The sequence below is a fragment of the Thermogemmatispora tikiterensis genome, assembly GCF_003268475.1.
In the GTDB taxonomy this organism is placed as follows: Bacteria; Chloroflexota; Ktedonobacteria; order Ktedonobacterales; family Ktedonobacteraceae; genus Thermogemmatispora; species Thermogemmatispora tikiterensis.
In genome coordinates this window covers 2,302,184-2,359,438 of sequence record NZ_MCIF01000002.1, presented here as the reverse complement: position 1 = coordinate 2,359,438, position 57,255 = coordinate 2,302,184, and the positions used below count along the sequence as shown (strand labels likewise).

Genomic DNA, 57,255 nt, shown 5'->3' with positions numbered 1-57,255 from the left:
AGGGATCGTCGAACTCTCGGCTGGCGTAAAGAACTGACCGATACTCGAAATCAGGAAGGTCAGCAAGTAGGCAGGGACGAGCTGTCTGGCATCGATCAGCAGTGAGATCACGAAACCGAAACTTGCAATAGCGCGCAGGCAGTTACTGCCCCACAGAATGAGCCGTTTGTCCAAGCGATCGACGAAAACGCCAGCGGGGGCGCTGAAGAGCAAAGCGGGCAAGCTGAAGCTGATAATCGCCACGCCCACCAGCGTCGTCGACCCCGTGACCTCCTCAACAAGGACCATGATGGCGTAATTGGAGGCGTTGAGGATGGTCATCGAGATCAACTGAGCGAGCCAGAGGTAGACGAAGTTCTTCTTCCTGAGAAGTGTCTTGAAGCCTCCCCCTTGCTTGGACCTGGCAACATCCATAGCATCTCTCCCAAATGTGCTAGCTTCGAAGTGAACACAGAGCAGCGATCACGACCAGGCACAGAGAGCCATGACCACCTGGGGACCCGCCTGGCGGTGGCTCCAGCTTGGACAGCGGCCTGAGCTGGAGCCTTTCCCGCTCGCCTGCCTCTTCCTGTTCGTGTGTGTACTGGCCCTCGCTCTGTCGGTCAGGGCTGGAACGTCGAAGGCGCGTGCGGGTCGTCATCCGGCGGAGTCACGGGTGGCAACCGTTCCTTGGTGCGCCGCTCCACCTCTGAGCGAGGCAGCAGCACGCGCCGTCCACACGTCTCGCAGCGCAGGCCGATATCGGCGCCCAAGCGCACTACCTGCCAGGTCGACCCACCGCACGGATGCGGCTTACGCAGGCGCAAGCGGTCCCCAAGCTCAAGATGCATGGGCATCCTGGACATAGCTGGACCTCCCCTCTGCTGGTTCACGTGGCATCGGCTCACGATAGAGCTGGTGCTGTGCAATATACGCCTCGACACTCTCCGGTGTTTGATACTTGATTGGGCGCCCCTCCGCCACGCGCCGACGCAGATCGCTTGCCGAGATAGAGAGATAGGGCGCGTTGACCACGCGGAGCCGCTCGCCTATGCCTGGCAGGCGCTCTTCCAGAGCGGTGACCAGCTCCTGGGGTGGGCGATAACCTGGGCGGCCTACCGCCACCAAGCAATCAAGCTGCGCCAGAACGCCGGCAGCGTTGTACCAACTGGTGAACTCCGCCAGGCTATCGGCGCCCAGGATGAAGGCCAGATAGGCTTGTGATCCCCAACGCTGACGCAGCAAGCGCAGCGTATCCACTGTATAGGAGGGACCTGGTCGCTCGATCTCGATCTCGCAGAGAGAGAAAGCGGGATTCGACGCAATGGCCAATTGCAGCATAGCGAGGCGATGCTGCGCCGGCGTTACCGGGCGGCCCGGCTTATGGGGTGGCTGGCCAGCGGGGATAAACACCACCTCGCTGAGTGCCAGCGTCGCCCGCACCTCCTCAGCAATCACCAGATGCCCGTAGTGAATCGGGTCAAAGGTCCCTCCCAGCAGGCCGATGCGCCTCACAGCTTGCGTCTCTCCCATACCCATAGGCGAAAACAACTCCTCTCAGCAACAATTGTAGGCGGCGCGTCCACCCGGCTGAGCTGCTAAATGGCTCCGGCGGACTCCTTGACTGTCAGCTCGGCCTCGGCGAAGGCATTGCGCAGGGCGTGCAGGGCGTCAGCGATCACGCCGCTCTGGCCGTGGACGATCCAGAAGCGCACCGTCAGAGTCACTGCCTCGCGCGTATAGCCACTAATGGTGACCACTGGCTCCGGTTTGGGGATAATTTCCTCAATTTCGCGCAGAATGCCCAGAATCCGCGCGGGCGTCTGCTCGCGATCATACTGCTCCTGGGGCAGCGTTATCGTCAGCGTCACGCGGCGCTCGCCATAGAAAGTATTGTTGATAACCGTGGTACTGAAAATCCGTGTATTTGGAATCGTCACTTCCTCGCCACTGACCAGGCGCACCTTTGTCGCGCGCAGCTGCACGTCTTCGACGCGCCCGGTCAGAATACCGGCGGTTCCTCCCTCGATGCTGATCTCATCTCCAATGTGGAAAGGGCGCTCGATCAGAATGTAGAAGCCCGCCACGAGATCCTTGAGAATATCCTGGATTGCAAAAGTAAAGGCCACCGTGATGGTGCCTAAAATCGCCAGGGGCGTCTCGATCGAGAGGTGCCAGAGGGCGAGAATCCAGAAGATGGCGATGCCCAGCACCACAAAACTCAGCATGCGCCCGATCAGCGTCCGCATGTTAATATCGATGCGGTTCTCCGCCAGGTTGCGGATGATGATCTTGCTCACCGTGCGTCCGACGCCGATGCCGAGCACCAGAATGAAGGCGCTCAGAATAACGGTCCAGACATCGCCCATATAGTTGGCCAGCTTCTCGATGGCCAGATTGCCGGCGAAGTTATGCCACAGCTGCTGCAAATTGCTAATGCTCCAGATGCTGATAACCACCACTATCCCAAGGGCAAGCAGCAGCAAAATGACCATCACGCCCAGGGTCTCGACCAGCCAGTCATCCAGCACAGTCTGGCGCAGGCGCCCAACCAGCAAGCGACGTAAAAAAAAGCCCGCTGCTCCCGTAATGAGGAGAGTCAGGATCGAGTAAATAAGCTGTTGCACCTGGATTCCCATTGCAAACCCGCGTCCGGCTCTTTACCTTCCTTGAAAAGAGCGTGTGTTGTGTATTACTTCGTCGCAAATTATATCATACTCTTCCTTGCTGGCGGCAGGCAGTGCTTCGACCAGGGGCAGAAGCTGCCTGGCGAAGGCTGCACTGGCGCTGGCAGAGTGAAGCCGCCTGCCTCCAGGAGTGCGCTCAGAGTGCAGAGTGGGAAGCCCACCACGTTGAGGTAGCAGCCGGCGATGCGTTCGGGCAGCTGAAAGTTGGGGTTCTGAATGCCATAGGCGCCAGCCTTATCGAGCGGGTCGCCGCTGGCAATATAGGCCTCGATCTCCTCGTCGCTGTAGGAGCGCATCAAGACCGGCGTCACACACCGGCTGCTCCTGATCAGGGCCGGCTTCTGGCCCTTGTAAGCAGCTGGCGCGCTGGCCTCGTCTCCTCTCATGGGAAAGGCAACGGCCACCCCTGTAATGACCTGGTGCCAGCGTCCGCGCAGCCGGCGCAAGATAGCTCGGGCGTGTGCAGCGTCGCGAGGCTTCCCCTGGGAGATTCCATCGAGGATGACTGTGGTATCGGCGGTCACTACGAGGCAGTCGGCAGCCTCGGGCAAGGCCAGCGCGGCTTCTGCCTTACGCTCAGCCAGCCAGCGCCCTAACTCCTCAGCGGGGCCATCGTAGCGAGCCTCAAGCCACTCTTCGTCGAGAGGAGACACTGTTACCTTGAAAGGCAGGCCCAGCTGCGCTATCAACTGGCGCCGGCGTGGCGAAGCCGATGCCAGCAACAAGACTGGTAGCCGCTGGCTGCCCCCGTTCCCTTCACTGGTTCTCTGGTTGTTCATGCCTGTCTCTCCAGGATTGCAATGCATTCGATATGGCTGGTCTGAGGGAACATATCCAGCGGCTGGACCGAGAGCAGCCGGTAGGTGGTCTGACGCCGACAGAGGACCTGCAAATCGCGGGCTAGCGTCGATGGGTCACAGGAGACATAGACGATCCTCGTCACTGGATGCTGTAGCAGCGCCTCCAGAACCACCTCCTGACAACCGGCGCGCGGCGGATCAAGCACCAGGCCATCGAGCTGACCGGCCAGCGTGGGCAGGAGGTGCTCTACCTTACCTTTCAGGATCTCAACATTGCTGACCTGACGCAGGTTCCACTGAGCATCTTCAATAGCGCTTGGCGACTCCTCGATGGCGTAGACTCTGGCGGCGTAGCGTGCCAAAAGCAGCGCGAACGTGCCCACGCCACAATAGGCGTCGGCCAGGACTGGTCGGCGCTCGGACAGGGCGGGCTTAGGCAACGCCTGGCTCTGCCCGAGGGAAGAGGCGCCGACGCTGACAACGGCCCTGTCCTGGAGCAGACCCTCGATGACCAGGCGCGCCATCTTCTCTGCCTGGGCCGTGTTGGTCTGGAAAAACGAGCTGGGACGAATGCGGAAGATCTCGCCCGCCAGGCGCTCCTCAATGGCCTGAGTGTGAACTTCGATACCGGCCTGGCTCAGCTCCTCAGCAACCTCCGGTGCTGGGGCTGGCTGCATGAGCACCTGGCCTGTGGCAGCACCACAGCGTACCAAAACCTGGGGGCGCGGATTAACGTGGCGCGCCAATACTCCCAGAACAGTATTGATCCGCTCATGGGCGATGGGGCAGGAGCTAAGCGGCAGCACGCCATGGCTGCCGCGCGCAGTCAACCCGAGCTGACCCTCGCGATTGACCGAAAAGCGCATGTGATTGCGATAGTGCCAGGGTACATCGCATGGCTCTGTCGCGCGCACAATCTCGCGCAGCTCCAGGGCGTCGAAGCCGCCAACCTCGCACAGCAAAGACACGACCACCTCGCGCTTCCAGGCCAGCTGTGCATCGTAGCGCATGTGCTGTAACTGGCAGCCGCCACAGGTGCCGAAGACCGGACACGGAGCGGGCACCCGCAGAGGAGAGGCTTCGTGAATAGCGCTGATCCAGACGCGCGGGGGGGCCTGCCGGCGAGCACGCCGCCGACGGGCAGACGGTACTGGTTCCTCAATAGCGATCGTCACACGCTCGCCCGGAAGACCGGCGGGCACCTCCACGACCCGGGGCCGACTGATGGGTGCCTCGCCTGTCCCGCTCGCGTGCTCGTCAGCAATCTCCGCCTGAGCCAGACCGGAGCGCGTCAGTGGCCCCAGGGTCACCGTATGGTAGGTCAGCGAACGCTCTCCCTCCATCATCGCTGTTTCCTGCGTTCGTTCAAAATCTCGCGTGCAGCCTGCACACTGGGCAGGCGCTGATCGATCTGCTCAGCCTCTTCTAAAAAGCGCTGGGCCTGGCGCAGATCGCCTTGCTCGGCCAGAACCATCGCCAATAGCGCGCGCAGATGAGCCGATTGTGGGAGCTGCTTCAAGCCCTCCTCCAACACGGCGTGCGCCTCTCCAAACTGCCGTTCCTCGACAGCCAGGTCCACCAGCTCGCTATAGGCTTGCAGATCGGCAGGATTATAGCGAAGAGCACGCCGCAGGCTCTCGCGAGCCTCTGCCCTTCGACCGAGGGCGCGCTGTGTATGGCTCAAAGCCAGCCAGATACCGGGATAGTCGGGGCTGAGCGCGGCGGCCCGTTCATAATGCTGCAAGGCTTGAGGCTGGTTGCCTCGGGCACTGGCGATCGTCCCCAGGGCGGCCTCGATAATGGTCTCCTCTGCGCGATTAGGATTGAGCGCCCGAGCCTGCGCCAGCAGCTGCTCCGCCTCCTGCAGGGCCTCTGGCGGAGGCAGCGGGGCTGCTGTGTGCTGCAGCTTCATCTGCGCCAGGAGCGCATAGCCAAGGGCCGTCGGACGCAGCGCCAGCGACTCCTGCATATGCTGCTCGGCCAGTTCATCGAAGCGGCGGCTCCGCTCCTTTAAGCCCTGCTGCTCGAAAAGGGTCGCCAGACTATCCTCGGTCATGGCCAGCTCGCGCAAGGCATCGGCGCGGCGACCTGGGAAGCGCTGGGCTAAACGCTCCAGATAGACCATGCCGCGCTCGCCGTTGCGGAGAGCGGCGGCGTGGTTATAGGCATTCTCAACAATCTGCTGGTCGAGCGGAAGACGTACCATCAGCGCATCCTCATAGTGTAGGGCCTGCGTCAGGCGGCGTGTGATCTCTTCGAGCAGTACCTGCGGGTCAGGACGGTCCAACAGCGAAATGCTCTTCAGCAAAGCTTCGCGCTGTTGCATTGAAATCTCACGGACGCGATCATCGTGCTCCTTAATGCGCTGTTGCAGCTCAGGAATCGGGAGGCCCTGTGCGCGAGCGCCCTCATCGCTCATCGAGTGAATGCGCCAGGATTCATCCTGGCGTAGTAGCGTATAGCTCGTCCAGAGCCAGTGTCGGCCTGTTTCCTTATTTACCGCTGTTCCCATTGCCATCTCTGGCAAGGTACCGCTCAGGGGCGTCTCGCTCAGCTCCAATGACCAGCCGATCTCGACCAGCTTGCGTGGACCGCGGCTGGAGAGTGTGCTGCCGGGCAGCCAGAGGCCGCTTTGTGGCTGCTCGCTTTCGGTCACAAAGCTGACCGTCAGGCGGGCAGGGTGTGCCTCGTTGGCCCAGGCGCGGCGGCGCTCGACCCACTCCTCACGGCTCAGCCCCTCGCGCAAAGGACTCTGCGGTGTCAGCAAATCGTAGGCCAGCCCGAAGTCACCCAGCGACCAGGCGCCGATAAAGGTGAGAGCCAGCTCTTCCGGGTCCAGGCCTGGCTGAATGAAGGTCAGGCCACGATCCTGGCCGGCCTCAGCTTCGGGGGCCTCCAGGACCAGCTGGCGGATCAGCGGCAGGTGATAGCGATAGCTTTCTGGCAGCTCCTGCCCGCGCCAGCGGCTCACCGCCAGCGCCTCTTCCAGCAAGCGGCGGCCCTCGGTCAGCGTACACTCGCTAAAGCGTGCCTCCTCCAGGCGGCTCATCAGCTCGCCAAGGCGGGCCTCGATGCGGCGTTTGCTCGCGCGCTCGACGATACAGTCGCGCACTCCTTGCTGCCAGAAATCCAGCCCGAGCGCGATCAGGCGCGCCTCATCATAGTCGTAGCTCTCTTCCCAGCAAAGGAAGAGCTGGACCTCACCCCGCTCGCGTGTCTCTGACACCAGCCCTTTCCAGAAACGTGGAGGGTGGCTCTGGAAAGCTGCTGGCTGTTCGCGTGGCGGCTGCCATTGAGGATAAATGCGGGCTCCTTCCAAGCGTATCAGCGAGCGCCTGGCCTCCTTGCGACACTCCTTCTCAGGGCTGTAATGATAAAGAGCCTGCAAGAGATCGGCAGCGTCCTGTGCGCTCCAGCGAGGCCCTCCTGCAGAGGAAAGCGTCTGTAGTGCTTGTGACTCCGGGGACTGCTCCCTGATCGCGGGTCCCGGCGATCCCTGCGCCAGCTCTCGCATGAAAGCAAGCTGGACGTTCACGGGAGCGGAAGTAACAGGTGCCAGAGCAGTCTCCGCCTCCTGCTGACTCTGGCTGCTGCGGAGCTGCCTGGCCAGATCAGGGACCTGCGCGAGCAGGCTCTGGAGACGAGACTGGTCCTCTGCAGAGACCGGGCTGGCAATTTCTTTCTTACGTGCCATATGAGTAGTATTCTGCTCCTCCCCTCGCGGCGACATACCTCTGTCTCTGTTGGGAGGATTGTATCACGTCCGGGCGTGAGGCGTCGAGACCTCATCTACTGGCAGCCAGGCAGGCCGGTCCGGTGCTGTCCATAGAGAGCAACATCGCAACTGACCTAGCCTGACAATCGTGACTGTCGCTGCAGCGGCAGAGCAGGGAATGAATCAACCGCTGGCAGGCTTGACAACAGCCCTGCCCCTGCTGGCTGCAAGGCCGCCCGTCCGCTCAGAGCTGGTAGAGGTCGCTGCTCGACCAGCGCGGGGAACGGCTCGCCGGAGCCAGGACGCTGGGAGGGGTGCTGCTCGCGCCTGGGGGCCGCCTTTTGTCGCTGGCGAGCCATCTGCAGCACAAAGAGCGGGAAGGCCGCACAGTAGAAGTAAGATGAGAGGCTGCGCCAGGCGAAGAAGAGTGGCACCACAGCCAAAAAGAAGGCCGCCTCTGGCCGTGTACGACAGATCTGCCAGTACCAGGCCAGCGAGGCCACCATAGCTGCCAGCTCAAGAGCCAGATAGACCTTTTCAGGGAGATAGGGGATCAGGTGGGTGGCGCTCAGATTAATAATCCCAACCCCGAGCGGGAACATTGGATCGTTGAGAGGGGCCAGCACGCCGGAGACGAAGGCTCCGGGGTTCCAGACAATGAACGGGAGATTCACCACCAGGGCCGTCACAGCAGCAATTCCCAGGCGGCGCAGCGCCTCCCGAGGCTGATAAAGGCGCCAGGCCATAATCAGATAGAAAGGCGTCGAGAACCAGGCTGGTTGCTTTGTAGCGATGGCCAGTCCCAGTAAGAAGGCCGAGAGCCAGCCGCGCTCGCGCAGCAGCCAGGCGAGCAGTAGTAACAGACAGCACAAAATATCGAGATTCGCCCCTGTTGTTGAGGCCCACATGGGGACATTTGCCAGGCTGAGAAGTAAAACCCAGGGGCGTAGCTCCGGGCGAGCCACCCGCCAGCCGATTGCCACGATCAGCAGATAGCTCAGCAAATACAGAGGGAGCACATTCACATCGCGTAAAGGAGAATGAAGTAGCACAAAAGGAACAAGAGTCAAGAAAGAGAGGGCGGGATAGCTCACCTTACCCTCAAACTCAGGGGCCTGGCCGGTCTTGAGGGCTGCGGCGAAAGCAGCGGCCAGCTCAGCATCCGAGGGATAGTCCAGGCGGTTGGCAAAGCGGCCCTGACGCAGAGGGGTGGTCCACTCGGGCTGGATCGCAAAGGTGCGCGCGATACTCACAAAGTTCGAATCGCTATAGGGATTGTGTCCCGCGAGCAGGAGTGCAGCGGCGTTGGTGTCCAGGGTTGTGCCATCGTTGGAGAACTCGGGAGGGAGGAAGCACATCACCACGCCACGACCTAGCTCTATCACGCCTGCCACGCTTGTCAACAAGATGAGGATGAGGGCAATGCGCTGCCAGCGGCGTGGGAAAGGTTGACTCAGGGTCCGCGGCTGTGGCCGTCGCGGCAAGGGGCGCAGAGCCATCAGCATGGCGGCGAAGCTGCCCAGAATCAACCCCAAAGGAATGAGCGAGCCGTAGGGGAGCAGGTAGGGCATATAGAGACGGTGATCGATCTCGTTGAGCGCTTGCAGGATCAGGGCGATGCCGATCCAGACAGCGCGCTCCTGCAGGGCGCGGACCATGTAGTTGTCGGGGCTTTGATCCTCACTGAAGAAGAACCGTAACCAGCTGCGTTTGGCTGTGGTGGTGACCTGCGTGGCCTGCTGCTCGCACGCCTCCAGGGACGGGGGCAGTAGGGATGGCTGCACCATAGCGTTCCACTTCCCTCCTGATACTGATGTAAGGCAAGCCTGTTGTATACTCGTGCGTATGACAGGACCACTACCCAACCGGCACCGGGAACCTGTGGGAGACGGCCTGGTCTGCTCTCGGGCCTGCTGCGCTGGCCAGACGACCGAGCCAGTGCAACCAGGACGGCCAGAGAACGGGCGGGGCAGGGCTTTCTCAGATGTTTCCCCAGCCTGAGTCTTACAACGAAGAGGAAGAGCCGGGCGTCACAAATTGGCGTGAGGCTGGGGAGGCCGCTTCGTCTTGCAGAGATCTGGAGATGAGTAAGCAAGCAAGCAAGCAAGTAAGTAAGTAAGTAAACAAACAAACAAAGAAAGGGAAGCGAGTGGCGGAGGGCCACCGCTGCGCTGGGTTAGAGGGAAAGGCGATAATATAGCTCGCGGTGCTGCAGCTGGAAGCCCAGCGACTCATAGAGGCGAATGGCTGGCCTGTTCTCCTCCCAAACGTGCAGGTCGAGCGCCTCCAGTTGCTCCTCTTGGCGGGCAAAGTCAATGATAAACTGAAGCAAACGGCGGGCCAAGCCCCGCTGCCGATATTCCGGCAGCACCACCACCCGGCGGATATAGCCGGTGCGGCTCCCTTCGCTGCCATCGGCGGGCGGCAACATCAGCTCTGCCTTGGCCACGGCTCGCCCCTCCAGCTCCCCAAGAAAAATCAAACCGCGCTCGTGCGTGGAGGGATCGACCGAGCCAAAATACTTCTCCAGCTCACGATGAATATTGCGCGTGGGGGAGGTGCCGAAGCGATCCAGGTATTCGATGCTCTGGATATCCTCCTCACAGGCCAGGCGAATCACAAGGGGGGTGGCGCGCTCCTCTACCATAGGTGACCGATGAACGCTAGAGTTGCTCTCGCAGCTCGACTAGCGCTGGGCATGCCTGGCCTTTCTGCTCTGCCGTTCTCGCTCGTCTTCTGTCTTCTTGCGTGGCAGCAGCAAAATAGAAACCAGGGCATAGCCTGCGCACCCCAAGAGCATCAAGGCGTAAATGACATCTTCGGTGCTGGTGCGATTCGCCAATTGCCAAAGCCCCCACCACAGAAACGCCGCAAATACGAGAAACAGCAACACCGTGCTGAGAATGGTCTTGCTCATAGCTTCACGGTCCTTACGTACTGGTCAGCTGGCTGCTTGCCGCTGCCTGGCATTCCCCCTATGTTGCAGGGGTCGACTGGAGCATGAAAAAACGCATCTCACTCTGATGCGGCCTTGGGCTGGTGCTCCTGATCTGAGCCATCTCAGGGTGGGCGGGTCCGCCGCCAGCCAGCGGCAAATACTCGCTAGTATTGTAGCATATCCGTCCAGCGGACTGCCAGCCGCTCGCGCAGCCGGGTGGGTCTGAGCTGGGAGAGAAAAAGAGCTAACGACGGCTGGCCAGGAGGCGTAGAGCGCTCTCCTGGCCCTGGCGCAGGGCCAGATGCACTCGTCCGCCAGTGAAAGCATCGCCGCTGAAGAATAGCCCATAGGGGGCACTCACCCTGTGCAGGGTCTCGGCATCCAGCAGTCTTTCCGGTTCGGGAAGGGCCAGAGGCCAGCGCTGGACATCGTAGAAATGCGGAGCCGGCAGCTGCTGTCCGAGCAGGGCCGAGACCAGAGTCGTCGTTGCTGTAGCCAGGGCCTGATCATCCCATGACCAGTGCGCCCGGCTGTAGTCAGGCGCGAGCTGGACGATGAGCAGCGTCCAGGCGGGAGGAACCCGTTCGGGACTCTTTTCCTCCTCGCGGGCTAGCCAGGAGATAGGATGAGTTTTATCGCTATTGACCAGGGCATAGTAGGGAGTAGGGGGGAGCGCCTTCCGGGGCCAGGCCAGAGCGAGGGACAGCAGGGGACGGTAGCGAGCACGGCCCAGCTCGGCAAGCAGGGCCTGCTGCAGCCCAGGTGGTAGCTCACTCGCGGCCATCAAGGCTGCTGCTTCTGGAGCGGGCAACGTCACCAGCACGGCAGGGACCTCGGCCACAACCTGACCGGTGGCAGAAAAGAGGCGCCAACCTGGTCTCATATAGGCCAGGCGGGCGATCTCACAGTGAGTATAGACCGTTAGCTCGCGCGCCATCAGCTCTGCCAGCGTCAGCAGTCCGTGCCGATAGGTCCAGCGCGGTAGAGCGTTCTGACGTGGATCACCTTCGCGAATCCGATTCTGGCTATCGAAAGTCCAGACTGGCTTGGCAATGGACACCAGTTCGGAGGTAGCGAAGCGCTGTAACAGCAGGGCGTCGCTGACGGGCGCATTGCCGTGGATATACTGGGCGCCGGGGTCGAAGCAAAAACCTGCGCGGGCGCGCGTCGTGGCCCGGCCTCCCACGCGTTCCTCACGCTCATAGAGCGCCACCTGCAGCTCATGGTCGCGCAGCATATGTGCCGCTGCCAGGCCGGAGACCCCGGCGCCAATCACGGCCACCTCAGCGCTCTGCTCGCGCTCGCTCTCTCCCTTTGTCGCCGGCCAGCTCTCCATTGCTGGTGCTTCACCCCTTTCCTCTAGTGGGCCTGGGCCTGAGAGGCGTCCCGGCTTGCTGTCTGGCTCTCAACCTGGCGCAACCAGTTCTCCTTCCAGAGCTGGGAGCGTGCCAGCAGCTCCTCGGCGCTCTTAAGAGAGAACTCGCTCACGTTCCCGCCCATGATATGAGCGATCTCGCGCACCCGCTGTTCGGGACGCAGCTCATTGACGATCGTGATCGTCCGCTCTCCCAGCACCTGCTTATTCACATTGAAGTGCAAATCAGCAAAAGCTGCAATTTGTGGCAGATGCGTTACACAGATCACCTGGTGGTTGCGTGTCAGCATCCACAGCTTCTCGGCCACCACCTGGCCGCTGCGTCCACTAATGCCTGAATCGATCTCGTCGAAAATCAGCGTTGGCGTGGCATCGGCCCGGGCCAGGATTGTCTTCAAAGCCAGCATCAGGCGTGAGGTCTCGCCGCCCGAAGCAATCTTTGTCAGAGGCTTGAAAGGCTCGCCTGGATTAGGAGCGATCAGAAACTGGATGCGATCGATGCCAGTCGCGTCGCAGGCGTAGAACATCTCGGGCTGGCCGTCGATCGTGGCTGGCACCCCCTCGGGATCAGGCTCCTGAAGAATCTCCACTGCGAAGCGTGCCCGCTTCATATTCAAGTCATCCAGCTGCTCTTCCATGGCGCTGGCCAGGCGAGCGGCAGCGGTGCGGCGGCGCTCCGACAGCTCCTGGGCGATGCGCCCGATCTCGCGGCGCAACTGCTGATCCTGCTGCTCCAGCCTGCGGATATGCTCCTCGCGGTTAACGATGCGATCCAGCTCCTGGCGGTCCTCCTCGGCGCGCCTGAGAATCTCCTCAATCGTAGCCCCGTACTTCCGTTTCAGACGGGCGATCAGATCGAGGCGCTCCTCAATTTCTGCCAGGCGGGCTGGATCATCTTCGATATCGGTCTCATAGCTGCTAATAGCGGCGGCCACATCCTCCAGGCGATAGATGGCCTCGTCCAGGTTGGCCTCCTGTTCCGCAAGGCTCTTATCCAGGCGGGCCAGCTCGTTGAGCGCACGGGCGGCGCTGCGCAGCAGATCGAGGGCCGACTGTGTCAGATCGCTAGCCAGCTCCGACCCCTTGATCGCCCCATAGATCAGGGCGCACAGCTCGCGCATGCGTTCGGCATTGCTCAGTACCTTCCGCTCGCGTTCCAGCTCCTCGATCTCGCCGGGCTGCAGCTCAGCCTTCTCAATCTCCTCGATCTCAAAGCGCAGGAACTCAGCACGGCGGCTCTCATCGCGCTCAGTCTGCAAGAGCTGCTGCAGGCTCTTGCGCACCATGCGCCACTCGCTGACGCGGGCCGCCAGCTGCTCACGCAGCGGCAGCAGCTCAGCATAGCGATCAAGGAAATTAACGTGCTGCTCTGGGCGCAGCAGGCTCAGATGCTCGCTCTGGCCGTGGATATCGATCAGCCAGCTGGCCACCTGCTGCAGCACATGCTGAGAGACAGCACGCCCATTGATCCGCGAGACCGTGCGTCCCGAGCGGAAAATATCGCGCGAGAGGATCAGCGTTCCATCCTCGGGCTGGAGACCGTACTCCTGGAGTAGGCTGGCGAGGGCCACGCGCGCATCGGCGCTGGAAAGGTCGGCCTGCAGGCGTTCCAGGCGCCGGCCCTCCTGACTTTCGGCCTGCTCCAGGGCTTCATAGAGCGTATTGCCGACAGCAGCCGCTTCCTCCTCCCCCTCAGTCGTGCGGGCCAGGGACTGGAAGCCATTGCCGCCGGGCGGCAGCAGCGTCTCCAGCGAAAAGACGCCCTCGACACTGGCGCGCTCGCAGCCAGCGCGCACATACTCTGCACCGATCTTTCCTCCCAGCAGGGCACTGACGGCGTCGATGATGATAGACTTGCCGGCCCCTGTTTCGCCGGTAAAGACGTTGAAGAGTCGATGGAAAGTGAGATGCAGATTGTCGATGATAGCGAAATCTTTAATATTCAGTTCGAGCAACATGGCACTGCACAGGCAACTTTCTCAACGGATGAGCAAAGCGGGAGACAACAGCGGGCCGGAGGATCGGACCGGCAGCCGGGTCGCCACCTGGCACCCGTTGCTGAAGGGAGTGCGGGTGAGCGCGCGCCTGGCATCGGGGGATGAGCGAGCGCGTGAGCGTACGAGCGATCCTACTCGTCATCTCTCAGCTTCGCATTGATAATCTGGTAAAAGTAAGTTGGTGGTCGGCGTCGCAGGAAGCGGGTCTCGTATTGGCTTTTCTGGACAGTGACCATTGCACCGTTGCGTATCTCGCGATTCAGTTGGCCGTCGGCAGAGAAGACGCCGCTTTGCGAGCCGGTCACGATTTGCAGGCGCACGCAGGCATCGGGGTGAAGAATGAGCGAGCGATCAGAAGCCAGATGAGGAGCGATAGGTGTCAGGACCATGCTCTGCACCTGTGGGTGAAGCAGAGGTCCCCCAACAGCTAAATTATAGGCCGTTGAGCCGGTAGCCGTTGAGACGATAACCCCATCGGCATAGGTTGTGCTATAAAAATGATCGTCGATCCAGATACCTACCTGCACTACGCGGGGCCAGGTGCCGCGTGCGATCACAATGTCATTGAGTGCCAGAAAGGTCTCGCTTTGTCCTTCCTGGTCCAGGGTGGCGGTGAGCATCGTGCGCGTATCCACCCAGACCGAATCATCCTTCTCCAGATAGTGTACAAGCTCGTAAGGAAGATCGCGGGGTTCCAGTTCCGTCAGAAAGCCGACGCGCCCGTACTTTACTCCTACAATTGGAATGCCATCGGCAGCACACAGGCGTGCGGCGTGCAAAATCGTTCCATCGCCGCCTAGCACGATGACCAGCTCACAGCCCTGCAAGAGGCCCTCGGGGGTTTCCTCCCCCTCCTCGCGGATATCAACACTACGGACCTCGTAGCCGCGGCGGCGTAGGAATGGTTCAATCTGGGCTGCAGCCTCAGCGGTGTGCTGTTTGCGGCCCTGATAGAATATGGCGATGACCTTCACAGATGGCTCCAGTCAGTCGGGTCAGTCGGTCGGTCGGTCGGTCGAGCAGATCTGAGAAAGCGCGCCTGGCTGCTGTCTCCACGGCCCTGGTAACAGAGAAAACCGCCGCCAGCCTCGGGGTCCAGTCCCAGCGGCGGTGAGGCAGGTTCCCCACCTCATGGGCTTCGGCCTTGACTGCGAGCCAGCCAGCCAGCCAGACACTCTCTATCCTGTTCTTATTCTGGAACATCTCCCCACCGCGGGATAGGTGCGGTCAGAGGGAGCAAACGGGCAGCTGGGCGTATCCCTGCAGTTGGGGGATGGCCCGCTCTTCCCACGGATCTGCGGTTTTGCCGCACGCCTGCCTCGCTCACCAGGGAAGCCCTTGGCGAGAAACCGCCTCCTGGTATGGTGCGTGCACAGCTTCCAGCAGAAGCCGCCCGACTTCTGCCCCAGCGGAATGTCACAAGGTAATGGTACGTCATCTAGATAGGCTTGTCAACCGTAGTGCAGCCAGGCTCGGAAGGGCAGAAGCCGCCTCCCGAGCCGCTTGAGAGCAAACAGACAGATTTTCTAGATGGACCGACTGCCGCTACGCGGGCGGCTGCTACTGCTCGGTGGCAGGCCCTCGCTGAGTGAGGTCAGGTTGATTGCCACGGAGTCAGAGCGGGCCAGGGCTACCCGTGGGAGCTGCTTCTCAATCGTCTGAATAAACGAAGCCTTACAGACGCTGGCCGGTTGATCGTTGGTCGCCACACAGATCCCCGCCGTCAGATAGTTAGCCACGCCCAGGATGCTCTTCGAAATGGACGTGCTTGAATTGGTCATCTGAATCGCGATATCCTTCTGCGAGAGACCACTGAGCAGCCCCGGGTCGACGGTCTGGCCTTGCGACATATAGATATTAGCGATGTCCAGGAAAGGGAAGCCGCCGCTGGGATTGAGGGCGTTCACCAGTTGTTGCTGATCCTGGTTGGGCGTCTGCAGCGGCTGCTGATTGCGGTCCTCCACCTCCAGCGGCACAAAATCAATATAGGAGCTGGTATAGTTGCTGCCGTAGAAGGTGAACGTTGCCGTATCGGGATAGACATCGCTGCTGGAAGAGGTCGTCTCTGGGAGAGCGCTGAAGTGGCCAAAGCGACTCAGAGCGACCACCAGCGACCAGCGTTCCGCGGCGCAATACGGGCAGAACTCTGCACCCCAGTAGAAGACCTCGGGCTTGCCGTGGGGACCTACCAGACGGTCGCGGTTTGTGACGGCCTGCAATGGATTCTTCTGGCCACCAGTCCCGATTTGGGCCAGCAGATTGGTGTCGAGGCGAGTGACCGTATTCAGAACCTCGGGATCGGTGCCGCCACGTGCTCCAGGGCTGCTGTGCTGCTGCGAGAGGAAGATAAAGCCTCCAATGATTGCTAGCACGACAACCAGGGCCCCGGCGACGATGAGCCAGCGTGTCCGCCCACTGATGCGCTGGCGTGTGTAGCGGCGCTGTGGCTGACGAGCGCTGCTACTCGGGCGGCTAGTCGATTCCGTGCGGGTGCTGCTGCGCGCGGTGGAACTGCTGGAAGTGCTGACGCTCCTGGCAGGAGTGCCTGTTGTCCCCGCTGTGCTCGGGGAGGCATTGCCGCCCTGGACTCCCCCGGCGGTGGCTCCACTGGCGCCCTGCTGGCTGCGGCTCTGTAGCTGCGCTTGCGCCTGGATCTGGGCCCGTCGCTGGACTGCTGAGGAGCCGCTGCCGCTATTTTTCTTGCGCTTTTTGGCCATACTTTTCGTTTCCTATTTGGGAATTGTTGAACCAGGTGACTTGAGGAATTGTTTGGCTGCCGGGTATCGCCAGTTATTATAGCACGGGGTCTTTGAATGGAACAGAGCACGAGTGCGGAACTATTATGCAGAGCTGGCTGCCGGGTAAGAATAGTGTCAGGAGCCGAGAACGGGCCTGGCTCAACGGCCTCACCAGGCGAGCAGACGGCCTGGCTTGCCTGGGAAGCTGGTGAAGAGAGCGCCATCCTGGCTGAGCCATTGGCCAACACTCGTCAGCTGTCTGAGTCAGGATCAGGTGCCTCGCTGCTGCCAGTTGCGTGGGCCTGCAGATACTCGCGGGCCAGCCAGAGGGCCTCCTCCTTCGAGTGGATACGCTCCTCGGCGCGCGCCTCAGCGATGACTTCGAGCAACTCGCCGATCAGGGGACCAGGCTCCAGTCCCAAACGGCGCATCAGCTCGTGGCCCGTCAGCAGGCGTGTTGGTAGAAAGCGCTCGCGCTCGTAGAGGTAGCTGCGCAGCAGCAGCGCCACGCAGGTAAGATGTGCCTCCCAGGCTCCGGCGGGGCGCCCGCCATAGCCGGGGCCGTAGGTGGCTAGATGGTCGGCCAGTGAGAAGAGAGCCACATGCAGGCCCTGGGTGCCCAGATCGACAAAGTAACGACGAATAGCGCGCGGTGTCACAATCTCCTGCTGCGCGAGCTGGCCCGGACGCATGTGGTGGAGCGTTACCAGACGCACCAGATGGCGGTCGTGACTGCTCGCACTCAGACGTTTCATCACGTCCTCGGCGAGCGGCACGCCAGCCTGTTGGTGGCCATAGAAATGGCTTATCCCTTGCTCATCGTAGCTCAGAGTGGCCGGTTTGCCGATATCGTGCAGCAGGGCAGCCAGCTTCCAGGCTGGTTTCGTCAGCTCGGCGAGCTGCAGCAGGTTCTGCCGGCTGGCCTCGGCTACCAGAGCGCGCAGCTGGGCCATCGTCTCCGTCTGCTCAGGGGCCATCAGCAGCGGCAGGCACCACGAAGAGCAGGACAGCTCATCCAGCGGCGACGGATCGGGATACAGCGTGCGAGCCACCCCTTCCAGGGCGCTCACGGTTTCTAGCGAGTGCTCAAAAACGTCCCAGTAATGGGGAGGGGGCTGTGGCATGCCTCGGGCGGGTATCAGCTCTGGTACCAGTACAGTCAGCAGGCCGTAGCGATCGAGCAGATGCAGACTGCGGGTGGCATCCTCCTGTTCGAGTAGCCTGTATAGCTCGGCGTGGAGGCGCTCTGCCACCTCGGTCGCTAACAGTTCAGCATCGTGGCGGATAAGGGCTTCTGTGGTCGGCTCGATCTGCAGAGAGTAGCGGCGGGCGAGGCGAATGGCTCGCAGCAGACGCACCGGGCGGGAGCGAAAGACCTCCGCATTGACTGCCCGTAGCAGACGCGCATGAGCATCGGCGAGGCCCCCACAGGGATCGATCCACGGCAGGGAGGCCAGGGAGGAAGAAGAGGAGAGGCTCAAGAGGACGTCCAGGGGCAGCGCCAGGGCATTCACTGTAAAATCGCGCTGGCGCAGATCTTCCTCAATACTGGCTCCCGTCAGTGGGGCCACATCGAGCGTCCACTCTCCCGCTGGTGTGCGCACCACAACCCGGCTGGCCTTCTCATGCATATGGGCATAATAGCCGCCGAGAGTATCGGCCAGTTGACGCGCCAGCAGCGGCGCCTCGCCGACGACAACCAGATCCCAATCGACGCTGGGCTGGCCCAGCAGCAGGTTGCGCAAGGCTCCGCCTACCAGATAAACCTGGGTCTGGTGCCGCTCTGCAAAGAAGCGCGCTACCTGCTGCAGTAACTCGTAGGTTCCTTGCTCTAAAAAAGGCACCGACATCTCTCTCTCTGCTCATTAGATCGATGTGGCAATGCCTGGAAGCGGAAAAAGGAGCTTCTCCCTGTCCCGTCTGCAGCCACCTTTCCTACTCCTGCTGGACAAGAGGTTATACGTATTTTATGCTAACATACAGTTGTGGCAGTTGCAACCATTAACTTGTGGTACAGCTATATATGAGAGTTCTCGGAAGGGGCGAGCATGGAAACCACAGCTCTAACATCACCGGGCAGCTTCAAAGCTGATCTTTATGCCCTGCATCTGCGATTGCGACCATTGCAGCCTGGAACCTTGATGCCGTTTTCGGGAGAGCTGGTCCATGGAGCCTGGCTCGAATGGCTGCGTGGTGCCGCCCCAGACGTCTCTGCACGCCTCCACGAAGGAAACAAGCGTCGCCTCTTCACCTGCTCCAGTCTGCAATTTCCGCTGCCGCCGGCCCAGGTTAGAGAGGCGGAGCGCAACAATCGGCACCTCCCGCTCAGTCCGGAGAAAACCTATACGATCCGCATTACCTTGCTGCTCGGTGAGCTGTTCCCGCACTTCTACAAGGCCCTTATTCAATTCAACCACTTGAGCGGAAATTTGCGACGCTCGCCTTTCATGCAGATTGGGCGTCAGGTCTTTCTGCTCGAAGAGGTCATTGCCAGCCCGGACGACCCTGCGCGCTGGACCGGCTTCACCACCTTTCATGATCTGGCCGAGCAGGCGGCCTTGTTGCAACCGGCGCACTGCGAGCGTATGACTCTAGAATTTGATTCGCTCACAACTTTCAACTGGATCAACACGCGCAACAAGGTTTATGGCAACTATTATGCTCTGTTGCCTTTGCCACGCTACCTCTTCCCCGGGCTGGCCAAACGCTGGCAAGAGCTGGTAGCCCAGGAGCCGGAGACGCGCGAGCTGGCCGCGCTGGTCCAGCCCGAGCTGATCGAAGAGTATATTCTTGACGATGGTGTTGTTATCGACGACTATGACCTGCGGCCGCATCAGGTGCATTTCTCTACGCATGTTCAGCCGGGCTTTATCGGGCGTTGCGTCTATCGCCTGCGCGGGCCTGATCCCCCGTCGGCCCCAGCGCCGTCGCCGGCGGCGGGGCTTTCCCTAACAGTACGGCAACAGCTCTGGCTTCTCGCCTATTTAGCCTTCTACTGTGGCGTAGGGTACAAAACGCCTATGGGTATGGGGCGAGTGCGTCCTCTCTAGGAAGAGGAGCACTTTACTGAATATAGGCCCTTACGCCGCTCACAGTCTGGTGTCTGCGCGCGGCGGGAGTGCCACCCCTGCGGGCGGCGGGAGTGCCACCCCTGCGGCCAGGTGGCTTACTCTCCCTGCGCTTTCTATGCTACCATTATATAGCAGCGACACGGCCTGGGCTGGGTGTGCAGGGCGTCCAAGGCGTAGTGCGTGGGGAACAGGTAGGGTATGTACTGACGATCAACACAGCTATCGCCGCAGGAACATATGAACAATGAGCCAGAGCTATGGTGTGCTACGGGTGGTGCGCATGCCCCACCTGCAACCCCAGACGACGCGGGGTTGGACCATACGTACGCCCTATCCTGCCGCCTGGCTGCCCGATGAGCAGCTAGTGCATGTGCTGACACGACGTGAAACCAGCATTGGGCGGGCCCTCAGCAACGACATCGTCTTGATGGATCTCTCGGTCTCGCGGGAGCATGCGCGTGTGGTGCTTGATAGTGATGGCTGCTGGTACATTATCAATCTGACACCCCACAACGTGATCCGGGTCAATGGGCAGGCCATTCCCTCGCATGTGCGTTTCCCACTGCGCTCGCAGGACCTCATCGTCTTAGGTAGCACGATGCTCCAATTCCTGGCTCCCCATGTGGCCGTCGTTGGAGGAAGCGAAAGTCAGAGAGAGCAGGCTCGGGCTAGCTATGCTGAGCAAGTCACGCAGCTGCTGCCGAGCGCTCAGCCCCAGGCAGTGTTATCTGCACCTGGCAACCCCCTTCCAGCCACCTTACCGCCGGGTGGCGAAGAGGCGGCAGTCTGTGGACCCTGGGACGAGAGGGAGAGTGAGGAGGAGAGCCTGCTTGGAGCAGGTGTGACCATGCAATTCGCCCTCTCGCCGCGGCTGGGGAGGCGGATACGCTGGCTTATGGCCGGTGTCGGACTCAGCATCCTCGCCATCTGTGCCCTCATCACCCTCATTCTCAACAGTTTCATCGGCATCAATGCCCTCACTCAGAATGGGGCTTCCAGTCTGCTGGCTGCCCTCACTATTCCTCTCGTTCCTGCGCTCGGGACCTTGCTGCTCGTCAACTTCATTGATCGCTTCGAGCGCGAACCGTGGTATCTTCGTCTGGCTACCTTTCTCTGGGGCATGGTAATCGCCATCCCCACCGCCTTTTTTATTGAGCGCCTGATCGATAGCGTGCTTCTCAACCTGCTGGCGCCGGGTACGAGTACGGTTTTGCGCTCGGCCTTGCAGGGTCTCAATGCCGGTTTCACTGAAGAGACCGTCAAAGGGCTGGGCCTGCTCCTGCTCTTTCTGGTTCTGCGCGACCAGTTCGACAATATCACGGACGGCATTGTCTACTCGGCCATGATCGGGGCTGGCTTCGCCCTGGTGGAGAACTTCAGCTATTTCGCCACCGGTTATCGCAACTCGCTGGTCTTTCTGATCATCTATCGTGTTGTGCTAGGCTGGCTGGGGCATCCGACCTTTACCGCCTGCTTTGGCTCAATGCTTGGCTACACGCGCCACACGCGCTCGCGCTGGCAGCAGGTGATCACACCCTTACTGGGCTATATCATGGCCGTCATGCTGCACAGCTTTTTCGATTTTGTGGACATTCAGGCGGGCATAGAGGTTCAGGCTAATCCTGGCAATACGCATGTGGCCATGCTGGCTCTGGTGACGATTATCTGTGACTATATTCCCCCTTTCCTGGCTCAGATGCTGCTGCTCTATCTGCTGATCCGCTCCCTGGCCCAGGAGGCGGCAATCATTCGCGAATTTCTGGCCTCCGAGGTGAGCAATGGGGTGGTCACAGTCGATGAGTACGCCTTACTGCAGCATTCCTTTCAGCGCACGCGTCAGGAGCGCAAGGCCCTCTGGCAGTACGGTTTCAGGCATTGGTTACGGGTCAAAGCCCTTTATCAAGCGGAGATCGGCCTGGCCTTTCGCAAGTGGCATGTGAGCATGGGCGATCGCCAAAAAACCGGCTACCTGCGGCAACCGGAAGATGCCTATCGGGAGCGCATTCGTCGTTTGCATCAGGAAATTCGGGCATTTGAGGAGCAAGCGCGAGCAAGGAGACGGGGGACCTGAGTCGTCTATTCTCGCAACGGAGCGCGTTGTGGTACACTTATGGGGGCAGGCACGTCCATCGCCACGGCCAGGCAACCAGATGCCCATCTTCCGCTGTGCAGCACACTGCTCGCTGCCGTTCGGGGCCGGCCAGCCCTGCAAGGGCGATGAGGAGGAGGATGGTGAGACCGCTCTCCGGTAGGGACTGGATGCTGGTCGCTGGAGATGCCTGTTGTCGGCCACACAGACAGACGCTCACTCCCTCGTCAGGCAGGGATCAGGCGATCACAATGCGGAGGAGTATCCCAGAAGATCATGAGCGAAGCGGAGCGGGCTGACCTGCTGTTGCAGATCTATTATTATATGCGCCTCACCCGCGCTATGGAGGATCGTACGCGCACCCTCTTTCTGCAGGGGCGCATTGTCGGCGGGGTCTATACGGCGCAGGGTCATGAGGCGACGACCGTCGGGGCGGCGATGACGCTGCGCGATGGGGACTGCATTGTACCGCAGCACCGGGATCTGGGCATGCATCTGGTACGGGGAGTCTCGCCACGCGCTGTGATGTGCCAGTGGTTGGCACGCGGCAATGCTCCGACGCTGGGACGCGACGGCCAATTGCACATTGGCGATATGCATCATGGGGTTGTCCCTATGATCAGTATGCTGGGCGAGTCGCTGCCGGTGGCCTGCGGCGTAGCCCTGGTTATGAAGATGCGCCGCCGTTCAACGGTGGTGCTGGCTAGCTGTGGCGATGGGGCGACCAGCACCGGGGCCTTTCACGAGGCCCTCAATTTTGCCTCGGTGCAACGATTGCCCGTGGTCTTTCTGATCGAGAATAATGGCTATGCCTATTCGACGCCGACCGCCAAGCAGTTTGCCATCGAGCAGCTCGCCCAGCGAGCGCTGGCCTATGGCATGCCTGGCGAGAGTGTCGACGGTAATGACGTGCTGGCGGTGATGGAGGCAGTGGGAAGGGCAGTGGCTCATGCGCGCAGTGGCCAGGGGCCAGCCCTCGTCGAGTGTCGTACGTTCCGCGTCCGAGGTCACTCCGAGGCTGATAAGGCCGACTATGTGCCGCCAGCTCTGCGCCAGGAGTGGCTCACCAGGGATCCCATCAAACGCTTTGAGGAATATTTGACGGCTCAAGGACTGCTGAGCGCGGAGCGCCGCCGGGAGATCGAGGCCCGGGTGCGGGCCGTGGTCGATGACGCTGTGGCCTTTGCCGAGGCCAGTCCCCCGCCCGATCCGGCGACCGTGGCCGACTATGTCTTTGCTCCCGATGGCCCGATCGCTATCGTCGGCGAGCCGGGTGCGACCGATCCACGCTATGTCAATGCCCTGGATACGCGCACCGGGAGGCCTTTCTGCACGATGAGTCAAGTAGAGGAGGCTGTTACTCAGCTATGACTGCGGTAACCTATCTGGAAGCGATCAGCCAGGCGATTCGCGAAGAGATGCGGCGCGACGAGTCGGTCTTCCTCCTTGGCGAGGATGTAGGCACCTACGGCGGGGCCTTCAAGGTGAGCGCCGGCTTTCTAGAAGAATTCGGCCCGGAGCGGGTGATCGATACGCCAATGTCTGAGACGGCGATCATTGGCTCGGCGGTGGGGGCGGCCCTGATGGGAATGCGCCCGATCGCTGAAATGCAGTATATCGATTTTATCACCTGCGGCTTCGATCAGATTGTGAACATGGCCTGTAAAATGTACTGGCGCTCCGGCATCCCCTTGCCGCTGGTGATTCGTGGTCCGGCAGGCGGCGGCACGCATGGGGGCCCTTTTCATTCGGCCAGTCCAGAAGCCTGGTTCTTCCATACGCCCGGAATTAAGGTGGTAATGCCAGCCACCGCCTACGATGCCAAGGGCCTGCTGAAGGCGGCGATCCGCGATAACAATCCTGTCCTGTATCTGGAGCATAAGCTGCTCTATCGCCTGCCGGAGCTGCGCGAAGAGCTACCCAGTGAGGACTACATTGTACCGCTGGGAAAGGCCATTATCCGTCGCCACGGTCGGCATATGACAATGCTGACCTATGGGGCAATGGTTCATCAGTGTCTCAAGGCTGCCGAGCAACTCGCCACTGAGGACGGTCTGGCGGTCGAGGTCGTCGATCTGCGCAGCCTGACTCCTCTCGATCGGGAGACGATCAAGGAATCGGTCAAGCGGACCAATAAGGTGCTGATTGTGCATGAGGATACGCTGACCGGTGGCGTGGGGGCTGAGCTGGCGGCTCTGCTGGCTGAGGAGTTGTTTGACTATCTTGATGGCCCGATTATGCGAGTGGCCGCTCCCGACGCTCCCTATCCTTATGCCCCTCCTCTAGAGATGGCCTACTTGCCTGGCGTGGAGCGCATTGTGGCCGTCGCGCGCCAGCTCGCTGCTTACTAGTTTGGCGAGACCCGTTCTTTAGTTATTGAGGGCGGGGTGGGCACACGAGTAAGTGAGTGGGTGAGTGAGTTCGTGAAGCCGGAGAAGCGTAAAAGGAGAAAGGGAGAGCAATTCGCTCCCCTCTGAAAGGAAACTGATGGAGTAATTGTTTGCGAGGAGTGGACTATGCCAACGCCGGTGAAATTCCCCCGTCTCGGCGAGTCAGTTGCAGAAGGAACCGTCGCTGCCTGGCTCAAGCGCGAAGGCGATTATGTGGAAAAGGATGAGGCTCTGGCCGAGGTAGTGACTGACAAGGTCAATGCTGAACTTCCTTCGCCCGTCGCTGGTCGGCTGGTCAAAATCCTGGTGCCAGCTGATCAGACAGTACCAGTCGGGACCGCCATCGCTCTCATTGAGGAGGAAGGGGCTGTGGCGGAGGTCGCAGAGGAAGCGAGTGCCAGCCAGAGTAGTCGTGCAGCCGCAGCTCTGGCGACGCCCGCAGTTGAGCAGGTAACTTCTGCAGCTGCAGTGCAGCGTGGCACCTCAGCTCTCTCCGTAGAGGCTGAGGCCGTGACGGCGGAGCCACACGATGGCCAGCAGCCTGGCGAACGTGAGCGTCAGCGTATTTCGCCCCTGGCGCGGCGCCTTGCTCGCGAGCATGGCATCGACCTGAACGAGATCAAGGGCACGGGCATTGGGGGACGGGTACGCAAAGAAGACATCCTGGCTTATCTGGAACAGCGTCAGCTCAGCGCGCAGACGGTTCAGGCACCCGCTGCGGCTGTGACTGCTCAGCCCGGTCCTGTCTCCACCGCTGTCGTCAGCACGGCGGCAGGTGCTGCCAGGGGACCGGAGCCAGTGGCTGTCGGTCCCGATGAGGAGGTCATCGTTCCCGATCGCATGCGCCTGGCCATCGCTGAACACATGGTGCGTAGCAAGCGGACCGCTCCCCATGCTACCACCGTTGTCGAGGTCGATATGACCGCCATTGCGCGCTGGCTGGAGCGTAACAAAGAGGAGTTCAAGAGGCGCGAGGGCTACAGTATCAGCTACGTGCCCTTCGTCATGAAAGCGGTCTGTGAAGGTATTCGGAAGGTGCCGCTGATCAACTCCAGCTGGACTGAGGATAACCGCATCATTGTCAAGAAGCGCATCCATCTTGGGGTGGCGGTTGCTACCGATAGCGGCCTGGTGGTGCCTACCATTCACGATGCCGACCAGTACACCATTGCCGGCCTGGCGCGGCGTCTCAATGAAGTAGCGCAGCGGGCGCGCAGCAACCGTCTGACGGTGCAGGACCTGCAGGGGAGCACCTTCGTGGTTAATAATCCCGGCACCTTTGGTACAATACTATCGGTACCGATTATCAATCAGCCCCATGCGGCCATTCTTAGCATGGATGCCGTGGTCAAGCGCCCGGTAGTGACAGAGGACGACGCCATTGCCATTCGTTACATGATGTATCTCTGTCTCTCCTTTGACCATCGTATCCTCGATGGGGCTGGAGCCGCTACCTTCCTGCAGGCCGTGCGAGCCAAGCTGCAGAGCTACGGATCGGAGATCGATGTCTATTAAAGGTGCCACTGGTGGAGCAAGGGGGTGAGGAGAGAGGGAGAGTGGCGATGTGGTAATCCGGTAATGCGCGATCGAACCTGGTAGGCGAGGCCAAAGCTGGCAAACAAGGGCCAGTTGGCCAGCCGACCAGGAAGCCAGCGAAGCGAAGCCAAGAGAGGAAGTAGAGGAACGATCATGGCGACCATTATCCCTGAGCGCCGCCCCTCGTGGTTACGTGTGCGCCCGCCCGAGGGAGAGGGCTATGAGGAGATCAAGCGGCTCATGCGCAGCAAAGCGCTGCACACCGTCTGCGAGGAGGCGCGCTGTCCCAACATCCGCGAATGCTGGGGACATGGCACGGCCACCTTTATGATCCTGGGGCGCATCTGCACCCGCAGCTGTGGTTTCTGTGCCGTTGAGACGGGGCGTCCCCTGGGAGTAGACTGGGAAGAGCCGAAGCGTGTAGCGGAGGCCGTGCGACAGATGGGGCTACGCTATGCCGTAGTGACCTCAGTGAATCGCGACGAGCTGAAAGACGGAGGGGCCTCCATCTTTGCCGCAACCATTCGCTGGATTCGGCGTCTCAATCCTGGCTGCAAAGTGGAGGTGCTCACGCCCGATTTCAAGGGAGACTACGATGCGCTCAAGGTGGTGATGGACGCCAAACCCGATGTCTTCAACCACAATGTAGAGACGGTCCCGCGCCTCTACCGTCGTGTGCGGCCCCAGGCGGTCTACCAGCGCTCGCTGCAGGTTCTCAAATGGGCGAAGGAGCTAAATCCGGCAGCTCCGACCAAGTCCGGCTTCATGCTTGGCCTTGGCGAAAGCTGGGACGAGGTGCTGGAGGTCATGCGCGATTTACGCGCTCATGACGTGGATATCCTCACCATTGGTCAGTACCTGCGTCCCTCTTTCCAGCATCTGCCGATCCAGCGCTATGTGCCGCTGGAAGAGTTTGCTGCGCTCAAAGAGGAAGGAAAGAAGATGGGCTTCCGTCATGTAGAGTCCGGCCCCTTTGTGCGCAGCTCCTATCATGCTCACGAGCAGGCCGAGGAGGCTCTAGGGTGAGCGTGCCAGGGCGGGGCTGGCTCAGGCCCGGAGACGATGCTCCTAGAGGCAGAGCGCGCTCTGGGGCGCGCGCTAGACTTCGACCGAGGAGGGGAAGCTGCTCATGAATGCACGGCTCAACGGCGTCCAAATCGCCTATGACGATCATGGGGCAGGTCTGCCTGTGCTCTTTCTGCATGCTTTCCCACTGAATCGCCGCATGTGGCAGGGCGAGATGGAGGGACTCCTGCGGGAAGGCCGCTATCGCCTGGTCGCTCTTGACTGGCGCGGCTTCGGCGAGAGCGAGATTGATCGTGAGATCCTGACGATGGAGACGCTGGCTGACGATGTGGCGGCGCTGATGGACTGGCTGGGTATGGATGGGGCTGTCCTCTGTGGCCTGTCGATGGGGGGCTATGTGGCCTTTGCCTTTCTGCGCAAGTATCCGCAGCGTGTCCGCGGTCTGATTCTGGCCGATACGCGACCAGAGCCTGACAGTGAGGAAGGGAAGGCCAATCGCGAGCAGTTGGCGCGTCTGGCCGAAACCCGGGGAGTTGAAGCGGTGGCCGATCTCCAGATCCCACGCCTCCTCTCTGAAGAGACGCGCCGTCAGCGGCCCGAGGTCGAGGCCCAGGTGCGCCGCTTGATTGCGGCGGCGACGCCGCGGGGCATTGCCGCGGCCTCACGTGGTATGGCTCAGCGTGCTGATGCCCGTGAGCTATTGCCTACCATTCGCTGTCCAGTGCTGGTCGTTGTGGGCGAGCTGGATCAGCTTTCTCCGCCCTCCCTGGCCCGGGAATACGCGGCGCGCATTCCGCAGGCCCAGCTGCAAGTGATTCCGCGGGCTGCGCATCTCTCCAATTTGGAGCAGCCGCAGGCTTTCCTTGATACCGTTAGCGCTTTCCTGCGCTCCTCAATTCCGGCTCTGTGAGCAGGCAAGGGGGAAGGGTGATCCCTCCTCTGGGGCAGAGGACCTGAGTGCGGATCAGTGGAGCCAGAGCGCTGGGTTTGAGGAATAGGGGGAGGTAGGCTGTAGGCGGGCGAGGCAGGCGAGGGAGTCTCCGGCGGCAGTCGCTGGCGCACTCCTGCCTTTGATGGACGGCGCGTCTGCCAGCTAGCGCTAGTGGCTGGTAGAGGTGATTTATTGGTTGTGCTCTATGGTAAGGGGAAAACAAGAAGAAGCAATGGATGATGATTGTGATCGGGGTGAAGGCCATCACCCGATTGTGCTGGTTGTGGATGATAATCCGGCCATTCGTGACATGGTAGCCTGGGCGCTGGAGCTGGATGGCTATGAGCCAGCGGAGGCTGCTGAAGGTCAAGAGGCGCTGGCCTGGGTCGATAATGCGGTGCGCGAGGGGCGCTATCCTTCCGTGATCCTGCTCGACCTCGCCATGCCGGGTATGGATGGCGAGACCTTCTTGCAGCGCCTGCGCTCGCAATGGGAGCCGGCTTATCCTTTTCCTCAAATTGTGGTCATCACCGCCGGAACCGGCTTGACCACTGCTGCCGCTTTAGATGTGCAGCAGGTCATTGTCAAGCCCTTTCACGTGCGAGACCTGCTCGATGTCATTCGCCGTCTCACTGTCTGAGGGGGCAACAACAGCCAGCGGGAGCAGGCTGTCCCGTTCAGGGATAGGTTTTTGGGCACAGTCAAGCGGCGGTTCGCGCTCGTGCGCGCGCCCGACGCTTCTGTTCTCGTTTGCGTTCTCGCCGACGGAGTTCAGAAGATCGCGGTAGTTTCCGGGGAACTGTGATGGTCTGAGGCCACGCTTGGGGCAAGAGCCTGCCACAGGGCAAGACCGAAGCCGTGAAGAGTGTGGCCACTAGCCCCAAGCGTCCACGTACGGCACAACTTAACCGGCGTGGCGGCGGCTGACCCGCTGGCCGTTTGCGCCGACGAGCAATATGCGTGGCAGGCAAATCTGCGTAGGCAAGGACCGTAGTGGGGTTTATTTACACGCTGCCAGTTGGTGTTGCAGATCAGTGAGAGATATCTTCACCGCGGGCTGAGGTTGTCCTGGTCCAGGCTCATTGGGGGAGCCAGCTTGCTGGAGGGTGACTATCCCGTGCTCATCGACAGGGAAGGCGTCATAGACCTCAAGCCATGTGCCCACTTTACCTTTGCCAGCTGGCTGAATTCCAGGGCCAAAGACGATGACATAGTGACCGGTGTCCTGAAGTTGGGGAAAAGGATCAAGCCACAACTGATCCTGCTGCACCTGCCCGCCGACTGTGACGAACTCCTGCGTAGGCTGCTGGCGCAGATCCCGCAACACCTTCATGGTTCCGAAGCGAACTGGCGTATAAATGCGGTACCCCTGTGCCACAATCGTCTCTGGGAGAGACATGTGCGGAGCTGCCGCCGCGATATGTGGCCTCAAGCCATCAGGAGTGTTCCAGTGACTCTTTCCATGAGTAATATTTTTGACTTCTGCCGTCAGAATAGCTGCACACATACTCTGTGGCGTAGTGAACTCATAGCGATCAGCGTGCAGGTGCAAATTGAGAGGCGCGTACGCCTGATCGCTGGGTACAGAAGTCTGTGATGGTGTCGTTTGACAAGCTGACAGCGCACCTATCAGCAAGAAGACAAGGACTGCAAACAAACGTGGAAATGGGGAACGCATGACCTGTGCCTCCTTCTACTCCGCTGGAATTCTGCCGTTATACTGTGTTTCCAGCCCATTAATGTCATCTGGTTGCAACGCATAATAGGTGGTTGCTCCTTGACGCATGACTGCCGGGTTATGAGCGGTATGTCCTAATCCTTCCATGTGCCCCGTTTCATGGGTGGATACTTTTCGCCCATCTGCTTGTGTATCGGAAAAGGTTAAGGTATTGTTCCACGTGATCCACTGAGTGGAATTGAAGAGGGTGTAATTCCCTTGCATGATCGCATAGTATTGCGAGCTATGCTGGGCACTACCTATGGTTCCATAGGGCGTCTCTCCATAGATTGCATACCCTAAATTGCCAATGGCATAGCTTGTTTGATACACACAGCTGTCATTACTACACGTATAGAGATAGGGGTTGAGTGCTGGGGCAGCATTAAAGTCGCTGGCTGCGCGGTTAATCGCCGTGATAAAATTATATCCCCCAACATTATTCAGCGAGGTAGGAACGTAGGTATAGACGATGGAACTGTTGCCGTTGGGCTCAGGCCAATACAAACAGGGGGTCGATGAAGTCAATCCGCACTGGTAGTCGTTCGGGTTCGTATCCCAGTTGTTTTCTCTCCAGGTCCAGGCAAAAGCTGGCTGAAATACGAGCACGAAACAGACTATCGACAAGAAAAACGCGAGGAGAACCTTCCGAATTGAGAAGAACCTTCTTACTATGGATCGCCCTCAACTTCCTTCATGATCTGCCTGAAATCAAAGCCGAATATTGACTATTGCCAATATAACGTGCTCTGCGGTAGTTTGTCAAGAGTTGTGTAAAATCTCGGTGTCTGATTGCTTGCTTAATGAGACGGGCATGGTCGGTTTGTTGAAACGCAAACTGCGAATGACCGCATGAAACAGCAGGAAACAGCTTCCTTCAGGGCGAAACGCCGCTCCATGACATTGCTGGTGCGAATGGTTTTCCAGTGCTCCTTTGGAAAGGCATAAAAGGCCAGACAAGCCTCCAGATCCCGCTGCAAGCAGGCGATGGCGCTAGGATAGACCTTCTCATACTTGGCGATAAAAGCCGCTACAGACTGACTACTCGCTTTTCGATCTTTCTAGGAGAACAAAGCTTTCAATTTATCTTTGATCGCTTCCTGTCGCTTGCTGGGCACATAGCTGAGCACATCGTCCATTTTGTGAACCACACAGCGCTGACGAGCGGAGTCTGGAAACTTCTTGGCAATCGCATTGAGCATGCTCTGGTTGAACGTGAAAGCTGTGGATTTCTCCGAGTTCTCAGAGGGGCATATGGTGTTCAAACAGGCATACATGCGAAATCTCGCCAGGGCCTCCTTCACGTATACCTGTCGTATCTTTGAGGATAAAAACAGCTTTTTCAGACTACCTGGCCAGCCTCTCAGGCTCCATTTTTGATCTAGTGGATAGGAAAGGTAGACGTAAACGAGGTCTCGGCGAGGTTTCTATATGCCCTGAAAAACCTATACCTGAAAGGCGGGCTGTCCTCCTTGCGGCGCAAAGACGGCAAAGGTATGAAAGGTCTGATCTCCTATCTCCTCCCTCGCCCAGGTGGCAGGAGCCTGGCTCAGGCTCCTGCCACCGCCGGTTAGGCCTCGTCTGAGCCAGGGAATCAATAGGCACAATGTCCTCCTCTGGTGGTGAGCAGATTCCTATCCCAGCCCGCCAGCACAGTGCCCCTCTCACCGTCCTTTTTCTTTGTCATTCCATTGATGAGGGCGACAGCCTGTCCTCTCGCTGCTCGGTAGCACTGGATTGGAGCAGGAGACGATAGGGCCGCGAGAGACGCTGGATGAGAAGAGCAACAGGAGGAGAATGTGAGCGTCCAGTTGCTGGTAGGCCGAGGCCAAGGTTGCTGCGCCTGGCGAGGCGATCAAGCAGCCAGGTTAGTACGAGGGGGAGAAGCCAGGCGCAGGGGCCGCGCAGATAAGCCAGCTTGAAGCCGGGCAGGAAGGGCATAAAGGCCCCGTGCAAAGCCCAGGCGTAGGAGCCATAGAGCATCAGCATCGTCAGGCTGAGCAGGCGAAAAGGCAGGGGCCGCCGCAGAGTGGCCGCCCCACGCCAGCGCACAAGCGTCAATGGCCAGCGCCTACTCGCGCCGCTCGCTTCGAGCAGGGCATAGAGACCGAAGAAGGTGACCAGGTACCAGGGCCAGAACCAGGGGGTGCCGATGGCGCAGTAGAGCAACCAGACCAACGCCAGCCACTGGATCAGGCCACCAGGGGTTCTGATGCGCCAGGAGTGGCGTAACGCCCGCCAGCAGAGCCAGAAATAGCAGAGAGCAAAGATGCCCATGCTCAGCGTATGCGTAAGGCGCTCGCCCGGCGAGCCGATAATCGGGATTGTCACCTCGAAATGCGAGACAATTGCCGCATTATAGAATTGCCCAAGAAATTCAGCGATTGTATTGATATTTCGTGATGCAGAGGGATTGACGCGTAAGACGTCTAGGACGGCACCGCTATCCCAGAAAGGCGCATAGAGCAGCACGATGCAGCCGATGTAGAGTCCCAGGCAGAAGGCAATCTGGCGCAACGGTACTCCTCGGCCCCAGAGCAGCAAGAGCAGCCCTGGAAAGAGCAGGACCGTGTTGATCTTCAGGCAGGCTGCCAGGGCGAAGAGGATGGTAACCAGAGAGTAGAGGAGCAGGACCGGCTTCCCGCGCACAAGGAGCCAGAGGGCGAGTAAGATTAAGAAAAGCAGAGTGCTATCATTGTGGGCGTTAACAGCCGCCTCGAAGAGCAGGAGCGGATTCCAGGCGAAAGCCAGTGTCGCCAGAGCACGCCGGCGCTGCCCGGGCTGATCCTCAGCGTGTGCCGGCTGCAAGTAGCCGCTGATAGACCAGATCAGGAGGGTCGAACCCAGGTGCGTGGCCAGGCCGAGGAGGCGCAGCAATAACAAAGGAAGAAGCAGATTGTTAGCTCCAGCTAGCGGCAGCGCCAGCCACTGCAAGAAACAGGTGATGGCGGCCCAGGTTGGCCCATAGGCTGAAGGTTGATCGATCCAGTAGAGATAAGGATAAGTTGCGTCATATTGAATTTGAGTTGGAAGTGTGGTAAGAGGGTTGAGATGATAAATAACCCCCATCCGTGCATAGATCAGGTAGGAAAAAAGATCTGGAGAGGTAACAACGGGAAAAAGCGCGTAGAACAGGCCCAGAGCTACCGTTGAGAGCATGACATGACGACGGGAGATAAGGGCAGGTAGCCTGGCCAGGGCGTAGAGGTAAAGGAGGAAGAGGGTTGTCAGGACTGTCAGGAACAGGATGATCTCAAGCCAGGCCAGCGGGGGCGAAGGGATCGCCGGGTCGATGGGCACTGGCTGCAGCGGAGTGATACTCCAGTTAGGGAAGAGTGCCTGGGTTGGCAAGAGCGACCAGGTGCCGGCCCGTGAGAGCAGCGCATCGTTGAACCAGAGGCCGCTCAGAGGGAGCACGGCATCCAGGAGCACGATGGCCAGGATCATCCCCCCAAAAACAGCCAGAAGAAGAAACCGCTGGCTCCTGTGCGGTCTCTCTGGCGATTGTGAAAGGCCTTCTTCCTTGAACTCCTGTTGAGCGATGACATCTGCTTCCGCCGTTTTTTGCTCAAGTGGCAATTCTACATTTCTCATCCCTATGCTTGCTACCCATCTATCACAGCTGATGCTGATATAGCACTGGCAGATGGCCGCGTGCCTGCGCAAAGGAAGGCCCCGCGGGCAGGGCCTTCCTGGAGAGCGAGAGGCACAGCTTCCAACTTTCTTGAACGATTGATAGTTTCGCGCGGTGACGGACCGGGCCAGATTCCTGTCGGGAGCCATCTTCAGCAAACATATAGCTCTTCTTGAGGACATCTTGAGCTTTCTCTGCTAGCATGACTGGTATAACCCGGAAAACATCCTGCCTGTTTTTGCAGAGTACGCACGGGAGCGACCTGGCTTATGGAAGAAGCAGCAAGCTATGAAGAACCGCACTGGCCCCCTTCTGCCGAACAGAGCGAGCCACAGCCGACGACATCTGCCGCAAACGCAGCACCAGCCTCGGCACGGCTGCCCCGGCGCCGTCTCCTTGGACTGGCGGGGATCGGCCTGGGTGCAGCGGGGCTAGTGGTTGGAGGCGTCACCCTGGAACAGTTCTGGCAGCATAGCCACTCAACCGGTGCCCAGGCTGACCAGCAGCTCATCGGTCACTTGCTGAGGCGTGCAGGTTTTGGCGCTGGACCCGAGGAGCTAGCACTCTATCGCAATCTGGGCTTCTCCGCTGCGGTCGATCGTTTGCTGAACTACCAGCAAGTGCCCGACGATGAGATGGAACAGCGTCTGGCGGCTCTCAAACTCAATCTCGATCGCCCGCAGGATCAGCAGCGCTGGTGGCTTCTGCGCATGGCCTGGACGCAGCGTCCGCTGCTGGAAAAAATGACCCTCTTCTGGCATGGGGTGCTTACCAGCAGCTTTCGCAAAGTCGGTGGTCCGCGCTTCTATCGGCGCATGATCATCCAGAACCAGTTTTTACGCGAACACGCCTTTGATACCTTTGATAGCATTCTGCTGGGGATCACCAGAGATCCGGCTATGCTCTTCTATCTCGACCTCACCAAGAGCACGCGCAACATCCCCAATGAGAACTATGCCCGCGAGCTGATGGAGCTATTCACCATCGGGTTAGGTCACTACACTCAACAAGACGTCACCGAAGGCGCGGCGGCCCTCAGCGGCTGGCATGTTCGGGGCTTCTCCTCTTATTACAATCCTGCCACTCACAGCGACCGCATCAAGCATTTTCTGGGGCATAGCGGTAACCTTGATTATCGAGACGTCATCAGGATCCTGGCCAATCATCCCGCTGCCCCCTGGTTTCTGGCGCGCAAGCTCTTTAGCTTCTTTGTCTACGAGAACCCGAGTGAGGAAGACCTCCAGCCGCTCGTCACGGCTTATCAGCAGAGCAACCATAATATTGGGGCGGTCATGCGGGCTCTCCTGCTTTCGCCGCAGTTCGCCTCGGCGAAGGCCTATCGCAGCCGACTCAAGTCGCCAGTTGAATTCGCTGTTGGCGCCTATCGAGCTTTGGGCCTCCAGGACGATGGCAGTCTCCTGCCGCAGTTCACCACGCTCATGGGTCAGACCCTCTTTGATCCCCCCAACGTTGGTGGCTGGCCTGGCGACAAGGTCAGCGCTTTCTGGCTCAATAGTGGCACATGGATGACGCGCCTCAATTACGTCGATCTCCTCCTGCGACGTGGCCTGGGACGTGGCGTTGTCCATCCACTCAATCTGCAATCTCTGATCGAGAAAAACCGTATCGCCTCGCCCGAAGCTTTTGTAGACTACTTTGCGGCTTTCCTGCTTGATGGGCAGCTAGCCGGCGATCGACGGGACCAGCTTGTCAGCTATCTCACTATGCCAGCGACAGGGCGGCAGGAGAGCGTAACCTTTGCCAATGGTAAGTCCTACCCGCTCAGCCGTGTAAGGGGCGCGCTCTATCTGCTCCTGGCCTCGCCAGAGTATCAGCTTAACTAGATTGGAGGAAGCAGATGCCCAACAGGGCTGCGGTTATGGCCTGCTGGGGACCTGCTTGAAACGGGAGGAAGAACAATGGCCCTTTCTCGTCGTGCACTGATCAAAGATGGTATGCTCGTCGTGAGCGCCGGCATGGTCATGCCCTCTGTCTTCAGTCGTGCTCTGCTTTCGGCGCGCGCGCAGGCCCGCGAAGGGGTGCGCCTGGCCCAGGCGGCTAGCGAGCGCACCCTGATCGTCGTTCAGCTGGCCGGCGGCAACGATGGCCTCAACACCGTCATTCCCTATACAGACACTCACTATTACCAGATGCGTCCCACACTGGCCATCAAGGAGGCTCAGGTACTCCCGCTTGATCAGCGACTGGGCTTACATCCTGAAATGGCGGGCTTCAAAAAGCTCTGGGATGCTGGCCACCTGGCCGTCGTCGAGGGAGTTGGCTATCCCAATCAAAGCCTCTCGCACTTCCAGGCGATGGACATCTGGCAGACCCTCGATCTCAGCGGCAACGGACGCGAGGGCTGGCTGGGCAAGCTCGTGGCTGGGCTGGTCGACCAGGAAGGTCACCCCTTTAAAGCGCTGGAGATCGGCAGCCAGACCGCACTCGCTCTCTCCTCACTTACCACCCAGGTTCCAACGCTCTCCAGCCTCAACTCCTATCGCCTCAGCGTTGACCCAGCCGATCACGATGGTGGAGCCTCGCGCCTGCAGGCCCTGCTCAAGCTCTACAATTCCTATCCGCGTACCGCCCCTTATGCCGCGCTTCTGGAGGCTACTGCCCTCGATGCCCAGCAGAGTGCCCAACGCCTGCATCAAGTGGCCAACAGCTACAAGCCTGCCGTGACCTATCCCCAGGGTCCATTTGCCGAGGGACTCAAGATTCTGGCGGAAGTCATCGTGAACGATCTGGGCCTGCGCGTTGGCTACATTACCCTGGGCGGCTTTGATACCCATGCCAACCAGGAGGAGACCCATGCTCAACTTGTCAAAACGCTTGCCGATGGCCTCTATGCCTTCTACACAGATCTCGCTTTGCACGGCAAGGCTGATCAGGTGGTGGTCATGACCTGGTCCGAGTTTGGGCGGCGTGTCGAGGAAAATGGCGGCCTGGGCACTGATCATGGAACAGCGGCACCGATGTTCATTATTGGCAGCGCTGTCAATCGTGGCATTTTTGGAGAACCACCCTCACTGACGAATCTTGACGATAATGGGAATCTAAAATACACAGTTGACTTCCGCTCAGTCTATGCTACCGTCTTAGAGCGCTGGATGGGAGCCTCGGCGCGCGATGTGTTGGGAGGCTCTTTTGGCACTCAGAATTTCCTCGCGGCTTCCTGATCCTGACCCTGACCCATCAGGTGTTATTCTGTTTGCAGCTGGCTGCTTTTCCGACGGATGAGTGGCCAGCCGCTCCACTCATAGAGGTCTCCTGCCACTCCTGGCATCCTGGCGGCTCGTCAGGTGACCAGGAGTGGGGGAATGGCCTCATCTTGCCGCTCGCTAGCTGCATCGTGGCTGTCTGACCTGCCTGCCGGATCTTTGCTATAATATGAACCGGTTGATCTAACTCTCGCAGTCAGGAGTACCATCGTCAAGATGTCTGATGATTTCAAGGAAGAGGGGTATCCACAGCGGCGTGAGCTGTGGATCACACTGGGCATTGTGGTGCTTGTGATGCTGATCGTCCTGGTTGGTCTCATGGCCTACAGCCACTTACCGCGGGCTGGTGGCAATGGCAGCGATGCGCTAACGGCGCTAACCCCCACACCGGCACAGAACAATCCAGTGGCTTCCATCGAGTTGAATCGGTCCTTCTCCTTTAGCGGGGTGAACCTGACCGTGACTCGGGTTGGCGAGGCAGGCAGCTACTCTGATGATCAAAAGCACCAGAGCAACTATGTCATCCGGGTCTATCTGGACGTTCAAAATCCCGGTGAATCGCCAGTAGGGATCGACTACCAGGCCCTGGCCCGCCTGGTGCTGCCCAACGGCACCCAGATAGCCCCCCAGCTGATTTCCATTCCTCCTGTGATCCTGCCGGGTCAGAAGCAAACGGGCTACCTTGACTTCCCTGTCAATCAGCAACTCGATCTCTCCACGCTTTCACTGCATCTCGGCAAGAAAGCGCAGGTGCTCTTCTCCTGATGCATTTCTCAGACGAATACGAAGACCAGGAACAGGAGCAAGAGGAGCGAGGCAGCGACGAGCTACTCGCCTCAGATGAGCTACGTTTGCCAGAGGGAGCCAGCTTCCTTGTGCGACTACACGCCGTCAGAGCCTGGCTGGCGCGTCGGCAGGAAGAAGCAAAACTGGCCGCGGGCGAGGCGGCTCTGCGCCTGCAAGAACTGGCCCTGGCTCAGGAAGGGGAGTCGCGTCTGCGCCGGCGCCAGCTAGAGCAGCAAGCGCATCTACAGTGCCAGGCCCAGCAGGACCTGGAGGATGCCAACGCTCAGCTCTGGGCCTACACTGAAGCAGCGGCCCTCTTAGAAGAAACAGTTGATCATGTTAGCGGCCAGCGTGTGCTGGTCGAGTACTATCTGGCCCTTAGCGAGCTACTAGAGTGCGAAGCGAGCCGCGCCAGGTCCCTCCAGGGGAGGGAGAGCCTGATCGCTCGCTCGCCCCGGCTCCAGGCTTTGCAAGACGTGCTACAGCGTGTCGAGCAGGTCAGCGTGCCAACGGAAGACGACTGAAAAGGAAGGGACCTGGCCCGGCCAGGTGGAGAGTCGGTGAAGAGGGAGGAGCCTGGGCATAGTGGCCCAATCTAAGGGGCTTGAGGGCCAACGGCCCTGTCAAGGCAAAGAGAGACGAGCATCCCTCACCCTCATGAGTGGTGGTGGGTGAAAGGAGGATGCTCGTCTCTCTTCGTTGGTCCCAAAGCTTCAAGCGAGCCTTCGTCTCCTTCCTTCCGTTGGACCTAAGCGGGGCCGGCGTTCTCAGCCTGCGCGTGCCGGGCGGGTAGCGAACGAGAGAGCAAGCCAGACCCCACCAACGGAAACAGAACAGGACTCAGGCCAGTTCCTCCATCAGCGGCTCTTTGGGCAGGGCGGCCAGCCCTTCCTCCTCGTAGTCGCTGGGTTGCGTATTGTCCTTCCCCGAAGGAACGCCCAGAGCGCGGAAGACTGGCGTCAAGATCAGCGTCAAGACCAGATTGACCAGTAGCGAATAGACCGCGATGTAGGCAGCGATCTTCACGTTGCCGAGAGAGATCGTAAAGACCGAGGAGGCGAAGTTATTGGCCACCGCCATCCAGGTGCCGGTCACCATCCCGCCGACCCAGCCGATGATCATTGCCCAGCGGTGCATCCAGTTGGTATAGAGACCCAGGAAGACCGGAGGCAGCGTCTGAATAATCCAGACACCGCCCAGGAGCTGGAAGTTGATAATATTGGTAGCTGGCACCAGCAGGATAAAGAGCAGGGCACCGAACTTCACCACCAGCGAGACCACCTTCGCCACCGCCGACTCCTCGCGGTCCGAGCAATTCGGGCGGAAGTACTCCTTATAGATATTGCGCGTAAAGAGGTTGGCCGCGGCGATCGACATCACTGCAGCGGGGACCAAAGCGCCGATTGAGATAGCGGCGAAAGCGAAGCCCGCAAACCAATCGGGGAAAGCCCAGCTCATGAGTGAAGGCACGGCCCCATTGGCCTTATAGCTGTGGAAAGCAGGCTGGCTCGTGACTCCCGTGCCGGCGGCAATGGCCATATAGCCGAGCAGAGCCAGCAAGCCCAGCATCAGCGAATAGAGGGGCAGCAACGCCGCATTGCGCTTCACTACCTGGCGACTGCTACTGCTGAGCACGCCTGTCATCGCGTGCGGATAGAGGAAGAGGGCCAGAGCCGAACCGAGGGCCAGCGTCGCGTAAGCCATCTGGGCCTGGGGTGTGGTCAGCAGATCGCGGAAGGTCGTGCCTTGAGCAATGGCGTTCAGATGCTTCGTATGGGCCGCGGCAAAGATATTGCCGAAGCCGCCCAGCTTGATCGGGATCACGATGATCGCCGCAATCATCACCGTAAAGATCATCAGATCTTTGACCAGAGCGATCATCGCAGGCGCGCGCAAGCCACTGGTATAGGTGTAGGCAGCCAGAATGAGGAAAGCGATAATCAAAGCGGCCTCAACCGGAACACCCATCTGAGCGATCGAGACCTCGATACCGAACATCTGGAGGGCGATGTAGGGCATCGTTGCCAGGATGCCGGTGAAGGCGACCACCAGAGCGAGGGTGCTGCTCCCGAAACGGTCGCGGACAAAGTCCGAAGCAGTGATGTAGCCGTGCTTCCTGGCGACGCTCCAGAAGCGTGGCATCAGCAAATAGACGAGGGGATAAGCTATAATCGTGTAGGGAACAGCAAAGAAGCCGGTTGCCCCGCTGTTGAACATCAGGCCCGGCACAGCAACGAAGGTGTAGGCTGTATAGAGGTCGCCGCCCAGCAGGAACCAGGTGATCACGGTGCCAAAGCGTCGACCCGCTAGCCCCCACTCATTCAACAGGCTTAGATCACCGCGGCGCCAGCGAGCGGCGACGAAGCCCAGCACGGTGACAAGAATGAAAAATACAATGAAGACGCTTAAAGCAACGACATTGACCATTGCAGTCTTTCCTTTCTCGGCAGGCATTGCATCACGGTGCAATGCGGCAATCCGTTGCGCAGATGCTCGAACAACGCTGTTCTCAGGGCCGCTTGCTTTGCTGGCTCAGGCTTTCAACCAGTAAACAATGGCAGTGACCAGCGCGCCGAGAATGGTCCAGAGCAGCTGGTACCAGTAGAAAAATGGGATGCCGATGAACTCCGGCTGATAGGAGTTGTAGAGAAAGGGCAGCAGGGTAGCAATAAAGGGGATGATGAGCAGGAGAAGAGGCCAGCGTCTCTTCTCGGTACGGGTAACCATAAGCTGTCACTCCTTTGAAACAGGTGGTACGATCCCCGCGGCACGTTGGGAGACGGTTGGATGGAAAAACCTGGTATGGTCGGCCCGGCCCGGCCCGGTATCGCACGATAGCAAAAGCCAGCGCACAGGCATGAGGCAATGGATCAAGGAATCTCCACCTCACCGGCTGGCTCGTTTGCTCGCTCGCTGTTGGCCCTTTGCCGAGACCATCCCTGCGTGCGCCCTTGCACGCGGCAGGCCCGATTAGGCTGAATTGGCGTGTCTCTCAGTCTGTACTGTTGCTGGACCCGGCAACCGACACGCGCAGTGCTGACTGGTATGCTATAATCGTACGCAATAAAGGTCGAAAAGTCAACCCGCCCTTGAAACTAGTCATTCGGACAACCGTGTCTTATGTCCTTCCCTCACTTCTCTCCCAGGCCAAAGCAGACTGGTATGATTGGAGCAACAGGGAGCATTCCCCGCCGGTGCAGAAGTATAATAATATAAAGGTAGCACTACTAGATGGTATGCCAATCTGTTAAGCTCTTCCTGGATATACGTCATATGTAATAAAAAGGATATAAAAAGAAGAAAGGCAGATTGTCAGCTCATGAACGAAGCGCAGACGAAAGAGAGCGCGTGGGATGTGGAGGAGCGGGAGCTGCGGGGGGCGGCGCTGCCGGAAGGCTCGATCATCCTCGGCGGGCGCTATCGTCTGATCCGCCTGCTGCATGAGCGTCCGCGTGTCCATCTCTACCTTGCCAGGCGTCTCTCGGGCAGGAGGGAGCGCATCCAGTACAGTGAGGAGCCGGAGCCGCTGGTAGCGGTGCGCGAGCTGTTGCTTGGTGGACTGAGTGCTCGTGAGCGCATGCAGATCGAACGTGCGGCCTATGAAGAATTTGCCTCCTTCACGCTGCTGGCCTCACCGCGTCTGCCCGAGGCAGGGGATCGACTGCGGGTAGAAGGGGATCGGCACTATCTGGTCCAGCAGCTGATTGGTTTGCGGCAGGCACGTGAACTGGAGGTCATGACCCTGGCTGACCTGCTGCTGGCCGATGGGCACTGGCCGGCCTGGCTTGATCTGGAAATTGCGCTCTCCTGGAGTATTCAGCTCGCCCGTCTGGTGGCGCGCCTGCATCGCCTTGGCTGTGTCCTGGGGGACCTCGATCCCGCCACCGTGCTGATCGACGCTGAGGGGCGAGCCCCCTGGTCGCCGACGCTGCTCGTCTCCTGGCCGCCGCCACCGGTCTTCTGGCAAGCGACTGTAGGCACACCGCAGCTAGCGGTCGAGCATTACCGCCAGCTCTTTCCGTTGCCTGCGCCCTCGGCGGCCAACCCATTCGTGGCCCCCGAGGTCTTTTCAGGCCAGTGTGATGAGCGCTCCGATGTTTATTCGCTGGGGGCGCTCCTCTACCTGCTTTGCACCCACTACGCTCCCATTACCGCGACTCATCGCCAGTTAGCTGAGATCCTCGATTGCGAAGAGATGGGGGCTGAAGTTCCTGATCCCCTGGAGCCATTGCCCGTGCCCGAGGGTCTGGCGCTGGTGCCTCCGCATTTGCTGAATGTTCATCTCCCGCTCGCCATAGAGGATATCCTCTTACGGGCTTTGGCCCTGGACCCTGAGCAGCGCTATCCCTCAGCCTTTGCCCTGGTAGAAGAGCTGGAGGCCCTGGATCTGCGCCGCCTGGGGATCTTGCGCTATCGGCCAGGCATCCTGGCCCGTTGCTTAAGCAAGCTCTCTGCCTTCCTGCGGCGCTGCATCGGAGCTGATGGCCTTGTCTAGTCAACATGCTGCCGCCTGGCTCCTGATCTCCCATGTGCCCGGCTCTGCTCAGGACCATCAGCGTACTGGCCAGGCAAGTGCTGGCCATGATGGCCACTGTCTTTCTTCGGAGTGGAGGGGTCTTGTCGCTCTTCCCGGCTCCCTCTAGCCTGGTCTGTCGCCTCTCCTTGCTCCCGGGATCTGCTCCTCACTGCCAGCCCTGGTTGCCGCTCCTTCTCGCCATTCGTAGGGCTGATCAGACTGACCAGCAGCACAGCAGGACCTCTGAGAGGCTGCTTGTCTGCCGAAATGTCAGGCTCTGACCCAGAGTGATGGGGAAAGAATGGTATGATAGAGGAGAGATCAGAAAGGCTCTGGTCTCGCCCTAGTAGCGCCGACTGCTTCTCCACAGCAGATGAGCAAAGGAGAGGATACAGCGATCATGAGCATGGTGCGCCTGAGACGCAGCGAACTGTCGACGCCGGCCAGCAATGTGCGCATGCTGCAAAAGGCGGCAGCCAGTCAGGCCGATCTTGTCATGCTGGATCTAGAGGATTCCGTTTCCCCCGCCGAGAAAGAGAAAGCGCGGGGGCAGGCCATTGAAGCCCTGCGCTCACTGGACTGGGGAAACAAGACCCGTGCGGTGCGCATCAACGATCTTGAAAGCGAATATGCCTATCGTGACATTGTGGCGCTCGTCGAAGAGGCGGGGGAACACCTTGACATCCTGATTGTCCCTAAAGTCAAGCGGGCGCGTGATGTCTGGTGGGTTGATCGCTTGCTGACCCAGATCGAGAAGCGTTGCAAGCTGGCAAAGCCCATTGGACTGGAGGTTTTGATTGAGGAGACCGAAGCCCTGATCAATGTTGAAAAGATCGCCCGGGCCAGTAAACGTCTGGAGGCCCTCATCTTTGGCCCTGCCGACTATGCGGCTTCCCAGGGCATCGATCTCAAGTACATCGGCAACGATCTGGATGCCTACCCTGGTGACCTCTGGCACTATGCACGCAACAAAATTGTCGTGGCGGCACGGGCAGCGGGCATCGAGGCCATTGACGGCCCCTACATCGATATTCGCAATCTCGATGGCTACCGACGCGAGTGCCTCCGGGCCAGCGTATTGGGCTTCAGCGGCAAGTGGGCTATTCATCCTGAGCAGATTCCCATTGCCAACGAGGTCTTCGCGCCCGCGCCTGAGCAAGTGGCCCAGGCGCGTCGGCTGGTGGCTCTCTACGAAGAAGCCCAGCGCCACGGGCAGGGTGCTATCGAAGTCGAAGGCCGCATGATCGACGTGGCCGTTATTCGCAACGCGCGGCAGCTCATTGCCCGCGCCGATCTGCTGAGCATCTAATCCGCCCAATGGCAGGCGCGGCCTGGCGGGCCAGGCCAGCAAGCAAGATAGCCAGCGTGACAACCGTCTGGAGAAGGACCTGGGAAGGGTGAGCCGACGCCTGCCTGTCTGCCTCCGCTCCTCTGCTCTCCTGATCAGTCTGGCCGCCTGCCAGAGACTGGCGGATCGGCCTAGACACTGGTTCCGTCGCGCCCGTGCTCGATCCGGGTGCGGATCTGGCGTTGCAGCTCCTCATCCAGGGCGCGCGTAGGTACCAGCACGCGCCTCCGGTACGACAGAACCTTTTCCCCACGCTGGTTGTAGGCTACTGTCTCGACGGTCACAATGCCGCGGTCCGGCTTACTGCTCGAGAGCCGCTTATCGAGTACGCGCGACTCGGCATAAATCGTATCGCCGTGAAAGGTCGGGGCCAGATGCTTGACCTCCTCAAATTCCAGATTAGCGATGGCTTTCCCACTCACATCGGGCACCGACATGCCGAGCACAATGCTAAAGACCAGGGCCCCCACGACCAGGCGTTGCTTATGCTGCGTGTGCGCGGCATAATTGGCATCGATATGCAGGGGATTATGATTCATCGTCAACATGCAAAACAGCATATCGTCGTACTCGGTGATTGTGCGCCCCGGCCAATGCTTATAGACATCCCCAACTGCGAAATCTTCATAGCAGCGACCGAACGACATGGTCTTCTCTCCTTCTCCAAGCAAGCTAGCTAGCTAAGACGGTTGCTCGTCAAGCGCGTACCGCTGAAGGAGCTGGCGGGCGATAATCAGCCGCTGGATCTCGCTCGTTCCCTCGCCGATCAGCATAAAAGGAGCATCGCGATAATAGCGCTCGACGTTGAACTCCTTGACGTAGCCAAAGCCGCCGTGGATGCGCAGCGCTTCCAACGTCACTCGCTGGCACATCTCGGTGGCGAAGAGCTTCGCCATCCCGGTTTCGAGATCGCAGCGCCCGCCGGCGTCCTTCTTGCGGGCTGCCTCATGGAGCAGCAGCCGGGCGGCCTCGATCTCCGTGTACATATCGGCGAGCTTAAGCTGGATGGCCTGATGTTCAGCGATCGGCTGACCGAAGGTGCGACGTTGCTGAGCATAGCGGATGGCATCTTCAAAGGCGGCGCGAGCCAGGCCCACAGCGCGAGCGGCCACATTGAGCCGTCCGATCTCCAGACCGCTCATGGCCTGCTTGAAGCCCTGGCCCTCGACGCCACCAAGCAGATTAGCCGCTGGTACGCGCACCTCCTCAAAGACCAGCTCAGCCGTATCCACTCCCTTGTAGCCTAACTTCGCAAAGGTGCGGCCCACGTGGAGGCCCGGTGTCTCCTTCTCGACCAGAAAGAGGCTCATGCCGCGGTAGGGTGGCTGAGCCTGGGGATCAGTGCGCGCCAGCACTGCCAGAATCCTGGCGTGAACTCCGTTTGTCACCCAGAGTTTGGCCCCATTGAGTAGGTAAGATTCGCCATCGCGCAGCGCTGTCATACGAATGGCCTGCACATCGCTACCAGCCTCGGCCTCTGAGAGACAGAGAGCGCCTCGACGTCGGCCCTCGGCCATCACTGGCAGAAAGCGCTGACGTTGCTCTGCTGTACCGTACTGAGTAATCAAAGCAGCGACCAGGATGTGCGTATTGACTATGCCGGCCAGACTCATCCAGCCGCGGGCCAGCTCCTCGATGAGCTGGACATAGGTCAGCAAGTCCAGCCCCAGACCACCATAGCTCTCGGGGATAGTGGCGGCGAAAAGACCGAGGTGGCGCAGCTCTTCGACCAGCTCGCTCGGATAACGGTCCTCATGTTCCAGCTGCTGAGCAGCTGGGAGTACGGCGCGCTCCACAAAGCGTCTGATCTCGGCGACCAGCAGACGCCGCTCCTCATCGGCGTGTGATGGCATCTCCATTGATGAGCCTCCTTTGCTTGCTGCACGACAGTCTCGCCCAATAGAGTGGCTCCGCCTGGCAGCCGAGCCAGAGCCCGTGCTCTCTGGGGGACGGTGACAAGCCGGCCAGATGGACGGTAGCAGTAGCCGGCGTCGGCGCTAGGAGCGCGGGGGTTCTTGCTTGCGGAGCCGCTTATCAGCGTGTTGTAAGAGAAAAAGCTTAAAAGCTCGCGCTGTGGCAGAGAGATTTTTATCCTTCAAATGCACGATTCGCCACTGGCGAATGATTGGAAAGCCCTCGACATCGAGAATAACCAGGCGCCCTGTCTCCAGCTCCATATCGATGGCGACCCGTGAGATCAGGGCAATTCCCAGGCCGGCGGCCACGCCCTGCTTAATAGCGCTGTTATTGCCCACCTGCATAGCCACCTTCAGTGGCACCCCGGCCTCCTGGAAAAGGCCCTCCAGCGCTGCGCGCGTGCCCGAACCGACCTCGCGCAGCAGAAAGGTCTCGCGTGTCACCTCCTCGAATGGGACCTTACTGTGTCCCGCAAGGCGATGTGTCGGTGCGGCCACCAGCACCAGCTCGTTAAAGGCAAAAGGCTCGATAACTACCGGAATATCGTCGGGAACTCGTCCAACCACCGCAATATCGATACGGTTGTTGGCCAGAGCGTCCACTACCGCGGCCCGATTGAGCACATTCAAGGTAATCTCGACCTCGGGATACATCTGGTGAAACTTGCCGAGCAGGCGCGGGATAACATAGGAGCCGACGGTAGTATCGGCGGCCACGCTGAGCCGTCCATAGTGGGGGCTGCGCAGCGACTCGATGACCTCCAGGGCCTCCTCGATAACTGAGAAAATCTTCTGGCTGTAGAGATATAGCTCCTCGCCGGCCTGCGTTAGATGGGTCTTGCGCCCGATCTGGTCGAAGAGCTTAACGCCCAGACTCTCCTCGAGCTGGCGAATCTGTGCGGAGACAGCGGGCTGGCTAAAATGGAGTTCTTCAGCGGCACGGACAAAGCTACAGTGTTTGGCGACCACCTGGAACGTTGCAAGCTGATGCAGATTGAGCGTGCGCATGGGGTCTCCTGGCAAGGGAATGGGAATCGACAGTATATGCGTCAGACGTAGAAAGCACAGTGGCCCAGATGCTTGCTCTTTGTCATCTATTTATATTTATTATCTTAGAAGAAACGGGCTAGCCTCGACAAGCCAGCGAAGAACGGCAGCGCGCTCTTGAAGAGAGCACCTGGCAGGCTGTCGCGGAGAAGGCCCCAGGGCGGGGCGGACCCGGACTTGATTTGACCTTGCGTCTGGCACTGCCCTCAGTATACCATGAGGGAGAGGAAGGCTGCAGAGGAGCAGCGAGCAGTTCTGCTTGGGTATGGATCAGTGCCTGCTGACCGGCGAGCGGATACGCGGGAGCGATGGCCAACCAGTCAGTGGGAGTGGCCAGAGTAAGTCAAGGAGCCAGAGTATGAACAGTGAGAACGAGGAGCAGGTTCGCGAGCGGGCTGTAGAGGAAGTGGGCGAGGAGCGCTCTGTCAGCCTCGAAAGGAGGGGGAGTCTGACGCGCCCGCTAGAGGGACAAGTTTGGAGCGAGGAGCTGCCGTCCGGGAATCCTCCCCAGGGGACAGTGGTGATCACCATCGCCCGTCAGCTTGGCAGTGGTGGCAGCGAAGTAGGGCGCCTGGTGGCCCGCCGTATGGGGCTGCGTTATCTGGATCGCCAGATTATTACTGAGGTGGCCCGTCGCCTGGGCGTGGATGTCCGCGAAGCCAGGCGCCTCGATGAATATACCGCAGGTGTCGCTGCTCAGATCCTTGAGGCCGTGCGTGCCAGCCAGCCATTCACCCTCAACTATGCTGGTCTGCTTGGCCAGGCCAGTCGTCCCCTGCAGCAGTATGATGAGGTGGCCTATCTGCACCTGACTCAGAAAGTCATTTTGGAAATGGCCACACAGGGAAACGTCGTCATCGTGGGCCGTGGCTCCCAGTTTTTGCTGCAAGACACTCCACGCACGCTCCATGTTGCTGTGTTTGCCCCGCTGACCCAGCGCATCGCTCGCGTCATGAGTACGCTTCATATTGATCAGCGCCGGGCGCGGGAGCTAATCGAGCAACGTGACTATGAGTATGCTGCTTACCTGCGCCGCTACTATGGGAGCGACGGCCAGCAGCCAGGCCTCTACCACTTGCTGATCAATACAGGCCTCTTCTCCTTCGAGCAAGCCGCTGACCTTATCTGTCAAGCCCTCTCGGCTGTCAGCCGCGGTCCAGAGGCCGACCTGTCCTCCCCTCAGCAGTGAGCGATTGGACAGCCGGCGCTGCCCTGTGATATACTGTAGCGAAAGCAGGCAGGTCACAGGTCTTTTTCTTCTGTGCCGTGGAGCAATCAGTCTGCCTGCCTGCGGGCGGCGGTGGTATGGCGGAGCGAGCCTGACAGATGGCAGGAAGGCGCTTCCGCCTGGGGAGGGAGCGTTGTGCGAACCACAAGCTATGACTGCCTATAGAGCAAAACCTGTTCTTCATCAGATGAAAGGGGGTAGCGCTTATGCCACGTAAGGGTGAGCTGTCCAAGACAGCGCGCGCATCGCTAGCCAATCGTGAAGAGGTCAATCATCTGACCAGCCGCATTTGTGCGAAGTGCGGTGAGCCGATCATGCTGAAGGAGCTGCAGCCGGTGAAGGTGATCGGCAAGGGCATGGTATACTATCACAAGAGTCACTATAGCATCCAGCAGTAGGAGCGTTATCGGCGGGGAGCGTACTCAGAGCGAGCAGGCCGGGAGTGCTCAAGGAGGTGCTCACAGGCAAGTAGGGCTTGAGCTACTTTGGCCCTGCTAGATATGGCCCGCCAGCGCCCCCGCCCGCCCAGCTCAGGCAAGCGGTTTTGGCCTTCTTTGCTCTGGGACGGTGGCGCGACGTAGCGACGGCGCTGAGTATGTGTCTTCGCCTGAGAGGGTGTTGAGCCAATGACATGGAAACGTGCACGTGTGTTATTCTTCCGGGCCTTGTTGCTGCGCTGCCCGGTTTGTGGTGAGGGTAGGCTCTACTGTGGGCTGTTTAAGACCTATGAGCGCTGTCCTGCCTGCAATTTCGAGTACGAGCGTGAGCCTGGCTACTATACCGGAGCTATGGCTGTTAACCTGGTGCTGAGTGAACTGCTCATTACCGCGATCACTCTCCCACTGGCGGTCAACACCAGTGTCCCCTTCATTCCCCTGCTCATCTGGGGCATGACGATGCCTATCATCTTCCCCCTCATCTTCTATCGGCACACGAAAAGCTTCTGGATGGCCTTTGACCATCTCCTTCATCCAGTAACCAACGAGCGCATCTTTTTCCCTGAGTAGAGGAACGCCAGTGCCAGTGCCAACGGTGGTAGGAGGGGGCGGTAGTAGGGAGCAGGTGCAGAGACCGTCTGGTGCCCTGGCCGAGGGTGGTTCTACCTTGCTCCATGCCGATGGGAGCTATCTGACCGCCTGGCCCGGCGTCCTTGCCTCGCTTGATGCTGATCTGTCTCTGCCAGTGTCAATCTTTCCTCTTGACAGTGGAAACAAGAATTGGGACAATCGAGAGCAACTATACAGGTGAGGAGTAAGGTATCTTTGATGGTACAATCGCTAGAGCATGAGCAGGATCGTCCGCCGTTGGAGGAGCCGGCTCCTCCCGCCGCGCGAACGGCCTCGGTCGCCAGGGAAGGGCAGGAGGGGCCAGCCACGACTGACGCCAGGGAGAACGGGGGCCTCACCATTCGTGTGGCTTTTCAGGGAGAGCGAGGTGCCTTTGGCGATGAAGCGGTGCGGGCCTACTTTGGCCCTGTCAGCGAGCCGCAGCCCTATCGCAGTTTTGCGGACGTCTTTCACGCCGTTGCCGCTGGCGCGGTCGACTATGGCCTGGTGCCGGTAGAAAATTCGCAGGCTGGCAGTATCAATGAGGTCTATGATCTGCTGCGTCAGTACGATCTCTTTATCATTGGTGAGATCAGCCTGCCGGTGAACCACTGCCTGCTTTGTTTACCCGGGCAGCAGCTCAGCGATATCAAGCGTGTGATCTCCCATCCGCAGGCTCTGGCCCAGAGCGAGGCCTTTCTGCGCGAGCTGGGGGTGGAGGTTGTTGCGAGCTATGATACTGCTGGTAGCGCTAAAATGATTCGTGAGCAGAATCTGCGTGGAGTGGCTGCTGTTGCTGGAGCAGCGGCAGCAGAGCTATATGGCCTGCAGATTCTAGCCGAAGGCATCCAAACCATCAAGGATAACCACACGCGCTTCATCGCTCTGGGGCGTGATCCGGCGCCACGACGTGAAGGCCCGGCCAAGACAATGATTGTCATGGCGACGCCGCATCAGCCTGGGGCGCTCTATCGCTGTCTGGGCGTGCTGGCTGAACGGGGCATCAACCTGCTCAAGCTGGAATCGCGTCCCTCGCGCCAGCGCGTCTGGGAGTATGTCTTCTATCTCGACTTCGAGGGGCACCGCGACGATCCAGCCGTGCGCAGTGCCCTGGCCGATCTGGCGCAGTATACTACCTTTTGCAAAGTCCTCGGCTCCTTCCCACGCCGCATTTAGTCGACTCACGCTGGAGGCCTGGCAAGAAAGAGGGCCATGCCAGAGCCAGACCAGAGCCAGAAGAGAGCAAGATAGACGGCAGTGCAGAGAGCCTGGCGGGGCACAGCGCAGCGTATTCTTGCTGAGTTTTCCTCGCCTCAGTGTCCCGCTGTGCCCCACTCTGCTTCAGAGTGCTCCAGCTCCGTGCCCCTTCCTCTCACGTATTCCCCTCCCCGGCTCTTGAGAACCAACGCAACGGCTTAGCGGAAAGGTTGTCGTGAGCGAGCAGGGGAGACATGGCTCGCCAGCCGACCGCTTGAAGGCGACCAGCGCGGCAGAAGAAGCAACGGGTGAAGACTTAGCGCTTGATCTTCAGCGTATTCAGGAAGTTCTCCGCCAGCAACTGGTAGGCCGACGATTCGTACTCTTCAACGCGTCCTGCATCGCAAAGAGCGGCGACCTGGGGATCAATCGGCAGTTGGGCAAGCAGCGGGGCTCCGGTGATAGCGACCAGCTCGGCACCCTGACTGGGGCCGAAGATCTCGTAGCGCTCGCCCGAGGGAGTTTCGAAGTAGGCCATATTTTCAACCACGCCGATGATGGTGCCCTTCAGGTGGCGCACCATATTAATGCACTTCTTGACCACCATTGTCGCCAGCAGCTGTGGTGAGGAGACGATGACCACGCCGTCGGGGACGACGGCCTGCATCACCGTCAGCGGCGCATCGGAGGTCCCGGGCGGCAAATCGACCAGCAAGAAATCGAGCTGGTCCCATTCGACATCGCTGTAGAATTGCTGGATCGCCTTGGCCACCATTGGCCCGCGCCAGATTACCGGGTCGCTCTCCTCTCCCAGGAACATGTTCATCGAGATAACCTTAATGCCACCGCGACTCTCGACCGGACGAATGCGGTTATCGGGCAGCATCGTCGGTTTAGCGCTCAGGCCGAACATGCGCGCCATACTTGGCCCGGTGATATCGGCATCGAGCACGCCGACTCGATAGCCCTGACGCCGCAGAGAAACCGCGAGCAGCCCGGTGACGAGCGACTTGCCAACACCCCCTTTGCCGCTCATCACGGCAATCACATGCTTGATCTTGCGCCCGCTCCCAGAAGCCATTGTCAGCGGAATGCCCCGTCCAACGGGCGCCTTTTTGGGCGCGACCGAAACTGGCTCGCCCTTGATAGCGGCGTTAAGGTCTTTGAGCAATAAGTCCAGCTTCTCTGGAGGCAGACGGTGAGTGCGTGCTCCCCCAGCGATGCTCTCACGGGAGCCGACCGCGCACGCCGTGCAAGGCAACCCGTGCCCGTGGAAGACCTTCACAGTCTCCGGGTGCTTGGTTACCACATCATGAATAACCATATCGGCAGTAATAAGCTCCGCCATATCAGCTGATACCCCGTCCTCTCGCCGACCCGTCCCTGTCAGCCGAGAGCGGACAGGTCGACGTTGGTGTTTCTCTTTTGTGCCTATGTCGGTTGAGCAAAGTGGCTCGCGCACTTAATTCCGACTTGTGCACTAAGTATTATAGCACAGGGAAGCTGGCTCTGGCTATGCTCTCCTCCCGGAGGGAGGAGGACCTCAGCCCGTCCGAGCCTGTTGTACCCTGCCAGAGCCTGTACCCTGGTGGGATGGAGCTGGAGTAAAAAAGCAAACGAAGTCATGAGAAGAGAGCCTTCTTGTGGCATTGCGCGCCCAAAGACTGTATGCTATCATGGCCGCGAAGGCTCCAGTCGAGCGTACGTTGGCAGCCTGGTTGGTGAACGAGTTCTCTGATCAAAGAAAGGGCCGGGCGCTTGGTGCCGGTGCTTGCTGATAGAGCTGAGCTGTCTGGTGCCCTCGCTCACGACAACGCACGACTACTTGCTTACTCATTTGAGTACGACCGTTACCTGTCCCGCCACCTATGACCAGGAGAGGAATGACCTATGTCGACGGATGAGACACTGTATTTGAAGCAAGTATCGAGCTTTGCTGAACTTCCCGATGATGATCTCCGCGAGCTCATGGCGGTCGCCAAGAAGCGAATCTTTCGTCCCGGCGAAGTTATCTTCCATCGCGATGATCCGGGGCAGGTACTGTACATTATCAAGGAGGGCAAAGTCAAGATTGCGATCAACAGCCCGGATGGCCAGGAGATCTCCCTGGTCATCTTTGGGAAAGGCGAATATTTCGGAGAATTTGCCCTCCTGGACGGCTTGCCGCGCTCGGCGGATGCGGTGGCTCTGGAGCGTGTCGAGTGCTATACCCTGCAGCGCGACGACTTTCACCGCGCCATCCTCAAGAATCCGCGGATTGCCATTCATATGTTGGAGTCACTCTCGCGGCGCCTGCGCAACACCGATAGGATGATTGAGGACCTCATCTTCCTTGATGTGCCAGGGCGAGTGGCCAAGAAGCTGCTCGAACTGGCTGAGCTGCATGGGGTGCCCACCGAGAACGGCGTGCGTATTGACATTCGACTTACTCAGCAGGATCTGGCTGCGATGGTTGGGGCTTCGCGCGAGAGTGTCAATAAGGTGCTTGGCTATTTTTCCGCCAAGGGGTATATCTCGACTGGTCATCATCGGATTACGCTCCGGCGGCCAGCTGAACTGAAAGAGCGCATTTATTAGCAGACGAGTAGAGAGTGCTGGCTGGCCGGTGCCTATCGTAAAGTTCGTTAGATCTCGTCTTGTCTAATCTCCCTCCTTTCTGTTCTGTCCGTGTCTGGGCCTGGCTGCTGGGGCCGACTGATCGGCCTGGGCAGTCAAGGAAGATTTTGTCTCCTTGCCGGCTGAAGACCAACAAAGGCGGGGGAAGAGGCTGAGTCAGGTGAGCCAAGGAGACAGGGCTGAGATAGAAGGCGGACTTCCTGCCAGGTCTGTTACTCCCTTTCCCCACTACTCGTCTTCACACAAAGGTCAGGGTAGTCGCCCTGCAGGATTGTGCAGTTGAAAGGCAGCGAAGGGAGCGTTTGACCATTGAACGAAGCGTTGACCGATCAAAGAGAACAATCGCAGCCGGTCGAGCAAAACGCGACATTGGTCAGCGGCGGGGTGGAGGAGGTGGCGGCCAAGAGGACGGTGACATTCTGGGCTCGTCTTGGGGCCTTGCTGCAGGCCCTGCGTCCGCGCCAGTGGACCAAGAATCTGGCTGTCTTTGTGGGCATTCTCTTTGCGAAGCGTCTTTTGGAAGTGACTCCGCTGATCCATGCTCTGCTCGCCTTTATAGCGTTCTGCCTTGTCTCCAGCTTTATTTATTTGTTGAATGATCTACTTGATCTAGAGAGCGACCGGTGTCATCCTCGTAAACGCAATCGTCCCCTGGCCTCGGGTCGTCTACCAATCTCCTGGGCCTGGGTGGCCATGGGGAGCCTCGTTGGGGGGGGGCGACGCTGCTCACACTGGCTATTTTTGCCATTCCGCTAGGAGGCCAACATCTCCCTTATAGCTCCCTTGGTGGCGGTGATTTGCTCTTCGCCCTTGTGCTAACAACCTACGTGGTCCTCATGGTGCTCTACAGTGTGCGTCTCAAGCACGTCGTATTGCTAGATGTATTTATTATAGCAAGCGGTTTCTTGCTACGTATTCTGGCAGGAGCTGTAGTCATCTCAGTCGTCATCTCTCCCTGGCTTTATCTAGTAACTATTCTGCTCTCGCTGTTTCTGGCTCTCAACAAGCGGCGGCATGAGCTTGTATTGTTGCAGGGCGAGGCCAGTGCTCATCGGCAGATCCTCAAGGAATACAGTCTGCCCCTGCTGGACCAGATGATCACCATTACGGCTGCTGGGACGGTCATGGCCTATAGCCTCTATACCTTCCAGGGTCCAACGGGAGATCATCATCTCATGGTCACGATCCCCCTGGTGCTCTATGGGCTTTTCCGCTATCTCTATCTGGTCTATATGCGCATGGAAGGGGGTAGCCCCGAGGAGGTGCTGTTGCGTGATCGCCCCACTCTGGCGGCAGTCGGGCTCTGTGCTGCAGTAATCTTTGTGGTGCTTTACGTGCTCCCGTCCTAGCAAGTGGAGGATCATCGGCCTATGTTGACTGCGAGCCGGCTTCGGACTGTGCGCACAGGCATAGTCTTTTCTCTGGTGCTGGCGTTTATCGTTCTGGTGGCGATAGGTCTCTATGCGGACTTCCCGCGCATGTTGAGCGCGCTAGCGAGCTTCCGCTGGTCCTTCCTGCCCTTGATTCTCTCTTTGACGCTCTTTAATTACTGTTTCCGCTTTGTCAAGTGGCAGTATTATCTCCAGCGTTTACAGATTCGCCTGCCGCGCCTGACTAGCTTTCTGATCTTTCTATCGGGGCTGTCGATGGCCATCACGCCGGGCAAGGTGGGAGAGCTCCTGAAGTCCTATCTTCTCAAGCGTGCGACGGGAGAACCAATCAGCCGGACGGCTCCGATCATTATGGCCGAGCGGCTTTCAGATGGGCTGGCGATGCTCCTCCTGGCTGCCACGGGTCTGATTTTCTATCGCTTTGGCTGGGAAGTGCTGCTGACTCTTCTTGTGGTGGGCTTAGGAATCATTTTGCTGATCCAGCGTCGTACCCTCTCTTTGAGGGTACTCGCGGTTGGCGAGCGGCTACCTCTGTTGGCGCGCCTGACGCAGCCGCTGCGTGCTTTCTATGAGAGCGCCTATACATTGCTCCGCTGGCGGCCTCTGTTGTTGGCCATTGCTATTGGCTTTCTCTCCTGGTCGGGGGAGTGTCTTGCACTCTATTTTGTCTTTCTCGGCCTGGGAGTGCCAGCCTCGCCTGACCTCTTGCTCAAGGCCACCTTTATTTTGGCGGTCTCCTCCCTGGTCGGTTCAGCCTCTGGCCTGCCGGGTGGTCTAGGCACCGCCGATGGTAGCCTGCTTGGTCTGATCCGCCTGCTGGTTTCCTCCTCCTCTGTCCTTGGTGGCACGGCAACTCTGCTGATTCGCTTCTGTACGCTGTGGTTTGGCCTGGCGCTCGGTGTTATCGCCTTGCTTGTTTTGCGTCTTACTCAATATAAGAAACTTTTCGTGCCAGAGGCTTATGAGGAAGGAAAGGTGTATTTATCGACAGCTGCAGATTCTGAAGCAATGTTATCTGAAGCCGATGGAAGCTACAATCTATCCCGGGCATCGGTACCTCTAAGCAACGGAGAGTGAGCAATCGATGATGAAGACCTTAATTATCATTCCTACCTACAACGAGAAAGACAACCTGCGTCCCCTGATTGGGGAGATCTTTCGCTATGCGCCAGCGACGAATGTGCTGATTGTGGACGACCATTCACCTGATGGTACAGGAGAGCTGGCTGATGAGCTGGCCAAAGAGGATACGCGGGTGCATGTGCTGCATCGTCCAGGAAAGCTCGGACTGGGCACAGCCTATATCACAGGCTTCAAATATGCCCTGGAACATGGCTATGATGCCGCTTTCGAGATGGATGCGGACTTTTCGCATGACCCGCGCTATCTGCCTGACTTTCTGCGTTTAATTGAGGAGGCCGATCTGGTGATTGGCTCGCGCTATATCACTGGAGGGGCCACACCCAATTGGCCTTTCTTGCGACGCTTGATTAGTGGTGGCGGCAATATTTTTGCGCGTACCGTGCTGGGTCTGCCAGTGCGCGACTGTACAGCTGGCTACCGCTGTTACCGTCGTGAGGTCCTCGAAAGCATCGATCTCGACTCGATTCGCTCGCGTGGCTATGCCTTCCAGGTCGAGCTGGTCTATCGGGTCTGGCGCCAGGGGTTTCGCATTGTTGAGACGCCGATTGTCTTTGTTGATCGGCGGGTGGGCCAGTCCAAGATGTCGAAGGCCATCGTCTTGGAGGGCTTTCTCTTTGTCCTACGTACTCGATTTGGCCGCAAGCCACAGCTGCCGTCACCGGTACGGCGTGAGGCCGTTCTGGTGGGGGAAACCGTCGGAAAGGAGGGACCCGAGCGGGTGCCTGAGACCTCCCATTAATCTGGCGGGTCTGCTGTGAGGTAACTCGCTATGGCTCTCTGCAGGCGGCCCTGCGAAGGCTTGGAAGGACAGAGAGCGGGCCAGCCGAGCGCTGCTGAAGTGGCTGAACAGTTTGCCTTGCTGGTGGCGGGTGTGAGGTCGCTTCAGTAGCGTCTTTTTTTGGGAATGCCTTGTTGCTGGTGGCGCTGAGGTCGACGGTGCCTGGAAAAAGGGGGCTCATCTTCGTAGTCTTCCAGCTTGAAGGAAGGGTCAAGTCCATAGAGGGCGCGCATGCGCATCTGGTGGGCGAAGCGCTGGGCCAGACGGCGTGGAGGAGCGTTGAGACTGGTGGCCAGGCCCTGGGTGGAGTCGGCCAGACCGCCTTGACGGATGACGTCCTGACGTACTGCGCTATCGTCGCTAAAAAGCTGGACCTCGTGTCCAGCGGCCCTGGCCTCGCGGGCGAGGCGCGCGATGACCTGATCGGCGTTTTCACCGTGTTGTGAGTAAATAATATGGATACGCCTCTCGTAGAGGTGTTGCTCGTGTTTGCCTGATCCATCGAAGACGACCGTGACCTGGTAGGGGGTATGGCGGTAGCGGTGGGCGAGTTGGGTGATCAGCAGCTGGCGGGCGCTTTCCAGACTATGAGCCAGAGCGGCGCGGAACTGTGGATTGCGTCGGATCACGTTGTAGCCGTCGACGAGAATGTATTGTCCCATTGTTCACAATCCTCTCTCGTACATTCCACCAGGGAAAGCCTCCTCTATCCGCAAGCAGCCCGGTCTGGCTCAAGGTGCTGACCGCGCGAGCGGTATAGCAGGCGAAGGTTCGGTTCGGCTCTCCTTATCTGGTGCCTTCAGGTATATGTTCAATGAAACCATTGTATCCATTGGAGGAAGAGGTTGATAGTCCCACGAATATCAATGTGGATGGCTCTGAGCAGCAAGGCATCAAAGGCCGATGAGAGTTCGGCCAGGAAGACCGCTGTCAGGGCAAGAGTGAGCAGGGCCAGCAGAGGTAGAGAGAGCCAGAGAGGAAATGCGCTTCTTGTGGGATGGGGGGGTTCCTTGGATGTGGCAATGCGTTTCGCCTGGTGGTAAGCGGCTTTGGAGGTTGCTTGAGAGGTGAACGATGGGGAGGAAGGTAGATTGTGGCTGGGGGTAGCCTGCTGCGAGGGTAAGGAGGTAGCCGCAGGCGAGGCTAGTGGTGGGCGCAGGGGCGCTTGCTCCCTCGCAGGGAGATCGTGGGTGGAAGACGTGGTGGTGCTCTCGGGGATAGCTGGGCTGCTCGATGGGGCAGCGGCGGAGGGAGAGGGAGGGGCTTCCGGCGTGATTGGGCCTGGGCTGGTTGGGGGCAGGACTCCCTGCATTTCGACCGTCTCGATCGCTGCAATGAAGGTTGAGGGGGAGCTGGGAGGGCGGAAGCGACCGGCCTGAACACAGGTGAGCAGAGGGTCGGGTGTTGGGCCGCTGTTGTCAGCTTGACAGGTGCAGGGATCGAACGAGGGAGGAGTGGTAGAAAGGGCTGGGGCTGCGGGAGGAAAATGGGTACCTTCCAGCGGGGGGACCTCGTGGCGGAAGGGAAGGCCAAGCTCTGCGACGCAGGCGCCGCAGAGACGGTGCACATGGTCCCAGCATTCGGGGCAGGAGGCGCGGCGGCAGCGGAAGCAGAAATGGGACATGCTCATCAGGGCTGCCTCCAGCACGGCAGGGCTGGCCAGGTGTAGCTCTGGGTGCAGGTGTGAGGGAGCAAAGATAGCTCCGCAGGTGCTGCAGGGTACGGTTATAGTTTGTGTGGTCGCCGGTGGACGATAGATACGCCGGACGCTACCATGTGGCCCGTGTGACTGGGGAGGCTGGTCGTGTCCTCGGGTGTCTTCATGCATAGCTGCCTGCCCATCTTCTCCGTTGGGATCGAGTCGTCTCCAAGATAAGGCTGATAAGCGGTCCGCCTTCTGCCTGCTTCGGCTGGCGCAGCAAGCGGTCGATGAAACAGGCAGAAAGAAGGTTAGACCCTCTGTAAAGAGTATACCCTACGGGCAAGAGAAGATGCACCAGCTGATTATGGCGCTTGCTAGGTAGTTCTCCTATTGTGGGATCTTCGCCTCCCCTTGGGTCGTGCCAGCCCTGCTACCGTGACAAAGGGCCGAGGTCCCAGACTCAGCTATCAATGAGCTGTCAGTAGCTCTGAGAGAAACGGCGCATGCGCGCGTGATCCCGCAGCCGCTGGAGGTTGAGAATTTCGGCTACTTCGTATTCAGTGGCTCCGTGATGGCGAGGGCGCAGACGAATGAGGGAGGGGAAATGTCCCATGCGTCCGTGAAGCTCTGCCAGCAGGGCTGTAGCTACCGGTGAGTAACCGGGTGGATTAATTAAGATTGGGAGCGTCTGCCACTCTTCTGTTGTGAGATTGGCTTGATTCGCGATAGCAATCACCTGGGGAGCAAGCTCCTT

50 protein-coding genes and 1 pseudogene (2 of these 51 only partly in view) are annotated in these 57,255 nt (G+C 59.5%); 23 read left to right on the top strand and 28 right to left on the bottom strand.

From position 1 onward, the window contains the following. The 15 genes from A4R35_RS09530 to A4R35_RS09460 form a co-directional block, all read right to left on the bottom strand. Positions 1–414: the 5' portion of an MFS transporter gene (locus A4R35_RS09530; RefSeq protein WP_112428774.1), read on the bottom strand. The gene continues 1,026 nt to the left of window position 1, outside the view; the window shows 414 of its 1,440 coding nt (coding positions 1–414); the start codon lies at positions 412–414; its stop codon lies off the left edge, out of view. A gap of 188 nt (positions 415–602) precedes the next feature. Next, a complete protein-coding gene (locus tag A4R35_RS09525) occupies positions 603–836 on the bottom strand; it encodes a DUF951 domain-containing protein (protein ID WP_189362291.1) in 234 nt (77 codons plus the stop codon). Further along, positions 820–1,518, bottom strand: a complete 699-nt coding sequence (nadD, locus tag A4R35_RS09520) for a nicotinate-nucleotide adenylyltransferase (RefSeq protein WP_223258268.1) — start codon at positions 1,516–1,518, stop codon at positions 820–822. The genes A4R35_RS09525 and nadD overlap by 17 nt, the downstream gene beginning before the upstream one ends. A 59-nt stretch (positions 1,519–1,577) precedes the next feature. After that, positions 1,578–2,606: a mechanosensitive ion channel family protein gene (locus A4R35_RS09515; RefSeq protein ID WP_189361581.1), complete on the bottom strand. Its 1,029-nt coding sequence runs from the start codon at positions 2,604–2,606 to the stop codon at positions 1,578–1,580. A gap of 80 nt (positions 2,607–2,686) precedes the next feature. Further along, positions 2,687–3,445 (bottom strand): Maf family protein, encoded by a 759-nt coding sequence (locus A4R35_RS09510; protein WP_112428768.1) that lies wholly within the window; start codon positions 3,443–3,445, stop codon positions 2,687–2,689. Then, complete coding sequence (locus A4R35_RS09505; RefSeq protein ID WP_112428766.1) at positions 3,442–4,812, bottom strand: class I SAM-dependent RNA methyltransferase; 1,371 nt, start codon at positions 4,810–4,812, stop codon at positions 3,442–3,444. The genes A4R35_RS09510 and A4R35_RS09505 overlap by 4 nt, the downstream gene beginning before the upstream one ends. Then, the gene (locus tag A4R35_RS09500; RefSeq protein WP_112428764.1) at positions 4,809–7,160 is read right to left on the bottom strand and encodes a tetratricopeptide repeat protein; all 2,352 of its coding nucleotides are present in this window, start codon (positions 7,158–7,160) and stop codon (positions 4,809–4,811) included. The genes A4R35_RS09505 and A4R35_RS09500 overlap by 4 nt, the downstream gene beginning before the upstream one ends. Positions 7,161–7,315: 155 nt before the next feature. Continuing rightward, positions 7,316–8,968 (bottom strand): glycosyltransferase 87 family protein, encoded by a 1,653-nt coding sequence (locus A4R35_RS09495; protein ID WP_112428762.1) that lies wholly within the window; start codon positions 8,966–8,968, stop codon positions 7,316–7,318. 389 nt (positions 8,969–9,357) lie between these two features. Continuing rightward, entirely contained in the window at positions 9,358–9,828 is a 471-nt protein-coding gene (locus A4R35_RS09490) for a GNAT family N-acetyltransferase (RefSeq protein WP_112428760.1), read from the bottom strand. A 39-nt stretch (positions 9,829–9,867) separates the two neighbouring features. Continuing rightward, positions 9,868–10,098 (bottom strand): hypothetical protein, encoded by a 231-nt coding sequence (locus A4R35_RS09485; RefSeq protein WP_069801374.1) that lies wholly within the window; start codon positions 10,096–10,098, stop codon positions 9,868–9,870. A 265-nt stretch (positions 10,099–10,363) separates the two neighbouring features. Beyond that, positions 10,364–11,455 (bottom strand): NAD(P)/FAD-dependent oxidoreductase, encoded by a 1,092-nt coding sequence (locus A4R35_RS09480; protein ID WP_112428758.1) that lies wholly within the window; start codon positions 11,453–11,455, stop codon positions 10,364–10,366. Positions 11,456–11,478: 23 nt separating this feature from the next. Then, positions 11,479–13,452 (bottom strand): DNA repair protein RecN, encoded by a 1,974-nt coding sequence (gene recN, locus A4R35_RS09475; RefSeq protein ID WP_112428756.1) that lies wholly within the window; start codon positions 13,450–13,452, stop codon positions 11,479–11,481. Positions 13,453–13,622: 170 nt separating this feature from the next. Beyond that, complete coding sequence (locus A4R35_RS09470) at positions 13,623–14,465, bottom strand: NAD(+)/NADH kinase (protein WP_170293028.1); 843 nt, start codon at positions 14,463–14,465, stop codon at positions 13,623–13,625. Between the two features lie 552 nt (positions 14,466–15,017). Continuing rightward, positions 15,018–16,208 carry a DUF929 family protein gene (locus A4R35_RS09465; protein ID WP_112428751.1) on the bottom strand — a complete coding sequence of 397 codons (1,191 nt, stop codon included), beginning with the start codon at positions 16,206–16,208 and terminating at the stop codon, positions 15,018–15,020. Positions 16,209–16,480: 272 nt separating this feature from the next. Further along, positions 16,481–18,079 carry an HD domain-containing protein gene (locus A4R35_RS09460; protein WP_112428749.1) on the bottom strand — a complete coding sequence of 533 codons (1,599 nt, stop codon included), beginning with the start codon at positions 18,077–18,079 and terminating at the stop codon, positions 16,481–16,483. A 198-nt stretch (positions 18,080–18,277) separates the two neighbouring features. Between A4R35_RS09460 and cas6 the strand changes: the two genes are divergently transcribed. The 8 genes from cas6 to A4R35_RS09420 all read left to right on the top strand — a co-directional run bounded on the left by cas6 (position 18,278) and on the right by A4R35_RS09420 (position 27,912). Continuing rightward, the gene (gene cas6, locus A4R35_RS09455; RefSeq protein WP_112428747.1) at positions 18,278–19,279 is read left to right on the top strand and encodes a CRISPR system precrRNA processing endoribonuclease RAMP protein Cas6; all 1,002 of its coding nucleotides are present in this window, start codon (positions 18,278–18,280) and stop codon (positions 19,277–19,279) included. Positions 19,280–19,544: 265 nt separating this feature from the next. Beyond that, positions 19,545–21,371: a PrsW family glutamic-type intramembrane protease gene (locus A4R35_RS09450; protein WP_112428745.1), complete on the top strand. Its 1,827-nt coding sequence runs from the start codon at positions 19,545–19,547 to the stop codon at positions 21,369–21,371. 294 nt (positions 21,372–21,665) lie between these two features. Next, positions 21,666–22,760: a thiamine pyrophosphate-dependent dehydrogenase E1 component subunit alpha gene (locus A4R35_RS09445; protein ID WP_112428743.1), complete on the top strand. Its 1,095-nt coding sequence runs from the start codon at positions 21,666–21,668 to the stop codon at positions 22,758–22,760. Beyond that, entirely contained in the window at positions 22,757–23,740 is a 984-nt protein-coding gene (locus A4R35_RS09440) for an alpha-ketoacid dehydrogenase subunit beta (protein ID WP_112428741.1), read from the top strand. The genes A4R35_RS09445 and A4R35_RS09440 overlap by 4 nt, the downstream gene beginning before the upstream one ends. Positions 23,741–23,905: 165 nt before the next feature. After that, the gene (locus A4R35_RS09435) at positions 23,906–25,294 is read left to right on the top strand and encodes a dihydrolipoamide acetyltransferase family protein (protein WP_112428739.1); all 1,389 of its coding nucleotides are present in this window, start codon (positions 23,906–23,908) and stop codon (positions 25,292–25,294) included. Between the two features lie 174 nt (positions 25,295–25,468). Next, a complete protein-coding gene (gene lipA / locus A4R35_RS09430; protein WP_112428737.1) occupies positions 25,469–26,341 on the top strand; it encodes a lipoyl synthase in 873 nt (290 codons plus the stop codon). A gap of 103 nt (positions 26,342–26,444) precedes the next feature. Next, on the top strand, positions 26,445–27,251 hold the full coding sequence (locus tag A4R35_RS09425) for an alpha/beta fold hydrolase (RefSeq protein WP_112428735.1): 807 nt from the start codon (positions 26,445–26,447) through the stop codon (positions 27,249–27,251). A gap of 253 nt (positions 27,252–27,504) precedes the next feature. Beyond that, entirely contained in the window at positions 27,505–27,912 is a 408-nt protein-coding gene (locus A4R35_RS09420; RefSeq protein ID WP_052888010.1) for a response regulator, read from the top strand. A gap of 360 nt (positions 27,913–28,272) precedes the next feature. Here A4R35_RS09420 and A4R35_RS23885 read toward each other — a convergent pair whose 3' ends face one another. The 4 genes and pseudogenes from A4R35_RS23885 to A4R35_RS09395 all read right to left on the bottom strand — a co-directional run bounded on the left by A4R35_RS23885 (position 28,273) and on the right by A4R35_RS09395 (position 32,583). After that, positions 28,273–28,671 carry a hypothetical protein gene (locus A4R35_RS23885; protein ID WP_146747159.1) on the bottom strand — a complete coding sequence of 133 codons (399 nt, stop codon included), beginning with the start codon at positions 28,669–28,671 and terminating at the stop codon, positions 28,273–28,275. A gap of 294 nt (positions 28,672–28,965) precedes the next feature. Continuing rightward, positions 28,966–29,598, bottom strand: a complete 633-nt coding sequence (locus A4R35_RS09410; RefSeq protein WP_146747158.1) for a matrixin family metalloprotease — start codon at positions 29,596–29,598, stop codon at positions 28,966–28,968. 191 nt (positions 29,599–29,789) lie between these two features. Further along, positions 29,790–30,191 (bottom strand): annotated as a pseudogene (locus A4R35_RS25265) (transposase). A gap of 481 nt (positions 30,192–30,672) precedes the next feature. Next, positions 30,673–32,583 carry a hypothetical protein gene (locus tag A4R35_RS09395; RefSeq protein ID WP_146747156.1) on the bottom strand — a complete coding sequence of 637 codons (1,911 nt, stop codon included), beginning with the start codon at positions 32,581–32,583 and terminating at the stop codon, positions 30,673–30,675. A gap of 309 nt (positions 32,584–32,892) precedes the next feature. Between A4R35_RS09395 and A4R35_RS09390 the strand changes: the two genes are divergently transcribed. The 4 genes from A4R35_RS09390 (at position 32,893) to A4R35_RS09375 (ending at position 37,157) form a co-directional block, all read left to right on the top strand. Next, positions 32,893–34,467 carry a DUF1800 domain-containing protein gene (locus A4R35_RS09390; protein ID WP_112428721.1) on the top strand — a complete coding sequence of 525 codons (1,575 nt, stop codon included), beginning with the start codon at positions 32,893–32,895 and terminating at the stop codon, positions 34,465–34,467. Between the two features lie 75 nt (positions 34,468–34,542). Further along, a complete protein-coding gene (locus tag A4R35_RS09385) occupies positions 34,543–35,805 on the top strand; it encodes a DUF1501 domain-containing protein (RefSeq protein WP_112428719.1) in 1,263 nt (420 codons plus the stop codon). A 258-nt stretch (positions 35,806–36,063) separates the two neighbouring features. After that, positions 36,064–36,612 (top strand): hypothetical protein, encoded by a 549-nt coding sequence (locus A4R35_RS09380; RefSeq protein ID WP_112428717.1) that lies wholly within the window; start codon positions 36,064–36,066, stop codon positions 36,610–36,612. Next, complete coding sequence (locus A4R35_RS09375; protein ID WP_112428715.1) at positions 36,612–37,157, top strand: hypothetical protein; 546 nt, start codon at positions 36,612–36,614, stop codon at positions 37,155–37,157. The genes A4R35_RS09380 and A4R35_RS09375 overlap by 1 nt, the downstream gene beginning before the upstream one ends. Before the next feature lie 316 nt (positions 37,158–37,473). Here the strand turns inward: A4R35_RS09375 and mctP are convergent, their stop codons facing one another. Both mctP and A4R35_RS09365 read right to left on the bottom strand, forming a co-directional pair. Continuing rightward, positions 37,474–39,060 carry a monocarboxylate uptake permease MctP gene (gene mctP / locus A4R35_RS09370; protein WP_112428713.1) on the bottom strand — a complete coding sequence of 529 codons (1,587 nt, stop codon included), beginning with the start codon at positions 39,058–39,060 and terminating at the stop codon, positions 37,474–37,476. A gap of 105 nt (positions 39,061–39,165) precedes the next feature. Continuing rightward, on the bottom strand, positions 39,166–39,360 hold the full coding sequence (locus A4R35_RS09365) for a DUF3311 domain-containing protein (RefSeq protein ID WP_112428711.1): 195 nt from the start codon (positions 39,358–39,360) through the stop codon (positions 39,166–39,168). 592 nt (positions 39,361–39,952) lie between these two features. Here A4R35_RS09365 and A4R35_RS09360 point away from each other — a divergent pair. Next, positions 39,953–41,128, top strand: a complete 1,176-nt coding sequence (locus A4R35_RS09360) for a protein kinase family protein (protein WP_112428709.1) — start codon at positions 39,953–39,955, stop codon at positions 41,126–41,128. A 421-nt stretch (positions 41,129–41,549) separates the two neighbouring features. After that, positions 41,550–42,458 (top strand): HpcH/HpaI aldolase/citrate lyase family protein, encoded by a 909-nt coding sequence (locus A4R35_RS09355; protein WP_189361579.1) that lies wholly within the window; start codon positions 41,550–41,552, stop codon positions 42,456–42,458. Between the two features lie 170 nt (positions 42,459–42,628). On the opposite strand, the gene A4R35_RS09350 is transcribed toward A4R35_RS09355, so the two are convergent. The 3 genes from A4R35_RS09350 to A4R35_RS09340 all read right to left on the bottom strand — a co-directional run bounded on the left by A4R35_RS09350 (position 42,629) and on the right by A4R35_RS09340 (position 45,421). Next, complete coding sequence (locus A4R35_RS09350) at positions 42,629–43,144, bottom strand: MaoC family dehydratase (RefSeq protein ID WP_112428707.1); 516 nt, start codon at positions 43,142–43,144, stop codon at positions 42,629–42,631. Positions 43,145–43,177: 33 nt separating this feature from the next. After that, the gene (locus tag A4R35_RS09345; RefSeq protein WP_223258267.1) at positions 43,178–44,356 is read right to left on the bottom strand and encodes an acyl-CoA dehydrogenase family protein; all 1,179 of its coding nucleotides are present in this window, start codon (positions 44,354–44,356) and stop codon (positions 43,178–43,180) included. A 138-nt stretch (positions 44,357–44,494) separates the two neighbouring features. Further along, complete coding sequence (locus tag A4R35_RS09340) at positions 44,495–45,421, bottom strand: LysR family transcriptional regulator (RefSeq protein WP_112428705.1); 927 nt, start codon at positions 45,419–45,421, stop codon at positions 44,495–44,497. A 397-nt stretch (positions 45,422–45,818) separates the two neighbouring features. Here A4R35_RS09340 and A4R35_RS09335 point away from each other — a divergent pair, with 397 nt between their 5' ends. The 4 genes from A4R35_RS09335 to pheA all read left to right on the top strand — a co-directional run bounded on the left by A4R35_RS09335 (position 45,819) and on the right by pheA (position 48,910). Beyond that, positions 45,819–46,649 carry a cytidylate kinase-like family protein gene (locus tag A4R35_RS09335; RefSeq protein ID WP_189361578.1) on the top strand — a complete coding sequence of 277 codons (831 nt, stop codon included), beginning with the start codon at positions 45,819–45,821 and terminating at the stop codon, positions 46,647–46,649. 245 nt (positions 46,650–46,894) lie between these two features. After that, the gene (locus A4R35_RS09330) at positions 46,895–47,086 is read left to right on the top strand and encodes a hypothetical protein (protein WP_112428701.1); all 192 of its coding nucleotides are present in this window, start codon (positions 46,895–46,897) and stop codon (positions 47,084–47,086) included. Between the two features lie 228 nt (positions 47,087–47,314). Beyond that, the gene (locus A4R35_RS09325) at positions 47,315–47,695 is read left to right on the top strand and encodes a DUF983 domain-containing protein (RefSeq protein WP_112428699.1); all 381 of its coding nucleotides are present in this window, start codon (positions 47,315–47,317) and stop codon (positions 47,693–47,695) included. 258 nt (positions 47,696–47,953) lie between these two features. Next, positions 47,954–48,910 carry a prephenate dehydratase gene (pheA, locus tag A4R35_RS09320; RefSeq protein WP_112428697.1) on the top strand — a complete coding sequence of 319 codons (957 nt, stop codon included), beginning with the start codon at positions 47,954–47,956 and terminating at the stop codon, positions 48,908–48,910. A gap of 337 nt (positions 48,911–49,247) precedes the next feature. Here the strand turns inward: pheA and A4R35_RS09315 are convergent, their stop codons facing one another. Next, positions 49,248–50,279 carry a P-loop NTPase gene (locus tag A4R35_RS09315; protein ID WP_112428695.1) on the bottom strand — a complete coding sequence of 344 codons (1,032 nt, stop codon included), beginning with the start codon at positions 50,277–50,279 and terminating at the stop codon, positions 49,248–49,250. 542 nt (positions 50,280–50,821) lie between these two features. Between A4R35_RS09315 and A4R35_RS09310 the strand changes: the two genes are divergently transcribed. From A4R35_RS09310 to A4R35_RS09290, 5 genes are all read left to right on the top strand, one after another. After that, positions 50,822–51,508 (top strand): Crp/Fnr family transcriptional regulator, encoded by a 687-nt coding sequence (locus tag A4R35_RS09310; protein ID WP_112428693.1) that lies wholly within the window; start codon positions 50,822–50,824, stop codon positions 51,506–51,508. 348 nt (positions 51,509–51,856) lie between these two features. Further along, on the top strand, positions 51,857–52,303 hold the full coding sequence (locus A4R35_RS09305; protein WP_112428691.1) for a UbiA family prenyltransferase: 447 nt from the start codon (positions 51,857–51,859) through the stop codon (positions 52,301–52,303). A 41-nt stretch (positions 52,304–52,344) separates the two neighbouring features. Beyond that, complete coding sequence (locus A4R35_RS09300) at positions 52,345–52,896, top strand: UbiA prenyltransferase family protein (RefSeq protein ID WP_112428689.1); 552 nt, start codon at positions 52,345–52,347, stop codon at positions 52,894–52,896. A 21-nt stretch (positions 52,897–52,917) separates the two neighbouring features. Continuing rightward, a complete protein-coding gene (locus tag A4R35_RS09295) occupies positions 52,918–54,015 on the top strand; it encodes a lysylphosphatidylglycerol synthase transmembrane domain-containing protein (protein ID WP_112428687.1) in 1,098 nt (365 codons plus the stop codon). Between the two features lie 10 nt (positions 54,016–54,025). Continuing rightward, entirely contained in the window at positions 54,026–54,820 is a 795-nt protein-coding gene (locus A4R35_RS09290) for a polyprenol monophosphomannose synthase (protein ID WP_112428685.1), read from the top strand. A 143-nt stretch (positions 54,821–54,963) separates the two neighbouring features. On the opposite strand, the gene A4R35_RS09285 is transcribed toward A4R35_RS09290, so the two are convergent. The 3 genes from A4R35_RS09285 to csx15 all read right to left on the bottom strand — a co-directional run. Next, on the bottom strand, positions 54,964–55,521 hold the full coding sequence (locus tag A4R35_RS09285; protein WP_112428683.1) for an NYN domain-containing protein: 558 nt from the start codon (positions 55,519–55,521) through the stop codon (positions 54,964–54,966). Between the two features lie 149 nt (positions 55,522–55,670). Beyond that, on the bottom strand, positions 55,671–56,687 hold the full coding sequence (locus A4R35_RS23880; RefSeq protein ID WP_146747155.1) for a hypothetical protein: 1,017 nt from the start codon (positions 56,685–56,687) through the stop codon (positions 55,671–55,673). 292 nt (positions 56,688–56,979) lie between these two features. Continuing rightward, a protein-coding gene (gene csx15, locus A4R35_RS09270) for a CRISPR-associated protein Csx15 (protein WP_112428677.1) crosses the window boundary here: on the bottom strand, positions 56,980–57,255 show its 3' portion. It continues 117 nt past the right edge of the window; only the last 276 of its 393 coding nucleotides appear in the window; the start codon falls outside the window, past its right edge; it ends in the stop codon at positions 56,980–56,982.

Bases quoted from the DNA above. Each gene is read 5' to 3' on its own strand.
- A4R35_RS09525 (WP_189362291.1), bottom strand. From the start codon at position 836: ATGCCCATGCATCTTGAGCTTGGGGACCGCTTGCGCCTGCGTAAGCCG.
- nadD (WP_223258268.1), bottom strand. From the start codon at position 1,518: ATGGGTATGGGAGAGACGCAAGCTGTGAGGCGCATCGGCCTGCTGGGA.
- A4R35_RS09510 (WP_112428768.1), bottom strand. From the start codon at position 3,445: ATGAACAACCAGAGAACCAGTGAAGGGAACGGGGGCAGCCAGCGGCTA.
- A4R35_RS09505 (WP_112428766.1), bottom strand. From the start codon at position 4,812: ATGATGGAGGGAGAGCGTTCGCTGACCTACCATACGGTGACCCTGGGG.
- A4R35_RS09500 (WP_112428764.1), bottom strand. From the start codon at position 7,160: ATGGCACGTAAGAAAGAAATTGCCAGCCCGGTCTCTGCAGAGGACCAG.
- A4R35_RS09495 (WP_112428762.1), bottom strand. From the start codon at position 8,968: ATGGTGCAGCCATCCCTACTGCCCCCGTCCCTGGAGGCGTGCGAGCAG.
- A4R35_RS09490 (WP_112428760.1), bottom strand. From the start codon at position 9,828: ATGGTAGAGGAGCGCGCCACCCCCCTTGTGATTCGCCTGGCCTGTGAG.
- A4R35_RS09485 (WP_069801374.1), bottom strand. From the start codon at position 10,098: ATGAGCAAGACCATTCTCAGCACGGTGTTGCTGTTTCTCGTATTTGCG.
- A4R35_RS09480 (WP_112428758.1), bottom strand. From the start codon at position 11,455: ATGGAGAGCTGGCCGGCGACAAAGGGAGAGAGCGAGCGCGAGCAGAGC.
- recN (WP_112428756.1), bottom strand. From the start codon at position 13,452: ATGTTGCTCGAACTGAATATTAAAGATTTCGCTATCATCGACAATCTG.
- A4R35_RS09465 (WP_112428751.1), bottom strand. From the start codon at position 16,208: ATGGCCAAAAAGCGCAAGAAAAATAGCGGCAGCGGCTCCTCAGCAGTC.
- A4R35_RS09460 (WP_112428749.1), bottom strand. From the start codon at position 18,079: ATGTCGGTGCCTTTTTTAGAGCAAGGAACCTACGAGTTACTGCAGCAG.
- cas6 (WP_112428747.1), top strand. From the start codon at position 18,278: ATGGAAACCACAGCTCTAACATCACCGGGCAGCTTCAAAGCTGATCTT.
- A4R35_RS09450 (WP_112428745.1), top strand. From the start codon at position 19,545: ATGAGCCAGAGCTATGGTGTGCTACGGGTGGTGCGCATGCCCCACCTG.
- A4R35_RS09445 (WP_112428743.1), top strand. From the start codon at position 21,666: ATGAGCGAAGCGGAGCGGGCTGACCTGCTGTTGCAGATCTATTATTAT.
- A4R35_RS09440 (WP_112428741.1), top strand. From the start codon at position 22,757: ATGACTGCGGTAACCTATCTGGAAGCGATCAGCCAGGCGATTCGCGAA.
- A4R35_RS09435 (WP_112428739.1), top strand. From the start codon at position 23,906: ATGCCAACGCCGGTGAAATTCCCCCGTCTCGGCGAGTCAGTTGCAGAA.
- lipA (WP_112428737.1), top strand. From the start codon at position 25,469: ATGGCGACCATTATCCCTGAGCGCCGCCCCTCGTGGTTACGTGTGCGC.
- A4R35_RS09425 (WP_112428735.1), top strand. From the start codon at position 26,445: ATGAATGCACGGCTCAACGGCGTCCAAATCGCCTATGACGATCATGGG.
- A4R35_RS09420 (WP_052888010.1), top strand. From the start codon at position 27,505: ATGGATGATGATTGTGATCGGGGTGAAGGCCATCACCCGATTGTGCTG.
- A4R35_RS23885 (WP_146747159.1), bottom strand. From the start codon at position 28,671: ATGTCTCTCCCAGAGACGATTGTGGCACAGGGGTACCGCATTTATACG.
- A4R35_RS09395 (WP_146747156.1), bottom strand. From the start codon at position 32,583: ATGAGAAATGTAGAATTGCCACTTGAGCAAAAAACGGCGGAAGCAGAT.
- A4R35_RS09390 (WP_112428721.1), top strand. From the start codon at position 32,893: ATGGAAGAAGCAGCAAGCTATGAAGAACCGCACTGGCCCCCTTCTGCC.
- A4R35_RS09385 (WP_112428719.1), top strand. From the start codon at position 34,543: ATGGCCCTTTCTCGTCGTGCACTGATCAAAGATGGTATGCTCGTCGTG.
- A4R35_RS09380 (WP_112428717.1), top strand. From the start codon at position 36,064: ATGTCTGATGATTTCAAGGAAGAGGGGTATCCACAGCGGCGTGAGCTG.
- A4R35_RS09375 (WP_112428715.1), top strand. From the start codon at position 36,612: ATGCATTTCTCAGACGAATACGAAGACCAGGAACAGGAGCAAGAGGAG.
- mctP (WP_112428713.1), bottom strand. From the start codon at position 39,060: ATGGTCAATGTCGTTGCTTTAAGCGTCTTCATTGTATTTTTCATTCTT.
- A4R35_RS09365 (WP_112428711.1), bottom strand. From the start codon at position 39,360: ATGGTTACCCGTACCGAGAAGAGACGCTGGCCTCTTCTCCTGCTCATC.
- A4R35_RS09360 (WP_112428709.1), top strand. From the start codon at position 39,953: ATGAACGAAGCGCAGACGAAAGAGAGCGCGTGGGATGTGGAGGAGCGG.
- A4R35_RS09355 (WP_189361579.1), top strand. From the start codon at position 41,550: ATGAGCATGGTGCGCCTGAGACGCAGCGAACTGTCGACGCCGGCCAGC.
- A4R35_RS09350 (WP_112428707.1), bottom strand. From the start codon at position 43,144: ATGTCGTTCGGTCGCTGCTATGAAGATTTCGCAGTTGGGGATGTCTAT.
- A4R35_RS09345 (WP_223258267.1), bottom strand. From the start codon at position 44,356: ATGGAGATGCCATCACACGCCGATGAGGAGCGGCGTCTGCTGGTCGCC.
- A4R35_RS09340 (WP_112428705.1), bottom strand. From the start codon at position 45,421: ATGCGCACGCTCAATCTGCATCAGCTTGCAACGTTCCAGGTGGTCGCC.
- A4R35_RS09335 (WP_189361578.1), top strand. From the start codon at position 45,819: ATGAACAGTGAGAACGAGGAGCAGGTTCGCGAGCGGGCTGTAGAGGAA.
- A4R35_RS09330 (WP_112428701.1), top strand. From the start codon at position 46,895: ATGCCACGTAAGGGTGAGCTGTCCAAGACAGCGCGCGCATCGCTAGCC.
- A4R35_RS09325 (WP_112428699.1), top strand. From the start codon at position 47,315: ATGACATGGAAACGTGCACGTGTGTTATTCTTCCGGGCCTTGTTGCTG.
- pheA (WP_112428697.1), top strand. From the start codon at position 47,954: ATGGTACAATCGCTAGAGCATGAGCAGGATCGTCCGCCGTTGGAGGAG.
- A4R35_RS09315 (WP_112428695.1), bottom strand. From the start codon at position 50,279: ATGGCGGAGCTTATTACTGCCGATATGGTTATTCATGATGTGGTAACC.
- A4R35_RS09310 (WP_112428693.1), top strand. From the start codon at position 50,822: ATGTCGACGGATGAGACACTGTATTTGAAGCAAGTATCGAGCTTTGCT.
- A4R35_RS09295 (WP_112428687.1), top strand. From the start codon at position 52,918: ATGTTGACTGCGAGCCGGCTTCGGACTGTGCGCACAGGCATAGTCTTT.
- A4R35_RS09290 (WP_112428685.1), top strand. From the start codon at position 54,026: ATGAAGACCTTAATTATCATTCCTACCTACAACGAGAAAGACAACCTG.
- A4R35_RS09285 (WP_112428683.1), bottom strand. From the start codon at position 55,521: ATGGGACAATACATTCTCGTCGACGGCTACAACGTGATCCGACGCAAT.
- A4R35_RS23880 (WP_146747155.1), bottom strand. From the start codon at position 56,687: ATGCATGAAGACACCCGAGGACACGACCAGCCTCCCCAGTCACACGGG.